Source organism: Streptococcus sp. 2579 (assembly GCF_013277195.1).
Taxonomy (GTDB): Bacteria; Bacillota; Bacilli; order Lactobacillales; family Streptococcaceae; genus Streptococcus.
In genome coordinates, this window is record NZ_VMMM01000002.1 from 1 (window position 1) to 57671 (window position 57671).

Genomic DNA, 57671 nt, shown 5'->3' on the forward strand with positions numbered 1-57671 from the left:
ATCGGGATTTGACGAGCAAGTTTAGTTCATCTAACTGCAATTTTCTTTTAGTAATAAGCCTTTTAATCGTATTAAGAATACAGATAATGTTCTCTTGTTCCTCGATACCTAGCAATTCTAATTGTAAATCAAGTAATATATTCTTGTTTAAATGAGGAATTGTTGCCCCTGTTGAATGATCTCGTAAATACTGCGATTTACTTTCCAAAAAGACTCCCAAGTAATCTGATATAATTTTTTCTTTGTATCGCTCATTCTTTTTTAAGACCGTAATTGTACTACCAACAGCTCCCGATAACCCATAACCAACTGTTCCTGCATTAGCACCATCCCATGCTATCAGAATATCATCTGGGAGTGCTTCAGTCATATTTAAACTTTCAGTGAATTTTAAATTATTATTATTTCTTAAATCATCTATTTGAATATAACGTTGGCTTAGAGTTGTTTGTTCAGCAAGTACAGTGGCTTTCTTTCCTTTTTTTAGAGATAAGATTTCCCCCAACTTCACTTTTTTCATACAGCCACCTCCCTACTTGAGTAATTTTTCTAATTCAGCCAAGCCAGCTTGAATTTCTTTTTCTAAATCATTGATTTTCTTTAAGATGACCTCTGTTGGTTCATACTCAACTTTTTCATACTCAATCTCTTTATATTTATTGATAGACAAATCATAATCATTTTCCTTTATCTCATCAACTGTAACAAAGAAAGATTGATCCGTTCTCTGACGTTCTGCTTCTTTTTCAAGATGATGAAAGCGTTCGATAATATCTGGAATATCATTGTCGCTAATCGGTTGTCGCTTATCATCCAAACTTAAACCATCCGCTTTCATATCGTAAAACCAGACCTTGTCAGTACCACCATTGCCAGTTTTTGTAAAGATGAGAATGGCAGTTGAAACTCCAGCATAAGGCTTGAAAACACCACTAGGCATTGAGATTACAGCATCAAGCTTATGGTTCTCTACAATTTCCTGACGAATTCCTTTATGAGCTTTAGACGAACCAAAAAGAACACCATCAGGTACGATAACTGCTGCTCGTCCACCTGGTTTTAAAGTTCGCAAGAAAAGAGAAAGAAAGAGTAATTCTGTTTTTTTGGTTTTTACGGTTGCAAGAAGGTCATTAGAGGTTGAATTGTAGTCAAGTGAGCCCTTAAAAGGAGGATTTGCTAAAACCAAGGTATATTTATCGGCTTCTTCATTATCTTGAGACAGCGAGTCCAGGTAACTGATTTGTGGATTTTCTACTCCATGTAGCATCATGTTCATCGCCCCAAGTCTCAACATAGTCGTATCCGTATCATTTCCATGAAACATCTGATTATGAAAATGATTGATATTATCTGTATTGGTTTCCCATTCATATTTCTTACGCTTTAAGTAACGGCTAGCAGATACTAAGAAGCCAGCAGAACCCATAGCGGGATCTGAGATGATATCTTTGATGGTCGGTTGCATCAATTCAACCATCATATCGATGATGTGACGAGGTGTACGAAACTGTCCATTTTTACCTGCGGTCGACAATTTTGATAACAGATATTCATAGTTATCCCCGATATCAGTAATACTTTGTTTGTCATTATCAAAATCTACATCTAATCCCCTAGTTGGAAATGCATCTAAGATAGAAATTGCCTTTTGAAGCGTAGCAGGTTTATTTATTTGAAAAATAGCTTCTCGCATATATCGTGAAAAGGCTGTATCATCTGTATCCCCCTTGAGATTTTTAATAAACGGAAAAATCTCCTGAGTCATTAAACGATAAACTTCCTGAGCATCTCCTATATTTTTAAAAGTTGACCAACGGTATTCAGGTTTATCTTTTGGAAAAACTCCCTCATAAGGAATCCCTAAAAATTCAGCATCACTTTCACGTCCAAGCTCGACACTATCCAAATCTTTCATAAATAAGAGATAAGTCAACTGTTCAATATTTGTTAAAGGATTTGCATTTCCTTCTGTCCAAAGAATTTCCCACAACTGATCGATTTTATTTTTTAATTCGCCTGTAATCATATCTTCCCTTTTCTTTAGTTTTTAAAACTTAGTAATATCATTATTTTATCAGATTTCAAACAAAGCTTCAATTAACTATATCTATGCGTCACCTGAATATTTTAATAGACTTGTTTAGTATCTTGAAAACTATATCGTATAGGTGTCGTCATGGATCCTTTTAGCTGATTTACGGATACGAAAACACAATACTATGACTAAATTGAAATGTTAAAATTCAATTTCTGACCACCTAATCCTGCTTCAAATAGTTATCGAACAAGTTTTATGATAGCTACCTTGTTAGGATGCTCTTATTTTTTATCAGACAAAACAAAAGGATTAAGGGAGTGAATTTCCTTAATCCGATAGTTCTTATTCTTGACGTTGTCCGAAATCAGCAATCATCTGATCCATTTCTTGTCGACTCGGAGTTGTCAGCATATAAAGGTAATCCCCTTGAAGTTCCGCAAAGGCAGCTGGCATGATTTTTTTAACCTTGAACTGCTGACTATATTTGTCAAGCAAGTCCTCCTCAGAATAAACATAGTGAGCATTTGCACGGCGAGAAGTAGCCAAACAATACTGAGGTTCAAACTCTGACATTGGGAACTCTTCTCCTGCGACAATGGCTGCATATCCACGATAGAGATCCAAGGAATGAGCAAAGTTATAAACATCAATGGTGAAACCACCTGCAGGACGGTTATTGTACTCAATGGCAATGTAATCGTCCCCCTCACGGAAGAACTCAATATGGAAGAAACGTTCTTTCATACCAAATTCTTTGACAATTGCCTCACCATATTTACGTAATTTAGGATCCATATCCTTGAGCACGTAATAAGAATTATCCATCTTGTAAATCATGAGATCAAGCGGTGTATAGGCGTAGTCAAAGGTTGTTGAAAAGACAATCTTTCCATCCTTATCCACTAGACCATCAAAGGTACAGATTTCACTAGACGTGACAAATTTCTCAAAGAAATAAATAGTTGAATGGTCCCATTCTTGCTTGAAGTGATTGACATCGTCTTCTGTTTCAAGCTTAAAGGTCGCGGCTGCTCCAACTCCATTGTCAGGTTTGGCAATCATTGGAAGACCGATTTCGTTCACTGCTTGATCAACATCTGCTTCCGTCTTGATAACAGCTCCAGGTACCACGGGGACACCTGCTTTTTTGAACAGTTTCTTCATTTCAGACTTAAATTTCGTCTTTTTGAGATCCTCTGGTTTAGCACCAAAAACATTGAATTGTTCACGGAGAGCTGCGTCCAGCTCAAGCCAGTATTCATTATGGGATTCAATGCGGTCAATTGGTCCATGTTTATAAAAGAGAAAAGCAACTGCACGTTTGACTTCATCTATATTTTCAAGATTATCTACACGGAAATACTCGGTCAGGCTATTGCGCAAGGGCTCATCCAATTGCTCGTAAGGCTCTTGACCAATTCCCAAGACGGTGATGCCTTTATTGGCTAGTTCAATGGTAAACTGTTGAAAGTTTTGTGGATAGTAGGGAGAAATAACAAGGTAATTCATAGATAACTCCTTTTATAAATAGAGATTGCCGAGGAAATAAGGCATTTGTTTACGCCACCATTCCCAGTCGTGGGCGACATCATGTCCCCATTCAGCAAACCAGGCTGGAATTTGTTTCTGGTCAAAGGCTTCTTTGAGCTTGTAGAAAGATGGTAGACCGTCTTGTTCCCAGGCACCAAGACCCGTACACAGCACAATCTCTGCCTGACGATAACGATCAATAAACCAGCCGTCGTTCTGGTTCCAGATATAATCTACTGGCGAGTTTTGGTAAATAGCATCGTCATTATAGTAATCGCCGACAAAGAAACGTGCGTCGTAAACACCACTAAGAGCTATCACTTTGGTAAAGACATCTGGATGCTGGAGGAAGAAATTGACAGCATGGTAGGCTCCCATGGAGCAACCTGTTGTCATCATACCATCAAACCAGCCTGTCTTGTGCTTAATAAAAGGAATGGCCTCCTCAATCACATAGCGTTCGTAGGTACGGTGCATCTCTGCTTGGTCGTGACCGTTTTTCCAAGTGGCCAACCAGCTCTCACTGTCTACACTGGAGAGGGTAAAGAACTGGACACGGCCTTCCTCGATAAAAGAGGCACAGGCATCAATCATGCCAAAATCATAGTATTCGTTGTGACTACCACCTGATGAAGCAAAGACCACAACTGGAATCCCAGCATGTCCATAACGATTGAGGTACATTTCACGGTTGAGATGGCCACTCCAATGGCTAAGATGTTCAATATGCATTTCGTTTTTTCCTTTCTTAACTTACCATTTTTCTGCAAAAAATCTCAAACAATCTGGTAGATTTTCTGACCAAGGGATTTCACTATGGATGGCACCAGACTGAACTTTCAGCACAAGATTATCCAGATGTACCCCCCCTGCTATTAAATCATGGTAATAGCGAAGCGATGAGTCAATATAGGCTTGTTTGATATTACCAGCCATCAAGGTCTTGTCTGTATCATCCGCTTCTTCCGTTCCCACATAGATGAAGATGCGCTGGTCAGGCGATAGTTGCTGACGCTCGATATAGCGGTTAAAGGCTTCTTGGTGGAGCCAGTTGGCAGATGAAAAGACGCCCAAGCAACCAATTTGGTCTTGGTATTCTAAACCGATAAACTGGGTAATATTGCCTCCTAGTGAGGAACCAATCATAGCTGTATGCTGGCGGTCTGCTTTTGTACGATAAGTTTCATCGATAAAAGGCTTGACCACCTCCATGACAAACTCGGCATACTCCACACCCTTACCGCCAAACTGCTGGCCTGGGATGGGAGATTCTTGGAACTTCCATGCCGCATACTCATTCATCCGCCCCATGCCATCATTATCAATAGCAACTACAATCATGCGACTGATATCGGGATTTCGTTTGATAGCTGGGATAATCTTCCATGAGTGACCAATGAAAGACTCCTTGCTATAAAAAACATTTTGCCCGTCATGAAAGTATACAACAGGATAGGAACGATTCGTGTCTTTCTCATAATCTTTAGGCAGAAGAACACGCACACGGCGCTCCTTACCTGTATAAGGAACCTTGAGTTTGTGTTCTTTCATTTTTAGATAAAAGTAGGATTGATTCATTGTCAGAAAACTCTCTATATTCAAAATTTATTCTTATTATATCACAGTTTAAGAAAAAAAGTCAGTTTTTCTTCCATTTTTGGATTAAAAACTAACTTTTTCATTTAATTTTCTAAATTCTTTTGGATTTTCTGATTAGAGCAGATTGTCAATCAAGTCATCAACTTCATCTTTTTCAGCTTGCGGTGTAATCTCAGTAATCATAATTCCAGCCACTGCTCGCTCAACTAAGCCTTCAACATCCATACGCGCTTCGTACTGCTCCGCATTCTTAATCTTAGGATTAGTCTTTGGACGATCTGGCGCAAAAATCGTACAACAGTCTTCAAACGGTTGGATTGAAATGTCAAAGGTATCAATTTCTTGTGAAATATCGATGATTTCCAACTTATCCATGGTCACAACTGGACGGATGATGGGAGTGTTGGTCACAGCGTTAATAGCCTGCATGCTTTCCAAGGTCTGGCTAGCTACTTGACCAAGGCTTTCCCCATTGATGATAACCAAACCATTTCGTACCTCACGAATACGATCGGTAATCCGCATCATAAAACGACGGGTCAAGGTCATGAGATAGGCTTCTGGCGCCTTGGCCTTGATTTCCTCTTGAATCTCAGTGAAAGGCACTTCGATAAACTGGATATTACCCCCAAACTTGGTCAATTTACGGGTCAAGTCCTGCGCTTTCTTGAGGGCACCGGGACTAGTATATGGTGGACTAGCAAAGTGAACAGCCTCAATATCCACCCCACGCTTAAGAGCAAGATAACCTGCTACAGGTGAGTCAATCCCTCCCGACAACATAAGCATACCTTTACCTGAAGTTCCAACTGGCAAACCACCAGCCCCACGAATAGTTTCATAAGAAAGATAGGCAGCTTCTTCACGGATCTCCACCTGAAGATTGATGTCAGGACTTTTCATTTGAGCTTGCACATTTGGAATGGCTTCAAAAACAGCTCCTCCAAGTGTTTGGTTGAGTTCACGACTATCCAACTCAAAGTTGTGGTCGCTACGCTTGCTAGAAATCTTAAAGGTCATGCCTTCCTTGTAGATGTCCTGCATAATCTCTTGGACAGCAGACTTCAGAACTTCTACAGATTTTTCAACCTTATAAACAGGGGAAAAGTTTTGAATTCCAAATACTTGTTTGAGAGATTCTGCAACTGCCGTGTAATCTGCTCCATTGAGGTAAGCATGGGCACGGTCGCGATCTGCTGTTACCTTAACTTGGGGATAGATAGACAAAACGTCTGAAATATTATTACGAAGTTTATTGATGAAACGCATACGGTTTTTACCCTTGGTTGACAGCTCACCGTAGCGAATCATAATTTCTGAATACTGCATGAATGCTCCTATCTTACTTTTCTAGTTTGATTGTAAATCAATTTTAACTTGGTCAAAAACTGCTCGACCTGACTCATATCATTTTCAAGGTCTAGGCTTAGACGCACAGCTGACCGAGCCTTATCTTTATCCACTCCCATAGCAATAAGAGTTCCTGCAGGTTTCCCAGCCTTGGATGAACAAGCAGAGGTCGTTGAGATGAAAATATCATAGTCTTCAAAGGCGTGAACGATGACTTCACCACGAACACCCTTGATTCCAAAAGTCAGAATATGAGGTGCGAAGTCTTCCTCATCTGAAAAGACAAAAATATCTGGATAGTCCAGAAGTGCTTGGCGAATAACAGCTTTCATCTGCCCAGTCTTGCTAGTAAAGAAATCTAGCTTTTCCATGGACAAACGGAGAGCCTTGGCTGTCGCTGCTATCCCTGCTACATTTTCAGTAGTCGACCGATAGTCACTCTCCTGACCACCACCTGTTAAAAGAGGTGTAATCTTCTTGCCAGACTTGATATAGGCAAAACCAACACCACGAACTCCGTGGAACTTGTGACCAGAGAAAGTCGCAAAATCCACTCGTTCTGTCAGATACTTTTCAGTCGGAATCTTGGCAAGCGCCTGAACCGCATCAACGTGGAAGGAAATAGTCGGCTTGTCTGCCAATAGTTTTGAAATAGCCTCAATGGGCTGAATAGAGCCAATTTCATTGTTAACTGCCATGATGGAAACAAGGGTCGTATCCGGTCTTATCAAATCTGCTAACGCTTCAACATCCACAAATCCTTTGTTATCAACTGGAGCAAAATCCACTTCAAATCCTTGACTTTTCAACCAAAGGGCTGACTCTTTGACTGCCGGATGTTCAACGGCTGATACGATGATGTGCTTGCCAAACTGGGCTTTTTCAAATGCTACTCCCTTGATGACCCAGTTATCCCCTTCTGTTCCACCAGAAGTAAAGAAGATTTCCTCACTTTTCTTACCGATTAAATCTGCAATCTGTTGCCGGGAAGCATCTAAAATTCGTGTTGCCTGGTCTCCCAAACGATGGAGACTAGATGGATTTCCTAAAATTTTTGAAGCGACCTGCATATAAGTTTCAAGTGCTTCAGGATAAGGCTTGGTCGTTGCCGAATTATCAAAGTAAATCATGTTTTCTTACGCTTTCTAAAATCACTCCCTCTATTGTATCATGAAACGGAGCTTGCGACAAGAAAGGGCAATTCCTCTTTTTTTAAGATTTTTTTAAAGAAATGCGGTATAATAAATTTTAATTAAAGGAGAGAATGTATGTCTAATTATCGTAGAACTTCAAAACCAAAAACAGAACACATCAAAAAAGGCTTTACGGTCTTTCAAAAAACCGTCGCTACTATCGGTAGTATCCTTGGCTTAATTACCGCAAGTATCACGATTATGAACGCCTTGGACAATAACAAAAATACTAAAAAAGAACCTACGACAAGCCAGACGACAACAATTGTCAAAGAAATTCAAAAGGAATCCCCTCAGGAAAACACTAGTCCCAATAAGGAAAATAACACTTCTCAAGAAAAAACACAGCAAGAGGAAACACCAAAAGCTAGCGTCAAGGAAGAGAAAAAAGAAGAGCAGAAAGCATCAACTCAGGATTCTTCTACTCCTACTCCAAGTAAACCTGCTACTGAAAATGAAAAACAGTCCAATACCCCAACTTCAGAAAATAAAACTAATCAATAATCACTAAAATAGCTTCTCTCCAAACTTGGAAAGAAGCCATTTTTATTGTTGCAATACTTTTCTTGGTTTGGTACCTTCAGCTGGACCGATAACACCTGCCATCTCCAGTTCTTCCATGAGACGAGTCGCACGGTTAAATCCAACTGACAAACGACGCTGAATCATAGATGCGCTGGCTTTCTGCGTCTCGATGACTAAAGCCTTGGCTTCTTCAAAAAGCGGATCTCCACCAGATTCACCATCTGAAAATTCTCCATCATTTTCAGAAACCTCACCTGGATCAAAACTCTCATCGTAGTCCGCATCAGCCTGAGCCTTGATGAAGTTTACGATGCGTTCGACATCATCATCCGAGATAAAGGAGCCTTGGAGACGAACTGGATGATTTTCATCAATCGGTTTAAAGAGCATGTCTCCTCGACCAAGCAGTTTTTCTGCTCCATTTTCATCCAAAATCGTACGGGAGTCTGTTCCTGATGATACCGCAAAAGCCACTCGAGATGGGACATTGGCCTTGATCAAACCAGAGATGACATCAACGGATGGACGCTGCGTTGCAAGAATCATGTGGATACCTGCAGCCCGTGCCTTCTGTCCGAGACGGATAATGGCATCTTCTACTTCCTTGCTGGCTACCATCATGAGGTCCGCCAACTCATCCACAATCACGACAATGAGTGGTAGCGGAACCTGCTTGTACTCAGACTGAGCATTAAACTCTTCTACCTTGGCATTAAAACCTGCAATATTCCGAACTCCCACCTTGGCAAAGAGTTCATAACGATTTTCCATCTCATCCACAACCTTTTGCAGGGCCTTGCTGGCTTTGCGTGGATTGGTCACAACTGGAATCAAGAGATGAGGAATGTCATTGTAAACAGACAACTCAACCATCTTGGGATCGACCATCATAAATTTAACTTGGTCAGGTCTCGCCTTCATGAGGATGCTAGCGATAATGCCGTTAACAGCTACTGACTTCCCTGAACCCGTTGAACCTGCGACTAGCAAGTGGGGCATTTTGGAAAGGTCAAAAGCTCTTGCGGTGCCATTAACTGCCTTTCCTAGAGGAATTTCCAAGAGATTTTCTGCTTTTGTTTGAGATTGTTCCCATAGTTCGCGGAAGGACACAGTCGCAATCTCAGAGTTAGGGACTTCAATTCCGACTAAGGATTTACCAGGTATTGGAGCCTCAATCCGAACATCCTTGGCCGCTAGAGCAAGCGCTAAGTCATCTGCTAGATTGGAAATGCGGTTGACCCTTACACCTACTGCTGGCTTGACTTCATACTTGGTCACTGATGGCCCAATTTCAGCCCGTTCAACTGTTACCTTGATACCAAAGCTAGCAAAGGTTTCTTCTAGGATTTTGATGTTTTCTCGAACAATTTTCTTCTCTTTCGACTGGTCTTTTGGTTTATCTGGGGCAAAGAGTTGTAAGCTTGGAAGTTTGTATTCAAGGGCTTCTTTGGCTGAAAAATCAACCTGTACGTCTTCATCATCAGAGCCATCTTCCTTTTCAGGGAATTCAAGCTCCGGTTGAGGTAGGATGATTTCTGGTTCCACCCACTCTTCTTCCGGAACAGGTGGAACGTCAAGCACAGCATCTTCTGTCAGAATTTCACCCGTTTCCATATCAATAGGAGGCAAATCGAGTAAGGCTTTTTCAGCCTCTTCTTGTTCTAATCTAGCCTCTTCCTCAGCCTTTTGGCGAGCTTTTTCTTCTTGTTTGACAAAGCGTTCCTCTTTTCGAAGCTCATGTCCTTCCCTCCATTTGGCAAAGCCTCTACTGAAAAATTCAGCAATATCATAAACAGACCAAGGACTGACTAGGAGGGCACCCACTAAAATCAAGATAGAACCAATAAAGTAAGTACCGATATTTGAAAAGAGAAAGGCGGTTGGAATATAAAGAGCGACCCCAATCAAGCCCCCTCCAGCAAAACTGGTCGTTCGAAAACTAGTCAGATCCGTCACAACCTGAGCCATGGTCCCTTTTAGAACGGACTTGTCTAAACCATATTTCCAAACTAAGTAGGCTTCAAAAATCAAGAGCAAACCTGCAAATATGGTGAAAAATCCTGACAAGAGCCCTTCCTGTTTTCGGATCCACTTGAAAAAGAAGAGGTAGAGCAGGATACCGAATATTGCCAGATAAGCTAGGCTACCCACCAACAAGCGAATTAAATTGTAAAGTGTTATACCTGCAGCCCCTAATTTGAAGGCTGCGAAAATCAATAAAAGCGCGATTCCCAACGAAATCAACATTCGTTGAATCGCTTCTTTTCTTTCGAGTTCTGCTTTAGACGGTCTCCGTCTTGTTTTACTTGTATTCTTGTTTGCCATTCTTCTATTATACCATATTTCACAAACATTTCGGAAAGAGAAAAAGACTGCACCAAACGGTCCAATCTTCTTTATCATGATTATATTCAAAGTAATTGTTATTATATTTAAATAAGCAAAGTATCAAAGTTTAGATTTTTAAGATTTCACTTCGAAATTTGTATTTTTTATTTCTTGTTTTCTATCTATTTCCCTATCCGCAACTTCCCAAACACAATCGAAATGTTTTTCCATCATAGAAATGAAATCTATTTCATCATTATTAGTTTTAAAAAAGTCATCTTTTTTAGTAGTTTTACGTTCACCTATCAACACAAAATTGGTCTCCCAATTATATGGAGGCAGAGTAACTCTTAAAAAAGCCTTTGTCATCTTCATATTTTTCTTTTTTTTATAAACCAACATAAACGGCAAACGATATTGTGTTGAATAATAGCGAATTTCCATTTGTCTACTTTCTATATATTTACTATATTTTTTAGTCACATCCTCAATTTCGATACTAATATTTGTGTCAGACTTTCGCAACCCTTCTTTATCCTCAAGTTTCTCTAAATCTGATAAAAAATTGGTATAGATCTGAGAACACAAAAAACGAATTTTCATTCCATTATTCATAGCATTCTCTAATACAGTTCTATTTTCCGAAAAAAATCAATGCCTGATATAAAAAGTAAATCCAATCTTTTAGTATTTTTACATAACTTTTTAATCTCTCTAGTCGAATGCTTTTTCTTTGCCACTACACCTTTAAATCCATACGATTTCATTTCTTTTGCAATACGAAAATCTCTTGTAATTTTTTTCGTTACTAAGTAACCAAAACCACCGATTATTCCAGAAGCTAATAGAGCTGATAAAATTGATTCTACTATCTTCTTCCAATCCAAATCCAGAATAAATTCAATTATATTCATTTAAAACACTCTCATTATGTTTTTTCATTTCTATGAGTTTTATTTTAGAATATCATTCAAAAACTTGTTTGTCAAATTCTTTAAAAAAGACTGCACCAAACGATCCAATCTTTTCATTTTTCTATTTTTTATGCTTGGGGTTTGCGTAGGTAACCATAGACAACACCACTTACGATTGCTCCTACCAAGACAGAAACGAGGTAAAGGAGAGCATTTGAAGTAAGGGCAATCACGAAGATTCCTCCATGTGGCGCCATGAGTTTGATACCAGTAAGACCAACGAGTCCGCCTGCTACTGCAGAACCAAGGATGAAGCTTGGAATCGCACGAGCTGGGTCAGCGGCACCAAATGGAATAGCTCCCTCAGTGATGAATGACAAGCCCATGATAATATTTGTCAAGCCAGAGTTGCGTTCTTCCTTAGTAAATTTGTCTTTAAAGAGAAGTGTTGCGACAAAGATGGCAAGTGGTGGCACCATTCCTCCAGCCATAACTGCTGCCATAGCTACAGAACCACCTGAAGAAACAGTCGCTGCAAGCGTACCTGTACCAAAGACATAGGCAGCTTTGTTAACTGGTCCACCCATATCGACAGCCATCATTCCACCAAGGACGATACCGAGAAGGACAGCTGAACCGCCTCCAAGACCTCCTAGGAAGTCATTCATAGCAGTGTTGATTGCGGCCATTGGGATATTCACAGCTAGCATGACAAATCCAGTCAAGATTGTTCCAAGAAGTGGCAAGAGAAGAATTGATTTTGCACCTTCAAGTGAACGAGGAACTTTAACGTATTTCTTGATAGCAAGCACTAAAGCACCTGCGATAAATCCACCAACAAGGGCACCTAGGAAACCAGATGAGACACCTGCAAGAGTTGAAGTTGCTTCACCACCTGCGGCATAAGGAATTTTACCAAAGGCAAAACCTTCTTTGGCAATAGCACCAGCCACGAAACCTGCTACCAAACCTGGTTTTTCAGCGATAGAGTAGGCAACATAACCTGCAAAGACTGGAAGCATCAATCCAAAGGCTGCACCACCAATTTTCATGAACATAGAAGCTAACTCATGGTAGGAACCAAGATTACCAAGGTTTTCATTTGGAACACCCAAAGCACCGTCAATCAAGAAGGCAAGGGCAATCATGATACCACCGCCAATAACAAATGGCAACATTTGAGATACACCACTCATCAAGTGTTTGTAGAAGGCACCACCAAGGCTTTGTTTTTCGTTAGAGGCTGTTGCAGCTTTTGCTCCATTAACAGCACGGTAGACTTCAGCAGCTCCTGAAAGAGCCAAGTTGATCAATTCTTCTGTCTTACGAATACCGTCAGCAACTGGACGATTGATCAATGGTTTACCATCGAAACGATCCATTTCTACAGCCTTATCTGCTGCGATGATAACAGCTTTAGCCTTACGAATGTCTTCCGCAGTTAGTTGGTTACCAACACCACTAGCACCGTTGGTTTCGACCTTAATTCCAACACCCATTTCAGCAGCCACTTTTTGAAGGGCTTCCTGAGCCATATAAGTGTGGGCAATACCTGTTGTACAAGCTGTAACAGCCACGATAAAGTCACTAGAGTCATTAGCAGGTACTTGAACAGGCTCTTCAGTTTTTTCGGAAGCTTTGTCAAAAAGTTCAATGACTTGGTCAGCTGATGTTACTTGACGAAGTTTGTCAGCAAAACCGTCTTTCATCAAGTATTGAGACAATTCTGCCAAAGCTGCCAAGTGAGTGTCATTGGCACCTTCTGGAGCTGCAATCATAAAGAAAAGGTCAGTTGGTTGCCCATCCAAGCTCTCATAGTCAACACCCTTGTTTGACTTAGCAAAGAGAACTGTCGCTTCTTTGACAGCAGCGTTTTTGCTGTGAGGCATTGCAATACCATCACCCAAACCTGTAGAAGTCAAAGCTTCACGCGCTAAGATTCCTTCTTTAAAAGTTTCAAAATCTAACACGTATCCGTGCTCTACCAAGCTATGAATCATTTCTTCGATAGCTGCTGTTTTTTCAGTTGCCTGCAAATCCAGCAACATGACATCTTTTCTCAATAGGTCTTGAATTTTCATCGTTTTTCTACCTCAACTTTTTCATATGTTTCTTTAATAAATTCTGCCGTTGCCAAGTCATCTGAGAAGGTCGTTGCCGTTCCGCAAGCCACTCCCCATTTGAAGGCTTCTACTGCGTCTTTTGATTTGACAAATTCACCTGTGAATCCAGCAACCATAGAATCACCAGCCCCAACTGAATTTTTGACTGTTCCTTTGATTGGTTTAGCAAAGTATGCTCCCTCAGATGTAACAAGAAGGGCACCGTCACCAGCCATAGAAATAATGACGTTTTGGGCACCTTTAGCCAGCAATTTTCGAGCATGTTTTTCAATTTCATCTAAACTATCGAGTTCAACTTCAAAGATAGCTCCAAGTTCGTAATTATTTGGTTTAACCAAGAGCGGTTGGTAGTCCAAACTATCAATCAAGGTCTGTCCTTCAAAGTCACAAACCACTTGCGCACCCGTTTGACGCGTCAAGGCAATCAAATCCTTGTAGATGACATTGCCTAGATTTTTAGCACTTGAACCAGCAAAGACAACTATATCTTCTACTGTTAAACTAGACAAAATAGCTTTCAATTCTTCTAACTGGGCTGGTTCGACATTTGGACCCCTTCCGTTGATTTCTGTTTCTTGGTCCGCTTTAATCTTGACATTGATACGAGTATCTTCTGCCACTTGGACAAAACGCGTCTCGATTTCCTCCTCTGCCAGAGTATCTGTGATAAATTCACCAGTAAAGCCCCCGATAAATCCCGTCGCTGTATTTGGAATATCCAAACGTTTCAAGACACGACTGACATTGATTCCTTTCCCACCAGCAAACTTATCATCACTGTCCATACGATTGACACTACCGACTTGGACTTGGTCCAAACGAACGATATAGTCAATGGATGGATTGAGTGTGACTGTATAAATCATACTTCTATTACCTCCGTTTTCTCCTTAATAGTCTGCAAGAGCTCATGCCCTTGACTTGTGATAACAATAGCTCGTTTGAGTGGTGCTACCTTGGCAAAGCAAGTTTGTCCAATTTTAGACGAATCCACCAAGACATAGGTCTGTTTGGCATTCTCCAAAATAGCACGCTTCACAGCACCCTCCTCCATATCAGGAGTCGTATAATAGCCATCATCCACACCATTCATCCCGATAAAGGCACGATCAAAGTGCAATTGGTTAATCTGGTTAAGAGCAACGCCTCCGATGCTAGCATCTGTCGCCATCTTGACACTCCCTCCAACCATGACAGTTGGAATCTGCTTTTCAACCAACTGAGCAGCATGGTGAATGGAGTTGGTCACGACTGTGACATTTTTATTAACCAATTCATGAATCAAAAAGGCTGTCGTTGTTCCAGCATCGATAAAGATGACATCTTGTTCCTTGATGAGAGAGGCTGCTTTCTGAGCCAACAACTTCTTCTCTTGAAGGTTTTTGACAGATTTTTCTTGAATGGTTTCTTCTTCCTGCAAGGAATGGGGCAATTCTGCTCCACCATGCACGCGACGAAGCTTGTTTTCCGCTTCCAACTCATCCAAGTCTCTTCGAACCGTTGATTCTGAGGTCTCTAGCAAACTAACTAATTTTTCTAGAGAAACTACATGATGTTGATTTAACTCCTCTAAAATCAGTTGTTTCCGCTCTGTTTTTAACACTGAATCACCTCCTGTTATCGTTTACACTATTCATTCTATCACACTTTCTTTCAAAGTCAAGCATTTTTTATCATTTTCTTTCAAAATCTATCATTTTTCTTATTTCTAGAATTTTTATTGCAAGATAGGGGCCTTTATGGTAGACTATTTGAGTAAGTATTGGAAGATTACTCAAGAGGCTTAAGAGGCCGTGTTGGAAACGCGGTAGGCGTGTAACAGCGTGCGTGGGTTCGAATCCCATGTCTTCCGTTTATTTTAAAAAAGATACCCAAGAAATCTTGGGTATCTTTTTTCTTATATGCTTGTTTTATAACTCGGGTGAATTTCTTAGAAAATATCAAATAACAATTTCACATTGAGAATTGTTAAGATAATGGAAACGATATAGCCAAGGATGGTATTCCATTTGGCATTGGTAAATTCTCCCATCAGTGATTTCTTAGAAGTTAGATAAATCAGTGGGAAGATTGAAAATGGAAGAGCAATCGAAAGAAAGACTTGTGAATAAACCAATAACTGATCCAATGTTTTTTCCTGATGACCAAACAGAACCGCTACAATCATGACAGGCAACAAGGCAAAGAGACGAGTTGCCAAACGAATGAACCATTGAGGTAATCTCATATGCAAGAAACCTTCCATAACGATTTGTCCAGTCAAGGTACCCGTAATTGTCGAATTTTGACCACTGGCTAATAAAGCCAAGGCAAACAAGGTTGATAAGGTCGAGCTAGCTATAGCTCCTGCAATAGTAGAATCCTGCAAGGCATTATACATTTGAGAGAAGGCAGAAATCTCAGATGTATGGCCGAAAAAGAGAGCCGCCCCGAGAATTAATAGAAGGGAGTTAACCACAAAGGCCAAGGATAATTGGAGATTTGAATCCCAGGTCATAAAGCGCACCGCTTTTCGAACATCATCCTTGTCCTTGTGATTGATTTTCCGAGTTTGAGACAAGGAAGAATGCAAATAGAGGTTATGAGGCATAACCGTCGCACCTACAATCCCCAGAGCTAAAGTTAATTGACTTTCATGACCTGGCAAAGGACTCTCAAATAAGGTCGAATTGGGTAAATAACCCTCAACGATTCCTTGGAAGCTTGGATGTGACAAAGCTACCAGATAGGTAAAAATTGCTAGAATGGTTAAAATCAGTGTTGTCACAATAGCTTCAATCTTCTTAAAGCCAAATTTCATCAGAAGCAATAAGAGAAAAACATCCAACACGGTCAAGAGAATTGCTATCATAATCGGAATCTTAAAGAGAAGATTGAGAGCAATCGCTGAACCTAGAACTTCTGCCAGGTCTGTCGCCATCAAGGCCAACTCCAAAATCACCCATAAGCTATAACGAAGCCATTTGGGTGAATGATGACCCGTTGCTTGAGCCAAGTCCATTTGAGTTACAATTCCAAGCTTTCCTGACATCTGCTGAAGCTGCATAGCAATGAGTGATGAAATCAAGATGACAAATAAGAGACTGTACTTATAGGATGCACCTCCAACCACACTGGTTATCCAGTTTCCTGGATCCATATAACCAACTGCGACAAGGGCACCTGGACCCAAGAAGGCCTTTAAATTTTGCCAGAAATGATTGTTATTTGGAGTATCGATAGATTGATTAATCTCAGAGAGTGACACTTTTTTATGAGAAGACATAGATACTTACCTCTTTCTAAACCTACTTTTTCATTATTTTCTATTAGAGAAAAATAAGATTGACTTTAAACTATTAAAACAATGAAAACTATATGAAAAACATTTAGTTTTTTCATTATTTTTCTTAAGGCACCTTAATTATAACAGAAAATATGATAAAAACTTAAGAAAATTCAGGACTTGATTTAATATTTAGGATACAACAAAATGTTGTATTCTTTTTTGCAAAAGAATACCAAAGACAAAAACAAAAAACGTTGATTTAACAACGTTTTACCAAGGAATGCAAAAGAATGCAAAGGAATAATGGAGCCGGTGGGAGTCGAACCCACGTCCAAACACCTGCCAACATATTTGTCTACAACCATAGGTTATGTATTAATTTAACAGTCCCTCGACACATAACTCAAGCCTAGAAACTGCGAGTCTATCAATCTCTTATCAAGCCGCTAGACAAGACTTAATCGTATCTCGCTAATAATAAGACCTGTCATTGAACACGAGCAATCCAAATCGGGTCACGCCTGCTGGTTTTTAGGCAGCTAGAGCGTAAGAAGTGTTATTTTTTGCAGTTATATTTAACTGAGCGTTTACGTCGCCACACGAGTCGCAAAATATGCCTCATAATGCCTGTCGAATCCGTAACGACCCCAAAAGACAATAAAACCATTATACCTTATCTAACACAAAAATGCAAAAAGGAAATCACTTACCTAAAAAAGATACTATTCGAGAAATTTAGCAAACTGGGAGACTAACTACAACTTTCTCAGTGCATAACTTTACGATTGTGAATAGAGCTTACGAAATCCAATTAACACATACCTAAGATGAAGCTATCTGTTTTTAAGAAATTCACGAAGAGAATTATTCTAAAATACTTTCAGATGAGAAGTTTCCTACTCTCTTTGTTTCAATTCATTTGAGTTTAAAAACTATAAAATCAATCCTTATATTATTCGAACTACGTTTCATTTGCTGTGCTAAAATAAATAAGTTTCATTCGAACTTTAATAGACTATGAAAACCAGTGGAACTTACCCTGACACGGAATTCCACTGGTTTTTTCGATTTTTATCAGATTAACTTCTACTATTTTTAGCTGTGAAAATTAGTTTAGGACTTTAACTTATTTTCAATCTTCTAATCTAAAGGCCACTTCTAGTAAAGAAAAATCATGGTTCTCCTGACTTTTACTTAGCTAATTCTTTTTCTCGTTCTTTCATTATTTTATGATTTTCATACAAACGGGATAAGAACTTAGAAATTTCTTTTAAGATAGAATAAGTTGGCACTGCGACAATCATTCCAACTACACCATAGATATTGCTTGACAACAAAAGTAAAACCAAAATCGTGATTGGATGAACCTTCATAACACTTCCTACAATTCGAGGATATAAGATATTGCCATCTACCTGCTGAACAACAAGCATATAAATCACTGCAATCAGCATTCTATGGGGATCAGTGAATATATTTGCGATGATCATAGGAATCAAACCAATACTTGGCCCCACATAAGGAATTAAATTGGCTACACCAGAAAAAATAGCAAAAACTAAAGCATATTTTAAACCAATAATACTATAGCCAATATAAGCCAAACAACCTATAATGATTGCGTCAATCGAAACTCCACTAATATAGCGAGCAATCGTCGCATTTAAATTCTTTAATAAACCTGCAATATGCAAGCGATCCCTCTTTAGAATCGTTCTTTCAAGCATGGGCAAGAATTTATGTCCATCTAATAAGAAATAAACCAAAAAAACTGGAGTCATAATCAAAATTAAAACAGTACTGATAAGAGCTGACAAGACACTCCCCACACTATTTGATACGCTATTTAGGATATTTTGAAGAATATCAACATAGGATAAGTTTAACTGCTGAATTGTAGCTTCTACATCCAAATTCTGGAGCGCAGGATAATTAGATAAGTCTATGATTAAGTCTTGTACTCGACTATAAATAGTTTGACTAGATATAATCAAACTAGATAACTGATTGACCAAAATCGGTAAGAGATAGACTACCCCAATAACTAGCCCCCAAACCAAAGCACACAAGGTAATTAAAATACCAAGTAAACGATTGAGTTTACAGACTTTATTTAAGAAAGTAACAATAGGGTTTGTCAAATAATAAAGAAACCCCCCTAATAAAAATGGAATCATAATTGTATTAAGTACGCTAACAAAAGGGTTAATCAAAGACCCCATCTGTCTCCATAGGTAAAAGATGATTGTTAAGAGTAAAATTTCTGTGGTCCAAAAAAATAATTTATTTCTACGAAACATGAGTTACCTCCCTCACTCTATTTTACCATATTTTCAAAAAGCTTAACGGATGAATTATTAAAGCAAGAATATTTTTTTTCTTTATGATAGAATAAGACTACTATGAAAAAAATCATTTTAACTCTACTAAGCTTATCCGTAATTGGGTCAGCTTCTACTGTTGCTGCTCAAGATTTTAATGTTGCTGCAAAACATGCTATTGCTGTTGAAGCAAATACTGGAAAAATACTTTATGAAAAAGATGCAACTCAACCTGTCGAAATTGCTTCTATAACAAAACTACTTACCGTTTATCTGGTCTATGAAGCACTCGAAAATGGAAGTATCACACTATCCACCCCAGTAGATATTTCTGATTATCCTTATCAATTGACGACAAATTCTGAAGCCAGTAATGTTCCTATGGAGGCCCGTAATTATACTGTCGAAGAGTTGCTTGAAGCAACTCTGGTATCTAGTGCCAACAGCGCCGCTATTGCCCTAGCTGAGAAAATTGCTGGCTCTGAAAAAAACTTCGTTGATATGATGCGAGCAAAACTCTTGGAATGGGGAATCAAAGATGCCACTGTTGTCAATACAACTGGTCTGAACAACGAAACTCTCGGAGATAACATTTACCCAGGATCTAATAAAGATGATGAAAATAAGCTCAGTGCTTATGATGTCGCTATCGTTGCTCGCAACCTCATCAAAAAATACCCACAAGTCTTGGAAATCACGAAAAAACCTTCTTCTACTTTTGCTGGAATGACAATCACTTCGACCAACTACATGTTAGAAGGTATGCCTGCTTACCGTGGTGGTTTTGATGGACTGAAAACAGGAACAACAGATAAGGCTGGAGAGTCTTTTGTTGGTACTACTGTCGAAAAAGGCATGAGGGTTATCACAGTTGTTTTGAATGCCGATCATCAAGATAATAATCCTTATGCTCGTTTTACAGCTACATCTTCCCTAATGGATTATATTTCTTCTACATTTACACTTCGCAAAATCGTTCAGCAAGGCGATACCTATCAAGATAGCAAAGTCCCTATACAAGATGGAAAAGAAGATACGGTAACTGCAGTGGCCCCAGAGGATATCTATCTAATCGAACGTATTGGAAATCAATCTTCCCAATCTGTTCAATTCACACCTGATTCTAAAGCCATCCTCGCACCACTTGAAGCTGGAACAGTGGTTGGCCATTTGACTTACGAAGACAAGGATTTGATTGGTCAAGGTTACATTACCACAGAACGTCCTAGTTTCGAAATGGTAGCAGAAAAGAAAGTTGAAAAAGCCTTCTTCTTAAAAGTTTGGTGGAATCAGTTTATCCGATTTGTTAATGAGAAATTATAAAAAAATCGCGGTTTAAAATCGCGATTTTTTATTACAAGTTCATCTTCAAAGTCCTTGATTTTTAGTAAATCTAAAATCAAATTTTATCCGACTGATCCTTCCATTTCATAGCTAATCAAGCGGTTCAGCTCAACAGCATACTCCATTGGAAGTTCTTTTGTGAAGGGCTCCACAAATCCCATGACAATCATTTCTGTCGCTTCTGATTCTGACAATCCACGGCTCATGAGGTAATAGAGTTGCTCTTCTGAAATCTTAGAAACCTTAGCTTCATGTTCCAAAGCGACTTGCGAGTTATGAATTTCATTAAATGGAATAGTATCTGATGCTGACAAGTCATCCATGATAATGGTATCACACTCGATGTGAGAAACAGATTTCTTAGAGTTCTTGTTAAAGGTTACTTGACCACGGTAGTCAACCTTACCTCCACCTTTAGCGATGGATTTAGACACAATAGACGAGCTTGTATGTGGAGCATTGTGGATCATCTTGGCACCAGTGTCCTGGTGTTGCCCTGCATTAGCAAAGGCAATAGAAAGCATAGTCCCACGCGCCCCTTCTCCGTCTAGATAAACAGATGGATATTTCATGGTTGTTTTGGCACCCAAGTTCCCATCAATCCACTCAACAGTCGCATCTTTCAAGGCTTTAGCACGTTTCGTTACCAAGTTATAAACGTTGTCAGACCAGTTTTGGATGGTTGTATAACGCATATAAGCTCCATCCAAAGCAAAGATTTCTACAATGGCCGCGTGCAAGCTGTTGCTTGAATAAGTTGGCGCTGTACATCCTTCTACGTAGTGTACGCTTGCTCCCTCATCAACGATAATCAAGGTACGTTCAAACTGACCAGTATTTTCGTTGTTGATACGGAAATAAGTTTGAAGCGGAATATCTACTTTCACCCCTTTTGGTACGTAGATAAAGGTTCCACCTGACCATACTGCCGAGTTAAGGGCTGCCAACTTGTTGTCTGTTGGCGGTACCAACTTAGCAAAGTATTGTTTAAACAAGTCTGGGTATTCCTTGAGGGCAGAATCTGTATCTGTAAAGATAATCCCCAATTTTTGGAACTCTTCCTTCATGTTGTGGTAAACCACTTCTGACTCGTACTGGGCAGAGGCACCGGCTAGATAAGCACGCTCAGCTTCAGGAATCCCGATACGTTCGAAGGTTTCTTTGATTTTTTCTGGAACTTCATCCCATGAACGGGCAGGCTTATCAGATGGCTTTTGGTAGTAAATTAAGTCATCAAAATCAATCTCTGACAAGTCTGCTCCCCAAGTTTGCATAGGCATTTTTTTGAAGGTTTCATAAGACTTTAAACGGAATTCTAGCATCCACTCAGGTTCTCCCTTAGCAGCTGATAGTTCACGAATGACATCTTCGTTCAATCCTTTTCCTGTCGATAGGACAGGCTCTACATCGTCATGGAAACCAAATTTATATTCACCAAGATCAATTGGTTTTGGTTCTACTCTTTCTTCAGCCATAATATCCTTTCTTTCATTCTTCATTTCTAATAGTTCAAAAGACAAAAGAAACTTGTCTTACTTGTTTTCTTGATTTTCAATTGTTTTTTTTAAGGGCATTCCAAGCCAGAGTTGCACACTTAATCCGTTGTGGGAATTTAGCAACACCTGACAAGAAGGCTGCATCACCTAGTTGGTCTTGTCTGTCATCCTTTTGTCCTTGAACCATTTCTGAAAAAATGGTCGCAAGTTCTAAGACTTCTTGCTTGGTCTTGCCTAAAACTGCATCTGTCATCATACTAGCAGAGGCAGTCGAGATGGTACAACCTGAATTTAGAAAAGCGATATCTTCCAAACGGTCCTCTGCATCAAACTTAACAGAAAGATTAATAACATCGCCACAGGTTGGATTGTTGAGACTGATTTGCTCAGCATCTTCCAACTTCCCTTGGTGGTGTGGATTTTTCGAATGGTCTGCTACCACTGCCATATAAAGGCTATCTAGTTTAGAAAGTGCCATTGAAAAACTCCTTTGTCTTTTGTAAGGCATCGACTAGCTTGTCGCAATCTGCCTTGGTATTGTAGATATAAAAACTTGCACGAGCTGTTGCTGGAACATCCAAATACTGGAGCAAGGGTTGCGCACAGTGGTGACCCGCACGAACTGCCACACCTTCATAATCCAAAGCCGTTGCAAGGTCGTGAGGATGAAGGTCGCCTAGGTTAAAAGCAATGACACCTGAACGTTGAGCCAAGTCCCGTGAACCATAAATGGTCAGTCCTTCAATCGCCTGTAATTTCGGAAAGACATAGGCGATCAATTCCTGTTCATGGGCTTCAATGGCATCCATACCAATCGTTTCCAGATAATCAACTGCAGCAGCAAGTCCGATTGCACCAGCCATGTTAGGAGTTCCAGCCTCGAATTTCCAAGGCAATTCCTTCCAGCTAGCAGATTGCTCATAGACGAAATCAATCATCTCACCACCAAATTCAACTGGTGACATTTGTTCCAGATACTTTTCTTTGCCGTAAAGAACACCGATACCAGTCGGACCCGCCATCTTGTGACCTGAAAAGGCAAAGAAGTCCACATCCAAGTCCTGGACATCAATCTTCATATGAGGAGTAGACTGAGCACCATCCACCACCATGATGGCTCCAACTTGGTGGGCCAATTGAGTGATTTCTTTGATTGGATTGACCACACCAAGAACATTTGAGGCGTGAGCAAGGGAGACAAACTTGACTCTATCAGTCAATTTAGCTCGCAAATCATCCATATCCAGAGCTCCATCCTTGAGATAGACATAAACAAGTTCTGCCCCAGTCTTACGGCAGGCTTCTTGCCAAGGAATGATATTGGAATGGTGTTCCATGACAGAAATCAAAACTTGATCTCCCTCAATTAAGACTTCCTCTGCAAAGCGCGCCACCCAGTTCAGACTGGTTGTCGTTCCTCTAGTAAAGAGAACTTCCTTTGTTGAGCCTGCATTGATAAACTTACGAATGGTTTCACGAGCGGCTTCATAAGAAGCTGTCGCCCTTTCTGCCAAGGTATGAACGCCACGATGAACATTGGCATTGTCGTTCTCATAGTAGCGGTTAATCGTCTCCAGAACTGCTAGTGGTTTTTGTGTCGTCGCAGCATTGTCCAAATAGACCAACGGTTCATCGTTGACAATCTGGTCTAAAATTGGAAAATCCTTGCGAATCGCTTCTACATCTAACATCGGCTTCCCCTTAGCGTTTTGACAATTTTTCTTCGATAGTTGCAATCATTTCATCACGAACTTCCTTGACTGGAATCTCAACGATAACGGATCCAAGGAAGCCACGGACAACCAAACGTTCTGCAGTTGCCTTATCCAAGCCACGACTCATGAGGTAGTACATATCTTCTGGATCTACCTGACCGATAGAAGCCGCGTGTCCTGCAGTGACGTCATTTTCATCAATCAAAAGAATTGGATTGGCATCTGAACGCGCTTGGTCTGAAAGCATGAGGACACGACTTTCTTGTTGCGCATCTGCTCCCTTGGCTCCCTTGATAATGTGGCCAATACCATTGAAGGTCAAGGTTGCTTTTTCAAGAATAACCCCATGTTGTAGGATATTTCCGATGGAGTTGCAACCATAGTTAGTTACTCGGGTATCAATCCCTTGTACCTGACGGCCACTTGAAAGAGCTACGACTTTAAGGTCCGCATGGCTACCGTTACCAATCAAGTCGCTGTCAAAGTCCGCAACGACGTTTCCTTCGTTCATAACACCAATCGCCCAGTCAATGCTTGCATCGTTGCCTAATTTACCACGACGGCTAATGTAAGCAGTAACGTTTTCACCTAGACGGTCGATCGCAGCAAACTTCACTTGAGCACCAGAACGTGCAATCACTTCGACAGTGATATTAGCAGTTGCTTTGACACTTCCTTCACCGCGTGACTCTAAACGCTCCAGATAACTAATCTTAGAATTTTTACCAGCGATAATCATAATATGCTTGTTAAACGGCACATCGCTATCGCTGTCTTGGTAGAAAATACCCTCGATTGGTTCTTTAATCTCAACATTATCAGGAATGTAAAGAACAGCACCACTATTGAAATAAGCTGTATGGTAGGCTGCTAATTTATCATCGTCATACTTGACAGATGACATGAAGAATTCCTCAATAAGCTCTGGAATTTCTTCTAAGGCTGAATGGAAGTCTGTGAAGACAACACCCTGTTCAGCCAACTCAACTGGAATTTGCTCAAAAACAGTTTGAGTTCCTACTTGCACCAACTTCAAGTGGTTATCTAGTGCAGTGAAATCTGGAACATTTGCTGATGGCTCGCTTTCTGTAATCGTCCCATCCCCCAGATTCCAACGGTGGAATTTGACACGCTCAATAACTGGTAATTCTAGGCTCTCAATCTTATCAAAAGCTTTTTGACGGAGGTCAGCCAACCAGCTTGGTTCAGCGTGCATTTCTGAAAAAAGTTTAATATTTTCTTTAGTCATTTACTTCTCCTAAAAGATACGAGGGAATTACAATTCTTCCTTGTAGTCGTAGCCAAGTTCTTCAGCTAGTTTTGCGTATCCTTCACGTTCCAAACGTGCAGCCAATTCTGGACCACCAGAAAGGACAACACGACCTTCCATCATCACATGTACCACATCAGGTGTGATGTAGTTCAAAAGACGTTGGTAGTGAGTGATGATCATAGCACCAAAACCTTCACCACGCATGGCATTGACACCTTTTGATACGACTTTAAGAGCGTCAATATCAAGACCTGAGTCAATCTCGTCCAAAAGAGCGAAAGTTGGTTCCAACATCAAGAGTTGAAGAATTTCATTACGTTTTTTCTCACCACCAGAGAAGCCTTCGTTGAGGTAACGCTCTGCCATTTCTTCTTTCATGTTGAGCAATTCCATCTTCTCGTCTAGTTTAGTGATGAACTCGCGAACTGAAATCTTTTCATCATCTTCTTTACCAGCATTCATGGCTGCACGAAGAAATTCAGCGTTGGTAATTCCAGGAATTTCTGATGGGTATTGCATAGCAAGGAAAAGTCCCATACGCGCACGCTCGTCAACTTCCAACTCAAGAATGTTTACGCCATCAAACAAGACTTCACCTTTGGTAACTTCATAGTTAGGGTTCCCCATGATAGCGGCAGAAAGAGTCGATTTACCTGTACCATTTGGTCCCATGATAGCGGCAATTTCTCCTGTTTTCAGGGTCAGGTTCACCCCTTTTAAAATTTCTTTTCCTTCAATCTCAACGTGAAGATCTTTGATCTCTAATACTGACATGATAGTTCCTTTCTTTTTCAAGACTTTTACAGTACTTACTAGAAAAACGTCTGATTTCCCCAGAAATAGAGTAAAAGGTCTATAAATATACTTTTCTAGTATAACAAAAAAAAGCCTAAAAGGCTTTGATTTTGTCTGGAAGCTGAGGGCTAGTCTTTCCTATTAAAATGCTGGTCAATGACATCAACGATTTTGCCCATCACATAACTGACTCGGAAATTTCTAAAGAGTAAAATGGCCCAAAAGGCTGCCATAATATAGCGGCCAGTCATCCAGGCTTCATTGAAAAAATAGGTCTCAGCAGCTGTAAACAGCGCCATAATAATAAATTGTTGTTTATTCATAAATTTATTGTATCATGAAATCTTTCTTTAGTCTTCCTCTACCTTCACTTTATCAGCCAAAAATTCAAATCCTTCTGGAATCAGGCTTTCTTCTGCTTCTTTTTCAGTTTGAGAAGATTTGGCTTTGGCTGAAAAGGCTGCGCGAACTTCTTTCCATTCCTCCATGGAAATGGCTAAAATCTCAGGTGAAAAACCTGCTGCCTGACTGAGAATGTTGCCAAACATAGTGTTGAGATTGTCTCGTTTCATGGTTTGACCAGCATTGAAGTTAGATTCAAAAGCAAGAATGGCATGGTGTTCATTGGCTGCAACCGGTTGAGAACCAACTAGTAGAGCCTTATCAGGACCTCCAAGACTTTCAATCACCTCTCCCCAGGCATTCTGCAAACGAATCAGATTTTGACGTGCTAAATCAGGATTTTCAACGGCCTCTTGTAAGATAGATTGAACTTTATTGCGATCCACACGATAGACTGCTTTGCCTGCTACTGGTCGACTAGGAGCTGGATTTGTTGGCTTGGGTACGGTTCCCACATTTGCAAGTTCTTGCTTAAGACGCGCAACTTCCTGTCTCAATGCAGAAATTTCATGTTCAACTGCCCCAGAAAGAACTGGTTCAGGCTTAATCTCTGCCAAACGGATAGTCATCATCTCAGCATAAATCTTGGGCTGCAAACTAGACTTAATATCCCCTAAACTCGCCGTCGCTAAGCGAATCATTTCAAACAGATTTTCTTGAGGAAAAACTAAATTCTCCACAAAGACTGGACTATGATGAGTGTTTTCTCCCCCTGTTTGAACAATTAACAAATCTCTTAAATAGTGTAAAAGGTCGGTCACAAAACGAGTCATGCTCTTACCATTGTCAAATAGAAGATTTAAGCAAGACAAGGCCTTGGGAACATCCTGTTGAGACAAGGCAGCCACATAATCATCCAAGGCTGATAGACTAATGGTGCCTGTAATTTCTTCAGAAATGGCAGCCGTCAGCTCATTTCCCTGTGTCAAACTCAGGGCTTGATCCAAAATAGACAAGGCGTCTCGCATCCCACCTTCAGCACGTCTGGCAATGATTTCCACAGCCTCTGGTTCAGAACTGATATTTTCTTTTTCTAAAATATAGTAGATATGTTCCTTAATATCCTGTGTCTTAATTGATTTAAACTCAAAACGTTGGACACGGGATAGAATAGTAGCAGGAATCTTGTGCAATTCAGTAGTGGCCAAAATAAAGACTACATTCTGTGTTGGCTCTTCCAGCGTCTTTAGGAGGGCATTAAAAGCCCCTGTAGACAGCATGTGAACCTCATCTATGATATAAACCTTATAACGAGCAAGGCTAGGCGCATAGGTAGATTTATCGCGAATTTCACGGATTTCATCCACCCCATTATTAGAGGCCGCATCCATTTCAATGACATCTTCTAAACTACCGTCCGTCACTGCCTGACAAATATAGCAGTTATTACAAGGTTCACCACCTACTTGATTGGGACAGTTCATAGCCTTAGCAAAAATCTTAGCTACACTGGTTTTTCCTGTTCCACGTGGACCAGAAAAAAGATAGGCATGACTTATTTTCTCTTGTTCTACTGCTTGTTTAAGAGTCTTAGCCACAACTTCTTGACCAACCAACTGGGAGAAGTTTTGACTTCTATATTTTCGATAAAGTGCTTGATACATTAAGATTTTTCCCCAAACATTGTAAAGTCCCATTCTGTCTTTTCAAGCAAAATAGCGACAAATTGTTCCAAATAATCTCGATCCATAGCATCGTAATCCTCAATCTCTGAAGAATCCAAATCCAGAACTCCAAGTAGTTGGCCATTCTTTATCATCGGCACCACAATTTCACTTTTAGCTAGACTGTCACAAGAAATATAGTTGGGATAGGTACTTACATCACCAACCAGGACTGTTTCCTGAAACTCAGCAGCTTCACCACAAACACCCTTGCCTAGTGCAATACGGATGCAGGAAACACCTCCTTGGAAGGGACCTAAAACCAATTCCTTTCCATCAAACAAATAAAAGCCTGAAAATACCGTATTGGAAAAACGTGATTTTAAAAGAGCACTTGCGTTGGAAAGATTAGCCAAAACATTGGTTTCGCCTTCCAAAAGGAAGGACAATTCTTCATTTAACATTTGATAACGTGATTGTTTTTCTGATTTTAACATAGAACTATTATATCAAAAAAGGAGCAGAGACAAAAGAAAAATCCCTTGTTTAGTAAACAAAGGATTTTATGAATTTTCAATTTGATTAAAGTTCGATATCACCGAACAAGTCAGCCATTGAGAATCCTGTTTGTGTTTCTGGAAGTTCGAAATCACGTTTTTCTTGACGTTTTGGACGACGTGGACGAGCAGCACGTTTTTCTTCTTTTTGTCCTTCTTCTTGAGCTGGACGCTCTTCAAGAGCTTTAATAGAAAGTGATACGCGCTCTGCATCTGCGTTAACTTCAAGAACTTTAACTTGAACTTCTTGACCAACTTTAAGAGCTTCTTTTGGATTTTCAATACGTTTGTGTGAAATTTGTGATACGTGAACAAGTCCATCGATACCTGGCAATACTTCAACAAATGCACCGAAGTCAGTCAAACGTTTAACTGTTCCTTCAACTACATCACCTTTAGCCAATTTTTGCTCAACGCCATCCCATGGTCCAGGTGTTGTTGCTTTAAGTGAAAGTGATACACGTCCTTCTTCTTCGTTAAGATCAAGGATTTTCACTTCAATTTCTTCACCAACAGTTACAACTGATTTTGGTGATACGTTACGTTCGTGTGACAATTCAGTCAAGTGAACCAATCCGTCAACACCACCAAGGTCGATGAAAGCACCAAAGCTTGTGATACGTGCAACTTTACCAGTTACAACATCACCAACAGCCAATTTACCAAATACTTCAGCGCGAGCCGCTGCTGTAGCTGCTTCAACAACTTCACGACGTGAAAGGATGAAGCGGTTTTCTTTAGCGTCAACTTCTTTGATTTTAGCCTCAAATTCTTGACCTACAAAACGCTCAGTGTTACGTACGAAACGAGTATCCAACATTGAAGCTGGAATAAATCCACGAACACCTTCAAATTCTACTGAAAGTCCACCTTTAACGGCACGAGTTCCTTTAACAGTAACAACTTCTTCTTCACGACCAACAAGTTTGTCCCATGCTTTGCGAGCTTCAAGGCGTTTTTTAGATACAAGGTATGTAACTGTATCAGTATCTTTACCAACTACTTGACGAAGTACAAGAACATCCAATACTTCTCCTACTTTAACAAAGTCATTGATATCTGCATCGCGATCGTTTGTCAATTCGCGAAGAGTCAAGACACCTTCAACACCAGTTCCAGAGATTGCAACGTTAGCTTGAGTCGCATCAACTGTCAATACTTCAGCACTAACAACATCACCAGTTTCAACTTGGCTAACGCTATTTAGCAAATCTTCAAATTCGTTCATCTAAAAAATCCTCCAACAATCAAGTTTTTCTTAAACTTGACATACTTATAATTTTTTTCCTAAGCACCCGCAAGGACATGTTCATATCATTCACGTCTTTCAATTATAAAAATAAAATACCCTAAGATATTTTGCTTTTTATCTTGATTATTACCTAAGAACTGGGGTAGCTGGATTCGAACCAACGCATGAGGGAGTCAAAGTCCCTTGCCTTACCGCTTGGCTATACCCCATTGATAAAATGGAGAGAGAGGGATTCGAACCCCCGAACCCGAAGGAGCGGATTTACAGTCCGCCGCGTTTAGCCTCTTCGCTATCTCTCCTACAATCAACATGGACTATTATATCATGAAAATTTCAAAAAAACAAGACTTATTTTGCTAAATTATAATTTTCAATCAAAATTTCTATAGCTTTTTCCAATTTTTTATAAAAACTATCGACATTCCTATTCTTTATGATGGCAAATTGTCCATCTAATTCGGCAATTTCTCCGATAACTTTTTTACCGATAGTCAAGGTATAGCCTTCAAAACTGTCTTTTCCTACATTAACTTTGGCATCTGCTACTTGAATTTCAATTTTTTTATCTTTCTTACTCATTTCATACCTCTCTTCACTTTTTCTATTTTACAAGAAAATCCTAAAACTAGCAAGAAAAAACTCTATATCAGGCTTGTCTGACATAGAGTTTTCTACTTTATTTAATATGCTTTTCTAGTTCTTTTTGGTACTTACTATTTGATTCCAATTTTTCTTTTTGCCATTTTTTAAGAGCTTCGTCATATTCTTTTGTTGTAACAATATCTTTTTGCAATTTCATTCCTTTAAAGATATATGGATCCCCCTTAATACCAACTTGTGAGTATGGTTTTGAGAATGGTACTACGTTACTTACAACTGGAGAACCACCAGATGAAGCTGTTGGCATCAATAATGAACTATCTGTCAACCAAGCTTGAGCTTTGGCATATTTTTCATATCTCTTCTCTAAGTCAGTGGTCTCAGAAACAGCATCTTCTAACAACTTCTTATATTGATCCAAACCAAGTTTAGCGACAACATCCTTATCTTTTCCTTTCGTAATACCAAGGTGTTTCATAGCAGAACCAGATTTTGGATCCATAATATTCAAGTAAGACGCTGGATCTTGATAGCTTGGAGCCCATCCTGTACTATTCAAATCATAGTCTTTTTGAGAAGGAACACGCGCTTGTGATGTAATCGTTTCTTTTTCATTATCTGTCATTTGAAGTACATCGATGACAACATTTTCAGCCCCAAGAGTTGATTCAATAGACTGTTTGAAAGAGTTGCTTTGTTGAACGGCGATAGTATCTGTTTGTTCAACCGGGACATCCAAGTGAATTGGGAAGGTTACCCCTTTAGATTCCAAGTCTTTCTTAGCTTTTTCGAAAGCAACTTTAGCCTTTTCAGGGTTGTAGATAGAATCTTTACCGTCAACTAGCTCAACACCTTTCCATTGGTCACCATAGTTCACCAACTCTGCTTGAGCGATTTGACCAAAGTTCTTACCACCTGCTTGTACGAAGTTATCTGGAACAAGGCTGTTACGAATAATCTTGTCCGCACCATCTTCACCGTTTAGCTGGGCAGCATAAGAATGACGGTTGAAGGCAAAGTTGATAGCCTGACGGAAGTCCTTATTAAGCATAGCTTCTTTTGTAGAAGTCTTTTGCTCTTCGCTTGTTTTCGCAGTTTTATTGTATGACTGACGATTTACGTTAAAAGTAAAGTAATAACTACTTGAATCCTGTGGGCTATAAGTGATTTTATCTCCGTATTGTTCCAAAGTTGAAGCAAAGTTTGAACTACTTGGGAAGAGACGGGCTGTCGTATAAGCACCAGAGGAGAAGCTACGGATCAAAGACTCCTGATCTGAACCATCGTAGTAGGTCAATTTAATCTTCTCAATTTTAACATTTTCTTTATCCCAGTAATTTGGATTTTTTTCATATTCAATCAACGATTTAGAAGTCAATGTTTTTAAGAAATAAGGACCATTGTAGAGAATACCTGCTGGGCTAACCTCTCCGTAATTCTTTCCTGATGCCTTTAAAAACTCTTCATTTACAGGCAACATCGTCGCTGTGGTCACTTTTGAATTCCAGAAACTTTCTGGCGCATTCAATGTATACTCAACTGTGTAGTCATCCAAAGCTTTAACACCAACTGTAGAGAAATCATTGGTTTCACCAGTCATGTAGGCGTCTAAGCCTTTAATTGAATTTTGGATGAGAGACACACCGTCTGACTTACCATCAGCGACGTGTTTTAGTCCTGTCACAAAGTCATGGGCTGTTACTTCTGCGTATTCTTCGCCTTCTGATGTGTACCATTTCACTCCTTTACGAAGTTTATAGGTATAAGTCAATCCATCTTTTGAGACAGACCAATCCTCAGCCAAAGAAGGAATAACATTTCCGTATTGGTCGTTTTCCATCAAACCATCAACCACATTCCCGATGACATCTGTTGTAGATGTACGAGTCGCTATACTATAGTCCAAAGATGCAGGATCTACTGCATAGACATAAGAAAATGTTGTCGGTGCATCTGCTTCTTTATCAGCTTTTCCACAAGCTACTAAAAAAGCTGTTGTACTCAGGACTAGTCCTGCTGTTAAGAGCCACTTTTTCGATTTCATAAAAAATCTCCTTTAGTTTATTTTAATCTACTTTTACAATCCAACCTTCTGGCGCTTCAATATCACCAAACTGAATTCCTGTCAATTCATCATAAAGTTTACGAGTCACAGGACCTACTTCTGTTTCACTATAGAAAACATGGAAATCATCACCGTGTTGAATACCTCCAATTGGAGAAATAACCGCTGCTGTACCACAAGCACCTGCCTCTACAAAACGATCCAGGTTATCAATTGGGACATCCCCCTCAATAGGAGTTAAGCCCAAGCGGTGTTCTGCCAAATAAAGCAAAGAATACTTAGTAATAGATGGCAAGATAGATGGACTCAATGGTGTTACAAATTCATTATCAGCTGTAATTCCAAAGAAGTTAGCTGAACCGACTTCTTCGATCTTTGTATGAGTGGAAGGATCTAGGTAGATAACATCTGAGAAATGACGTGACTTGGCCAATTTCCCTGGCAAGAGACTTGCAGCATAGTTTCCACCAACCTTAGCCGCACCTGTACCATTTGGCGCTGCACGGTCGTATTCATCCTGAATCAAGAAGTTAGTTGGAACCAAACCACCCTTAAAGTAATTTCCAACTGGCATAGCAAATATGGTGAAAATGTATTCTTCTGCTGGTTTTACCCCAATAATATCTCCGACACCAATCAAAAGAGGGCGAAGATATAGGGTCCCACCTGTTCCGTATGGTGGTACGTATTCTTCATTTGCGCGGACAACTGCTTTACAAGCTTCTACAAATATTTCTGTTGGAACTTGTGGCATCAAGAGACGGTCACAGGTACGTTGCAAGCGTTTAGCATTTTCATCAGGACGGAACAGTTGAACACTGCCATCCTTAGTACGATAAGCTTTCAAACCTTCAAATGCTTGTTGTCCATAGTGAAGACTTGGAGAAGACTCTGAAATATGCAAGGTTGCATCCTCTGTAAGCTCTCCTTGATCCCATTGTCCATTTTTAAAATGAGCAATATAGCGATAAGGTAATTTCATATAGGAAAAACCGAGATTTTCCCAATCAATCGTTACTGTCATATTCCACTCCTTATTCTAAAAATCTATTTCTTATATTCTACACTATTTTTCTAAAATAGCAAGTATATTTTGTAATTTTCAGAAAATTTCTTCAATAAAAAGAACCAGCTCTTAGAACTGATTCTTCATTTCACTTATTTAGCTTCAGTAAATACTTCTTTAAGGTAAGCGTCAAAAACTTCTTCATCTGAAATCGTGTCAGAGATGAAGCTACCGTTACTTGTGCGTTCTGACAAATTCAAGTCTTGCAATCGACTTTCATAGATTGTTCCTTTGTTAGATTGAACAAGCAGAGTTTGGTCATTCTCGTCCACTTCTGTACTAAAGAGGTCACCAACGAAGCCTTGTTCTGCAACTGCTCCTGCCAAGAAGACACGGTGCGGTTTGTTTTTCAACTCACGCAAGACTTGAAGTCCTCGTTTGGCACGGCTGGTTGCTGGAATTTCCTCAACAGAAACACGTTTCAAACTTCCACGCTGAGTCAAGAGGTAGAAAGATGATGTATTGCAAATAAAGGCTGCTTGGAGGACACCATCTTCTTTCAAATTCATAGCCTTGACACCTGCAGCCTTGGCACCTACAACCGGAACCTCTTCGATATTGAAACGCAGAGCATAACCGTTTTGGCTAATCAAGAGAATATCATCTAGTTTAATCGGAGCCACTGCTACAATCTGGTCTGTCTCGTCTTTGAGCTTAGCATACTTGACAGACTTAGATTTATAGGTCCGCCATGGGGTGAATTCTTTTCGTTCTACACGCTTGATTTGACCGAGACGAGTCGCCGCAAAATAGGTTGTCGCATCAGCGAACTGTTCCAGTACTTCCGCATAAAGAATTTCTTCATTCGCTTCAAAATTTGTAATGGTCTGGCTCAGGTGCTCTCCGATGTCCTTCCAACGAATATCTGCCAATTCATGGATTGGTCTGTAGATGACATTTCCAAGACTTGTGAACATCAAGAGGTGCTGGGTTGTCTTGGCAGATTGAACAAAAATCAAACGATCGTCATCACGTTTGCCAATTTCTTCCAGAGTGGAAGCCGCAAAGGAACGTGGGCTGGTACGCTTGATGTAACCTGCCTTGGTCACGCTGACGTAGGTATCTTCCTCTGCAATCAGACTAGCTGTATCAATCTCGATTACTTTCGCAGTGTCTTCTAAGCTACTCAAACGCGGAGTCGCAAACTTCTTCTTAACCTCACGAAGTTCTTTCTTCATGAGATTGTACATAGTCCGTTCATCCCCGATAATAGCAGCAAGCATGGCAATCTTTTCACGAAGTTCGGCTTCTTCTTCCTGTAAGACAACCACATCGGTATTGGTCAAACGGTACAGTTGCAAGGTTACGATAGCCTCAGCCTGCTCTTCTGTAAAATCATAGCTGACCTTGAGATTTTCCTTGGCATCAGCCTTATTCTCAGAAGCACGGATAAGCGCAATGACTTCGTCCAAAATCGAAATCACGCGAATCAAACCTTCGACGATATGGAGACGTTTTTCAGCCTTTTCCTTATCAAAGCGTGAACGCGCCAAAATCACTTCACGACGGTGGGCAATATAGCTAGACAAGATTGGAACGATCCCAACCTGACGAGGTGTGAAATTGTCAATCGCCACCATGTTGAAGTTGTAGTTGATTTGTAGGTCAGTGTACTTGAAAAGGTAGTTGAGAACAAGCTCCGTATTAGCGTCTTTCTTAAGTTCAATAGCGATACGAAGACCATCACGGTCAGACTCATCACGAACCTCAGCGATTCCTGCTACCTTGTTATTGACACGGACTTCATCGATTTTCTTGACTAGATTGGCCTTATTAATCTCATAGGGAATCTCAGTGACAACAATTTGTTCCTTACCACCTTTTAGCTTTTCAATTTCGGTCTTGGAACGAACAACCACGCGCCCTTTTCCGGTTTCATAAGCTTTCTTGATTTCATCACGTCCTTGGATGATAGCTCCTGTAGGGAAATCTGGCCCAGGCAAGAATTCCATGAGTTTTTCAACTTTGGCCGTTGGATGGTCAATCATGTAAACCGCCGCATCAATGACCTCAGCCAAATTATGGGGAGGAATGTCTGTGGCATATCCAGCCGAAATACCAGTCGAACCATTGACCAAAAGATTTGGAAAGGCTGCTGGCAGAACAGTCGGCTCTTTTTCGGTGTCATCAAAGTTCCAAGCAAAAGGAACGGTCTTTTTCTCGATATCTTGAAGAAGGTAGCCTGCAATCTCAGACAAACGCGCCTCAGTATAACGCATAGCCGCAGGCGGATCACCGTCCATAGAACCGTTATTACCGTGCATTTCGACTAGAATCTCACGATTTTTCCAGTCCTGTGACATACGGACCATGGCATCATAGATGGAACTGTCACCGTGTGGGTGAAAATTCCCCATGATATTCCCGACAGACTTGGCCGACTTGCGGTAGCTCTTGTCAAAAGTATTGCCATCCTTATTCATCGAATAAAGAATGCGACGCTGAACCGGCTTCAAGCCATCCCGAATATCTGGCAAGGCCCGGTCTTGAATAATGTACTTGGAGTAGCGACCAAAGCGCTCTCCCATAATGTCCTCAAGGGACATGTTTTGAATGTTACTCATATAGGATACAGAGCCCGTAAAATACCAAGTGAAAATAGAAAATTCTTGAAGTAAGCAAGCTCACAAGAGAATTTATCTTTTTCACCCAGCATTTAGGGCGTGTTCAACTCCTTTCAAAGAATATAGAGTAGGTTTTTACAGAAAAGGTGTTCAGTTAAGATATAAAGGGACGATTCGGCTTGCCGAAAATTTCTGTAGAAAAATAGGAAATCGATATAGGGTTCAATGAACCCAAGTAGATTTCTCTTGTTTCCTAAGTCTTAGTCCCGTGTTCAGTTACGATAAGTAACCAAACTATCCTTTCTGTAGTTTAAAGTGTTTAAAATTTATTGATTCGGTTAGTATTAAGGAATTTTCACATAGCATTTAGGGCGTGTTCAACTCCTTTCGAAGAATGGAGAGTAAATATTATGGAAAAAGAAAAAATATAGAGTAAGTGAGTTTCACCCAATTCCTGTATCGTCATTTCCACTTGAAGTGTCTACTTCACAAATCCTCGTTTATACTTGATATGACTAGCGATATTGCTATCTACATCTTTCTTATCCCAAAGTTGGAGTTCCCATGGATAGTGAAAATTACTTTTATTTTTAAAATAGATATGAATACCGACATAGCCATCTTTATCACGTAAATACCAGTTTTTTAGTCCGTACAGCTCTTGCCAATCATCTAATTCCTCCATGACTTGAGCAATCTCTTTGGAACTTAAAATCATACGAGCACCAAAAATATCATTAAGAATTGAATTCACAGGATAGCCCTCTTGACGCTCTGAAAAACGTGTAATTTTATCTAAAATAGACTCAGAAGTTTTGACACGATAAACATAGGCAATATCTTGGACATCCGCTTTCATCAGATAATCATTAATTGACTCATGTAAATTCAGACGGTAGGCCAAAATCGCTTTCGTCGGAACTTTTGAAAAGGTATGCTTGAGATTGATTTTTTCCACCTTACCCGTTTTAAAATAATCTTTAGAATATTCTCGATGAATACGATTAATCTCTGTAATGAGGCGTTCCACTTTTTCAATCATGAGTCTTCTCCTCTCGCTTTTTCATTTTTCTAGTTATTCCCAAACTTCTTCACTCTTTCCTCAGCATACTTAATCATCTTCTCAGCCACTTCCTTATCGTAGCCAAAGCCCATCTTGTGAGCAAGGGAGTGAGCTTCTTGGTGGAAAAGTTGCATCGTAGCAAACAAAGACTTAGTAAGTTTCTCTACACTTGAAAAATCAAGCAGATTCGAGAATTCCTTTTCTTTCTCAGCAGGTAAATAGTTAAAGAGATATTTATAATTCTTGCCGACGTCTACTTTTCCCTTATCACTTGCTACCTGCCAAGCCAAAATTTTCAAGAATTCTTGTTGACAAATGCCGTAGAGATGGTCAGTGGCATAGATGACTTGCTTACGACAGATTCCTTTGACCACGTAGGCTGACACCCACCAAAATTCATTGCAGGAATTTTTAAAATCTGTCTCAGTAGCTGGATGTATCCAGAAACGCTTTGGACTGGGATAATATGACTCAAACAGGCTCTTCTCATCTTCTAAAACTATGAATTTCGACTCGCTATCTACCCATTCTTTCATGTGTTCTTTAGGGCAGAGGGTCAAATCAATGCGATTACCATCTTCAAAAAGCATAAGATTTAGACGACGATGGTCAAGAGCAACCTCTTGCTCGATAACGCGTTTGCCAAACTGGTCCAACCAAGATAAATCTGTAATCAGCTCGTCCAGATTCTCTATAACATAGACTACGTCATAGTCTTGAAATTCATCTTTTGAGACTTTTGTATCAGTCCGTGAACCAGACATGGCGACAGCCGCGACTTGTAAGGTTTCAGCAGTCTTTAAAATTACATCGAGCATTTCTGTTTCAGTTCTCATGTTTATACCCATTCATTAAAAACTAACTTAAAAAACTGTCGCTTCTTCCAGCGTAAACTTGACATTGTCTTCAATCCACTTACGGCGTGGTTCGACCTTGTCGCCCATGAGGACATTGACGCGGCGTTCGGCGCGGGCTAGGTCTTCGATTGTGACACGGATGAGGGTACGAGTTTCTGGGTTCATGGTTGTTTCCCAGAGCTGATCTGCATTCATCTCACCAAGTCCTTTATATCGTTGGAGGGTAGCGCCTTTACCGAACTGCTTGCGGAGTTCTTCTAGCTCTCCGTCCGTCCAAGCATAGGCCACTTCTTCTTTCTTGCCTTTGCCTTTGGACATCTTGTAAAGAGGCGGAAGGGCGATATAGACATGACCTGCCTCGACTAGAGGACGCATGTAACGGTAGAAAAATGTCAAGAGCAAGGTCTGGATATGGGCACCATCAGTATCCGCATCGGTCATGATAATGATCTTGTCATAGTTGGCGTCTTCAAGGGAGAAGTCTGCTCCCACACCTGCACCGATGGTATAAATCATCGTGTTGATTTCTTCATTTTTGAGAATATCCGCCATCTTGGCCTTGGCTGTATTGATAACCTTACCACGAAGAGGCAAGATGGCCTGGAACTTGCGGTCACGACCTTGCTTGGCAGAACCGCCGGCAGAGTCCCCCTCAACCAGATAGAGTTCATTCTTAGCAGGATTCTTAGACTGGGCTGGGGTCAATTTCCCAGACAGCAAGCCCTTGTCTTTTTTATTTTTCTTCCCATTTCGGCTCTCATCACGCGCCTTACGTGCCGCTTCGCGAGCATCACGGGCCTTAATAGCCTTGCGAATGAGGTTAGAAGCTAGTTCTCCATTTTCCATGAGGAAGAAGGTCAACTTATCAGCCACAATGCCATCCACAACGGGACGAGCAAGAGGGCTTCCCAGTTTGTCCTTGGTCTGGCCTTCAAACTGAAGATGTTCTTCAGGAACCAAGATAGAAAGAACAGCAGCAAGTCCCTCACGGTAGTCTGACCCTTCAAGATTTTTATCTTTTTCCTTGAGAAGCCCCGTCTTACGCGCATAGTCATTCATAACCTTAGTAATGGCTGACTTGAGTCCTGTCTCGTGCGTTCCACCGTCCTTGGTGCGAACGTTATTGACAAAGGACAGAATGTTATCTGAAAATCCATCATTGTACTGAAGAGCTACTTCCACTTGAAAACCATTATCCTCACCTTCAAAGTAGAGGACAGGCGTTAAGGTTTCCTTGTCTTCATTCAGATAAGAAACAAAGTCTTGTACCCCATTCTCATAGTGGAACTCAATCGCTTCATCTGTTCGCTTATCCGTTAAGGACAAGGTCACATTTTTCAAAAGGAAGGCTGATTCATTAAGGCGCTCTGAGATGGTATTGTATTTAAAGTCTGTCGTCGAAAAGATCGTCGCGTCAGGCATAAAAGTAACCTTAGTACCTGTCTTAGACTTGGGTGCTGTACCGATTTTCTTCAAGGTCGTAACAGGTTTTCCACCATTTTCAAAACGTTGCTTATAGACTGCACCATCACGAGTGATTTCTACCTCCAGCCAACTAGATAGAGCATTTACAACGGAAGAACCCACCCCGTGGAGACCACCAGAAGTCTTGTAGCCTCCTTGACCGAATTTCCCTCCGGCATGAAGAATGGTAAAGATAACCTCAACAGTTGGAATTCCCATAGCGTGCATACCTGTCGGCATCCCACGTCCATGGTCTTGAACCGTTAAACTGCCATCTTTATTAATGGTCACATCAATACGGTCACCAAATCCAGACAAGGCCTCATCGACCGCATTATCGACGATTTCCCAGACTAGGTGGTGGAGACCAGCACCATCAGTCGATCCGATATACATCCCTGGACGTTTACGGACCGCATCCAACCCTTCTAGCACCTGAATGGCATCATCATTATAATTGTTAATATTGATTTCCTTTTTTGACACAAGGAACCTCCTATTCGTTCATTTTTACTATTCTACAGGTTTTCTAAGGATTTTGCAAAATTTTTCTTTCTCCGGTGTGACAATTTCAGAAGTGATTCTCTGCCTTTCTTCTCCATTTCATGATATAATAGGAGTATGATTACAATAGTTTTATTAATCCTAGCCTATCTGCTGGGTTCAATTCCGTCTGGTCTCTGGATTGGACAAGTATTCTTTCAAATCAATCTGCGTGAACATGGTTCTGGAAATACCGGAACAACCAATACCTTCCGCATTTTAGGTAAGAAAGCTGGTATGGCAACCTTTGTGATTGACTTTTTCAAAGGAACCTTAGCAACACTTCTTCCGATTATTTTTCATCTGCAAGGCGTTTCGCCTCTCATCTTTGGACTTTTGGCTGTTATTGGTCATACCTTCCCTATCTTTGCAGGATTTAAGGGAGGCAAGGCTGTCGCAACCAGTGCAGGTGTGATTTTTGGATTTGCGCCGGTCTTCTGTCTCTACCTAGCAGTTGTTTTCTTTGGAACCCTCTATCTTGGTAGTATGATTTCACTCTCTAGTGTCACAGCATCGATTGCGGCTGTCATCGGAGTTCTACTCTTTCCACTTTTTGGTTTTATCCTGAGTCACTATGACCCTCTCTTCATCGCTATTATCCTAGCACTGGCTAGTTTGATTATCATTCGGCATAAGGATAATATCACACGTATCAAAAATAAAACTGAAAATCTTGTCCCTTGGGGATTAAACTTAACCCATCAAAATTCTAAAAAATAAACGCCAGTTTGAACAGAACTGACGTTTTTTTGTATGCTTATTTTGATTTGATATAGTTGATACCATCTGCTTTTGGTGCAACTGCTTTTCCAAAGAAGGCTGCCAAGACAAGAATTGTCAAGACATAAGGTGCGATTTGAAGGTAAACCGCAGGCACTCCTTGTAGGAATGGCAATTGAGAGCCGATAACAGCCAAACTTTGTGAAAGCCCAAAGAATAGACTAGAAAGCATGGCTCCGATTGGATTCCATTTTCCGAAAATCATCGCAGCAAGGGCGATAAATCCAGGTCCAACAATAGTTGTTACTGAGAAGTTAACTGAGATGGATTGAGCATAAATCGCTCCGCCAATTCCACCTAGGAAACCTGAAATGATAACCCCTAAATATCTCATCTTGTAGACATTGATTCCCAAAGTATCTGCTGCTTGAGGATGTTCACCGACAGAGCGGAGACGAAGACCAAAGCGAGTCTTGAAGAGGATAAACCAAGCAAGGAATGAGAAGGCAATCGCCAGATAACCAAGTAGACTAGTTGACTTGAAGAAGATATCACCAATCACTGGGATATTTGCCAAGACTGGGAAATCAAAGCGTCCAAAAGTCTGACTTAGGTTGTCGGTTTGTCCTTTGTTATAAAGGACTTTCACTAAGAAAACAGCCAAGGCTGGCGCCATCAAGTTCAATACCGTACCGCTGACAACATGGTCTGCACGGAAATGAACCGTCGCTGCTGCGTGGATGATAGAGAAGAGACCACCAACCAATCCTGCTACAAGCAAGGATAGCCATGGAGTTGCTGCTCCAAATTGTTCTGCAAATTCAAGGTTAAAGACAACTCCAGAAAAGGCACCCATAACCATAATTCCTTCAAGGCCGACGTTGACGACACCACCACGTTCAGAGAAAACACCACCAATACTTGTAAAGATGAGGGGCGCTGAGTAAATCAGCATAGAAGACACCAAGAGGGTGAGCAAGGTTGTAATAGACATCTTTACTTACCTCCTTTAACTTGTTTTTTCGGTTTGACAAAGCGTTCGATAAGGTAATGAACACTGACAAAGAAGATAATAGACGCTGTTACAATGCTGACAAGCTCAGACGGTACCTGCGCCGCATTCATACCAGGGGCTCCAACTTGGAGAACACCAAATAGGAAGGCTGCAAAGAGAATACCAATTGGTGAGTTGGCCGCAAGCAGACTAACCGCCATCCCGTTAAATCCGACAGCTAATGATGCCCCTTGAACATAGACGTTCTGGAAGGTTCCCAGTCCTTCAACAGCTCCACCAAGACCTGCCAAGGCACCTGAGATAATCATTGATAGGATAATAGTCCGTTTGGCAGAAATACCAGCGTATTCTGAAGCATGTGGATTAAGACCAACCGCACGGATTTCAAAACCAAGAGTCGTTTTCTTGAGCATGAACCAAATAACTGCAACAGCAATGATGGCAAAGAAAATACCAATATTCATCCGTGAGTTACCAGTCAACTCAGCCAACCAAGGTGTCTGGTAGGTTGCATTAGCACCAACACGAATGGTCGAATCTGTACTTTGCATAAAGTCTTTAGGGAAGGCATGGATAAAGGCATTCCCTACATACAAGACAATGTAGTTCATCATGATGGTTACAATAACCTCTGACGTCCCTAGATAGGCTCTCAGAATACCTGGAATCGCGCCAACAATTCCACCAGCAATCAAGGCAATCACGATGGTTGCTAGAATCATCAAGGGACGCGGCATATCTGGATGCGACAGGGCAAACCAACCACTGAGAATCCAACCTGCCAAAGCCTGACCAGGAAGTCCGACGTTAAAGAAACCTGCACGACTGGCAACAGCAAAACCAAGACCAATCAAGACCAAAGGACCCATAGCACGGAAGATTTCTCCAATCCCACGCAGACTACCAAAGGCTGTATAGAACAATTCTTCGTAGCCCCAAATAGCATCATAACCGAATATCCACATGACAATGGCTCCAAGTAAAATTCCTAGGAAGACAGAAATCAAGGGAACCGAAATTTGTTGTAATTTTTTAGACATCACTCTTCTCCTTTCCCAAGTTTCCACCAGCCATCAAGACACCAAGTTCTTGTTTATTGGTTGTTTCTGGTGATACAATACCTTGAATCTTACCATCGTGTATAACGGCAATACGGTCTGAGACGTTTAAAATCTCATCCAATTCAAAGCTGACAACTAGAACAGCCTTACCATTATCACGCTCTTCAATCAAGCGCTTGTGGATATATTCAATGGCACCGACATCCAAACCACGAGTTGGCTGACTGACGATAAGGAGATCAGGATCTCGATCAATTTCACGAGCAATAATTGCTTTTTGTTGATTTCCTCCTGAGAGTGCAGCTGCAGGCACAAATTCACTGGCAGCACGAACATCAAATTCTTCCATTAGCTTTTTAGCATAAGAAGTAATATTTGAATAGTTCAAAATTCCATTTTTACTATGTGGTTCTTTGTAGTAGGTTTGAAGGGCAATATTTTCAGAGATCATCATTTCCAAAATCAAACCATCACGATGACGGTCTTCTGGAACGTGCCCAACACTTAGCTCTGTAATTTGTCGTGGATGCAAGCCTACAATTGAATCTCCTTTTAGCTCAATGCTACCAGATTCAACCTTGCGAAGACCTGTGATGGCTTGAATCAGTTCAGACTGACCATTTCCATCAATCCCTGCAATACCAACAATCTCTCCAGCACGAACATCCAAGGACAGATTTTTAACAGCTGGGACACCGCGGTTTTCATTGACCACCAAGTCTTTAATAGACAAGACTACTTCTTTTGGTTGAGAGGCTTGTTTCTCTGTTTTAAAGGAAACAGAACGTCCCACCATCATTTCTGCTAAATCAGCATTGGTAGCCCCTGCAATTTCGACAGTTTCAATTGATTTCCCACGACGGATAACTGTAACTCGGTCAGAAACTGCACGAATCTCATCCAACTTGTGGGTAATCAAGATAATTGATTTTCCTTCTTTAACAAGATTTTTCATGATAGCCATCAACTCATCAATTTCTGATGGAGTCAAAACAGCCGTTGGTTCGTCAAAGATAAGGATATCAGCCCCCCGATAAAGGGTTTTTAAAATTTCTACACGTTGTTGGGCTCCAACTGAGATATCTGCCACTTTGGCAGAAGGATCAACAGCTAAGCCATAACGTTCAGAAAGAGCCTTGATTTCTTTGCTAGCTCCAGCGATATCTAATACACCATTTTTAGTTAATTCACTACCTAAAATGATGTTTTCAGCCACTGTGAAGGCTTCTACCAACATAAAGTGCTGGTGAACCATTCCGATTCCCAAGCTAGCCGCTTTAGATGGTGAGTCGAGGTTGACAACTTGACCGTTGACCACAATTTCACCACTAGTTGGTTCAAGAAGACCCGCTAACATGTTCATTAGCGTGGACTTACCAGCCCCATTTTCTCCTAAAAGTGCATGAATTTCACCTTTTCGTAGGTGCAGGTTGATGTTGTCGTTGGCAACAAATTCACCAAACACCTTGGTAATATCACGCATCTCAATGACATTTTCGTGTGCCATGTGCTCTTCCTTTCAGAGTCTTATTTTATTTCAATAAAACTTGCTAGTTTCTCTAGTAGCAAGCTTTACTGAGACAAAATGACTTTGTCTCAACTCTTAAAAAGCGGCCGATGGCCGCTTCCTAAGAAATAACTTCCATCCATTATTTTGCAGGAACTTTTACGCTTCCATCAAGGATTTTAGCTTTAGCATCTTCGACAGCTTTTTTACCTTCTTCTGAAAGGTTTGTTACTGCCAAGTCAACCCCTTTATCTTTCAATGAGTAAACGATCACTTGACCGCCAGGGAATTCACCTTTTTCTGCCTTGTTAGAAATATCTTTTACAGTTGTACCAACTTGTTTCAAAGTAGATGCAAGAACAAAGTTTGATTCTTTGCCATCTTTAGAAGTGTATTTACCTTCTGCTTCTTGGTCACGGTCAACACCGATAACCCAAACTTTTTCATTTTCAGGACGGCTTTCGTTGAGTGATTTTGCTTCTGCAAAGACACCAGCACCTGTACCACCAGCTACTTGGTAAACAATATCTGCACCAGCTGCGTATTGTGCTGCTGCAATTGTTTTACCTTTAGCAGCATCACCAAATGAACCAGCATAGTCAACTTGTACTTTGATAGATGGGTCTACTGAGGCAACACCTGCCTTGAAACCAGCTTCAAAACGAGAGATAACTTCTGACTCCTGCCCACCTACAAAACCAACTTGTTTTGTTTTAGTTGTTTTTGCTGCAGCTACACCTGCAAGGTAACCTGACTCATTATCAGCGAAAGTTACGCTCGCAACATTCTTTTGATCTTTAATCACATCATCAATCAAGACATAGTTCAAGTCAGAATGTTCTTTAGCTGCTTCTTCAACCGCATTGTGAAGGGCAAAACCAACACCGAAGATTAGGTTGTAACTTCCAGCCGCTTGTTGCAAGTTGTTAGCGTAGTCAGCTTCACTTGTTGATTGGAAGTAAGTGAAACCGTTATCTTTTGAAAGATTGTGTTCTTTACCCCAAGCCTGCAAACCTTCCCAAGCTGATTGGTTGAATGATTTATCATCAACACCACCAGTATCAGTGACGATTGCTGCTTTTGTCTTCACATCAGAAGATGAATCTGCCTTACGAGAAGAGCGGTTACCACATGCAGCAAGTCCAACTGCTGCCACTGCTACTAGGCCAAGACCTAGCCATTGTTTCTTGTTCATTACTGAACCTCCTAAATAAGATGTGCAACGATGTTGCAAGTATGGATTGGTTGGCCACAAGGACCGTGCCACTCAAAGAGCGACTCAGACTAATTTAAGTCTGTAAAAGAATATGGAAGTAATTCCCCGACCGTCATCTCGACCGTCGATTTATCTTTTGCGACTAAGGTCACTTTTAGATCTTGTTCAAAAAATTCGACCATTACTTGGCGACAAGCACCACATGGTGAGATTGGTTTTTCAGTTTGACCATAAACAATCAGCTCTGAAAATTCTCTTTGCCCTTCAGAAACTGCTTTAAAAATCGCTGTACGCTCTCCGCAGTTTGTCAAAGGATAGCTAGCATTTTCGATATTCACTCCCGTGTAAACACTGCCGTCTTTGGCTACTAAAACTGCTCCGATAGGAAAGTGAGAATAAGGGACATAGGCTTTCTTGCTGGTTTCAATTGCCAGTTCAATCAACTCAGTAGTCGCCATCTGCCAATTCTCCTTTTAGAATTGCTACTCCAGCTGACGTTCCGATACGGGTCGCACCTGCTTCGACAAAGGCAAGAGCATCCTCATAAGAACGAGCTCCACCAGCAGCCTTGACACCCATATCAGGCCCAACTGTTTCACGCATCAATTGAACATCTGCTATCGTAGCGCCACCAGTTGAAAAGCCAGTAGATGTTTTAACAAAATCAGCTCCTGCTTTTTGGGCTAATTGACAAGCCACAACTTTTTCTTGATCTGTCAGAAGGCAAGCTTCAATAATGACTTTCACTAACTTGTCACCACTTGCTTCTACAACAGCACGGATGTCCGATTCAACCAAGGCTAAATTACCTGATTTGAGAGCCCCAACATTGATCACCATATCAATCTCATCTGCACCATTTTGGATAGCTTCTTTTGTCTCAAAAGCTTTCACAGTTGAAGTTGTTGCCCCCAAAGGGAAACCTACTACTGTGCAGACCTTGACATCTGTGCCTTCAAGCCCTTTTTTGGCATGTTCAACCCAGGTCGGATTAACGCAAACACTGGCAAAATCATACTCCCTAGCCTCAGACAACAAACAATCAATTTGATTTTCTGTTGCATCTTGTTTTAAAAGCGTATGATCGATATATTTATTTAATTTCATATTCGGATTCTCCTGCTGTTTATGAGATAATTTCTATAATTTCTCGTAAACTTTGCACCCTATCATTTATTTTAACATATTTTTGAAAATCTGTAACTAGCTGAGGAGAAATTTTTCCATTTGTGTATACTTTTGCAACAATTTCTCCCTTTTGAACGGAATCTCCAACTTTCTTTTCAAAAACAATTCCTGTCTCATAGTCCAAGGCATCAGACTTGACTGCACGACCAGCTCCCAGTCTCATAGCATAAAGCCCAAATTCCATAGCCGGAAGAGCAGAAATGACACCCGTTTCCTGAGCAGGGATTTCCACCACATGGGCAACATTGACTGGGCGATAGAGGTCCTCCAAGTCTCCACCTTGGGCTTGGACCATCTCCTCAAACTTAGCCAGCGCTTGACGATTTTCAAGATGTTGGCGAACTTCTTCAACTGTCTTATTTATATTTGCCAGGCCAAGCATAATTTGAGCCAATTCACAGATGAAGTGGGTAATATCCTGACGGCCTTGCCCTTGTAAAATCTCCAATGCTTCAAGAATCTCCAGACGATTTCCAATCGCTCGTCCCAAAGGCTGGCTCATATCCGTAATCACTGCTACTGTCTTCCGTCCAACAGCCTTACCAAGTTCCACCATGGTTTGAGCCAATTCACGCGCCTCATCAACCGTCTTCATGAAGGCACCCTCACCGACAGTCACGTCTAGCAAAATAGCATCCGCCCCTGCCGCAATTTTCTTGCTCATCACCGAACTCGCAATCAAAGGAATCGTGTCGACAGTTGCGGTCACATCACGGAGGGCGTAGAGAAGCTTATCAGCTTTGACCAGCTGGTCTGATTGCCCAATGACAGATACTCCAATATCCTGAACCTGACGAATGAAATCTTCTTGACTGCGCTCGACTTGATAGCCCTTAATGGACTCCAATTTATCAATTGTTCCACCAGTATGGCCGAGACCACGACCACTCATTTTTGCCACAGGCACACCAAAGCTAGCAACAAGAGGAGCCAAAATCAAGGTCACCTTATCACCAACACCACCCGTAGAATGCTTGTCAACTTTCACACCATCAATGACAGACAGGTCAAACTCTTGCCCAGTCTTAACCATATTCATCGTTAAATCAGAAATTTCACGAGTCGTCATTCCTTTGAAATAGACAGCCATAGCAAAGGCAGACATCTGATAATCAGGAACCGTTCCTGACACATAGCCTTCAACTAACCATTCAATTTCACTCGAAGTCAGTTCTTGACCGTCTCGTTTTTTTTGGATTAAATCAACTGCTCTCATTCTTTCACACTTCTAAGGATATAGTATCCCTTGTCTTTTTTAAGGATTTCACAATTTCCAAACACATCTTCCATCTTAGACTTAGCACTTGGAGCCCCTTGTTTCTTCTGGATGACGATTGTCAAATCACCACCAATTTCCAAGAAATCTTTACTTTTCTCAATGATTTCATGAACCACTTGCTTTCCTGCACGGATAGGAGGATTAGAAATGACGTGGTCAAAATTCCCTTCAACTTGTTCATAGATGTTGGACTGGAAAATCGTCGCTTCTACTTTATTTCGTTCAGCATTTTGTCGCGCCAAATCCAAGGCACGATTATTGATATCAACCATGGTCGCCTGAACTCCGTAAACCTTGACCAAGGACAATCCTAATGGACCGTAACCACAGCCTACATCTAGGACTGTCTCTCCTTGGTTGACCTCAAGACACTTGAGCAAGAGTTGACTTCCAAAATCAACCATCTTTTTGCTAAAAACACCTGCATCCGTCAAAAAGGTCATTTTTTCTCCCAACAATTCTACTCTCAACTCATGAATATCGTGAGCAGCGTCAGGATTTTCTGCATAATACATTTTACTCATGAAACTATTTTACCATAATTTGACTTAAATTGTAAATCGTTTACATATCCAGAATGAGACAAAAAGATTGAAGGAAGTTGCTTTACAATAGCTCCCCTTCAATCTCTTTCAACTTTTATAAGCAAATTGTATTTCATCTAGGACTACAGTTATCATTGCCACGATAAAACACATAACACAAAGTTTATTGTCTATCATCAGACGCATTGTCAGCGCTATTTCTTTACTTTTAAATATTTCACTATCAATAGGATTCCCAACAAAATGTTTAAATAAAAACCCAACTGATAAGTTTGTGTCAAGATTTCTGAACTTGTCCAAAGTCGTAGCAAATCTTCTATCGACATGCGGAAGAAATAACCCTCTGTCGCAATCCACAAAATCAAAAATAGATAACTTCCAGCAGCAAGTCGTTTCGTCCACCGTTTTTTGAGTAGCCAAGCAATCAAGAGCGAACAGATAAAGACAGTTGTTATAATGGCATGCTCCATCAAAAAAGTAAAACCGTAATAGATTTCCACAAAGCGTCTACCATTATCCGCATTGACTCCTTTTATAAAAGGTAAGGCAAAACTTAAAATAAAACAGAGTTCCAATAGGTAAGGTTTCAAGATTTTCATAGTACACCTCCTATAAGTTATAAACCCCAAAGCCCCCTTTATAGCTGATAAGTCAGCTATAAAGCAGCTCCTACTTCATCAATAAATTGTTCATCCTCTATCTACTTATATTATATACTATTGACTTACCACATTCAAGAAACCGCTTTATTTTTTTAGCTTTTTATGGTATGATAGACAAAATATCTAGGGGAAAACAAATGACCAACGAATTTTTACATTTTGAAAAAATCAGCCGCCAGACTTGGCAATCTTTACATCGAAAGACAACACCTCCTTTGACAGAAGAAGAATTGGAATCTATCAAGAGTTTTAATGACCAAATCAGTCTTCAAGACGTTACAGATATCTATCTCCCCTTGGCTCATCTGATTCAGATTTACAAGCGAACTAAGGAAGATTTAGCCTTTTCAAAAGGAATTTTCCTCCAACGTGAAAGTAAATCTCAGCCTTTTATTATTGGGGTTTCTGGGAGTGTTGCCGTTGGAAAATCCACAACCAGTCGCCTACTTCAAATCCTGCTTTCTAGAACTGTAACTGATGCTAGTGTTGAGTTGGTTACAACTGATGGCTTTCTCTATCCCAACCAGACCTTGATTGAGCAGGGGATTTTAAATCGTAAAGGATTTCCTGAAAGCTATGATATGGAAGCTCTTCTCAACTTCTTGGACCGCATCAAAAATGGACAAGATGTAGATATTCCTGTCTATTCTCATGAAGTCTACGACATCGTACCCGAGGAAAAGCAAAGCGTCAAAGCTGCTGATTTTGTGATTGTTGAAGGAATCAATGTCTTTCAAAATCCACAAAACGAGCGTCTCTACATTACTGACTTCTTTGACTTTTCCATCTATGTTGATGCTGCAGTCGATGACATCGAGAGTTGGTATCTGGACCGTTTCTTGAAAATGCTGAGCCTAGCCCAAAATGACCCTAATAGCTACTATTATCGTTTTACACAAATGCCGATTGGGGAAGTGGAGTCCTTTGCCCATCAGGTCTGGACCAGTATCAATCTCACAAATCTACAAAATTATATTGAACCAACCAGAAATCGTGCGGAAGTGATTCTACATAAAAGTAAGAACCATGAAATCGATGAAATTTACTTAAAAAAGTAATTTTCCCTTGTCAAAACGTAAGTTTTCAGATATAATGGTATAGTTAGTAAATATGGAGGTAAGAACATTGGCAAACATTAAATCAGCTATCAAACGCGCTGAATTGAACGTTAAACAAAACGAAAAGAACTCAGCTCAAAAATCAGCTATGCGTACTGCTATCAAAGCTTTCGAAGCAAACCCATCTGAAGAACTTTTCCGTGCTGCTAGCTCAGCTATCGATAAAGCAGAAACTAAAGGTTTGATTCACAAAAACAAAGCAAGCCGCGATAAAGCTCGTCTTTCAGCTAAACTTGCTAAATAAGAAACAGTCCATAGAGGCTGTTTTTTTGTCTCCAAATAGGAAAGGGTAGAAAATGAAAATCGCAATTATCGGATATTCTGGTGCTGGTAAGTCAACGCTAGCTGAAAAGTTATCTCTCTACTACTCCATCCCAAAACTTCACATGGACACACTCCAATTTCAACCTGGTTGGCAAGACAGTGACCGTGATTGGATGTTAACCGAGATGAAAAATTTTCTCACCAAGCATGAAGCTTGGGTCATCGATGGTAATTATTCTTGGTGTTTCTATGAGGAAAGAATGCAGGAATCTGACCAAATCATCTTTCTCAATTTTTCACCATTTACCTGTCTCTTTCGGGCCTTTAAGCGTTATCTTAAATACCGAGGAAAAGTCAGAGAAAGTATGGCTAAGGGATGCCCCGAGCAATTCAACTGGGAATTTATTCGTTGGATTCTCTGGGATGGGCGGACTAAAGCTCAAAAAGAGAATTACCAAAAACTTTGCCAAGAATACTCACATAAAGTCACTATTCTTCGAAATCAGAAAGAACTAGATCAATTTCTGGATAAGAAAAGGAAGTCCTCCAATTCATAAAGAAGGGCTTCCTTTTTTGGCTATAATTATTCTGCAATCAAGGTTGCCAAACCAACCTTCATCATATCGGTGAAGGTATTTTGGCGTTCTTCTGCAGTTGTGTCTTCGTCTGGATTAACCAAACTATCAGAGATGGTCATGATAGCAAGAGCATCAACATGGTGCTGAGCCGCCAAATAGTAAAGAGCTGCCGCTTCCATTTCCACAGCCTTAACTCCCCATTTACCAAGCTCGATATTCTTTTCAAAGTAGTTTGAGTAAAAGACATCAGATGACAAAACGTTCCCAACGTGGGTTGTCATACCAAGTTCTTTGGCGATATGGTAGGCCTTGTCCAGCAAGTCAAAGCTAGCGATTTGTGGGAAATCATACTGTGGCCAGTCATTACGGACGATGTTTGAATTAGTTGCAGCTGCTTGCGCCAAAACCAATTCACGAACGTGTACATCTTCATTCAAAGAACCCGCAGTTCCAACACGAATCAATTTCTTCACACCGTAGTCAACAATCAACTCACTCGCATAAATCGAAATAGAGGGCATACCCATCCCAGTTCCCATGACAGATACACGGTGACCCTTGTAAGTACCAGTATAACCCAACATGTTACGTACTTCGTTAAAACAAACAGCATCTTCAAGGAAATTCTCCGCAATAAACTTAGCACGAAGAGGATCCCCAGGAAGAAGAATTTTATCAGCAATTTTACCCTGCTGAGCAGCAATATGGATAGACATAGTTAAGATATAAAGGGCGACAGAGAACAAAGTAAAAATAGGAAACTGACGACGCATCGCAGATGCTAGACAGTTTATCTTTTTTACACAGTTCTCCGCCCGTATTCAGTTCAATGAATACAGTTAACCCATCCTTTCTTTATTCTAAAATTTATAATCAGAAAGATACCAAACCCGTCAAAAAGCAAAGGGAAAATAGGAGTTGGGTTCAGTGAGCGATGCTCGTTAGACCAACTATCTTTTTCCCACTGCTTTTAGGGTGGGTTCAATTCCTTTCTTTCTTAATTTTGATGACAAATAGGAGAATAGCACGGGTTCAATTCAAAACCAAACTACCCTCTCTAAGTTTTTAGAAAAGTTCTCCGCTCGTGTTCAAATCAGAACATCTCGCTCTACCTTTCTTTTTTTATATTTCATAGCTAGGAAAAATCGGATTCAATCATGACTCCGATAAGCCTACTTCTTTTTTATTTCAAACAGTTATTGATAAATTGACAATAGTTTTTAATCTTTTAAGATAAATCTTTGATTAGAAGAAACGATCGTTCTCTATCTTATTACTCTATTCTTTATTCTTTGACTTCTGACACAGTATGTTAGCCCAAGAAAAACGGTCTAATATTTTTGCAAATTCATAGGCTAAAACAGCTGTTACTAAGAGATACGGAAGAGAATCTAAAGCTAGCCCAGTGAACCCTATTACTAATCCAGTTGCAGACCAGGGAGCCCTCAAGGTCACAGACAAAAAGCAAACCGATCCCAAAAGCAAAATGCTTGGCTGGTTATCCCCACCTAGAATCATTCCAAAGAGAGCAGCTCCAGCCATCCCCAAGGCAAAAGATGGCGTAAGAGTACCACCATAGGTCCCTGCCCACAGAGTAATAAGAACGACCAGTGCTTTTAGGATAAACAAGAGGAATACTGTTTTACCATTGCTAGCATTCAATACTTCCTGAGCCATCATACGTCCATTTCCAAGTAGATGTGGAAAATAACTTGCCAACCCAGCAAGAAAAAGAAAAGCTGTAGGCAATGTGAGAAGTACTCGTTTATCTTTTATCCTGTTTGAAGACACTTCTTTACTTAAGCAACCAAAAAACCAAGCTAGTGGGGTTAAGAAAAGAAGTAGCAAGGGAATAATCCACATTTCCTTTAATGACCATGCGATGGCTGGAATCTGGTAGAGAGCCTGATCTGAAATAACCAAGCCTGCTGTATAGGTTGAGACATAGGTAGTCAAACCGACTAAGACAACTCGTTTAATAGATAGAGCAATTCCTAGAGTTTCAAAAACAAAGAAGACACTTGTTAATGGAACCTGATAGACAGCTGCTAAACCAGCACCAGCACCACAAGCAAGGAGAAAAATTTGATCCTTCTTAGAGAGAGAGAACATATTTTTCCAATTGGTCCTGCAAATAGAGTCCCAATCTCTCGTGGCGCAGCTTCTTTACCAATAGGTGCTCCCCCTACAACTGCAATAATCTGCCAAATTGAATGAAATAGCTGTTTTAAAAAATGAAGTTTGTATTGTGAAGTCTCATCCTTCATCTGCGCTTTAATGGAAAAAATCTGTGATTTTTTTTGCAAGAAATACCAGACCAAGGATGAGCTGGCACCCACGATTATTAAACTTAATCCTATCCGCGACGAGGAAACTCCATCTGTCAAGAATACAGTTTGATGCTCTGATTGACCAAAAGCTATCTCCTCTATTATCTTTAAAAGATAATGTAGAAAAATACTCCTCAATTCTTTTAACATAGTAATAATTCAGCAAAAACGGCTTTAAGTAAGCCTTTAAAATCACCTTTAACACACTCAGTCACTTCTATAACCTCTTCGTGGTTAATCTCTTCTTTGAAACCAGTAGTATAGTTAGTAATACATAAAATTCCTAGAAGTTTCAAACCCGAGTAGGCTACAACAATAACTTCAGGAGCAGTTGACATTCCGACCACATCTGTTCCAAGCATCTTATAGGTACGAATTTCTGCTCGTGTTCAAATTAGAACACGCGCTCTACCTTTCTGTTTTATTTTTTTCTTTCACAGAGAGCTACCTGAGTTCCGGACAAACTCAGGTAGTTATATTATAAACTAAATTATCTAACTGTCATTGTATCATCAGATTACAAGACATCGTCATCAGAAATCTTAGAATTCAATGTTGTTCCCCAATGGGTAATTTTACGGTGGGGTTGAGCTAAAATTGGTCTATTTTCATAGATTGTTTGCCATCTATTCCAGATAAGACCTGTTCTCTTTTCAATCTTAATTCGCAGATTTCTCATATTTTCTTTGATTGGGAGGTTGAGGACAAAACCTGCAGTCTGGTTGCGACCGTTTCCTTCCCAAGAACGACTACGAACAACTTGGTTTCCATCTTTGTCTACTGTAACTTCTTCCCAAGTTATAGAGTAGCGAGCAATGTAAGCTCCACTATGTTGAATTGTCAATGTTTTATCTTTCACAGGCGTCTGACTGATTGGTTGAACTGGCTTAGAAACTTGTGTCGCTGTCTCACCATTCGTAGCGATAAAGCGGAAAACTTCTACTTCTGCAAGACTGAGGGCTTGATTGTTCTTACGTAGTTGCACACGAACACGGCGTCCCAATTTCCCATTTAATTGAACATCCAAGCTCGTTCCGTCAAGTTTAGAAACATACTGTCTAGCAACTTCTTTCCCTTTTTCATCATATAAAATCACATCAAAGTCTGACAGACGTTTAGAAAGCTCGCCATCCCCACGGTTATGAAGGCGAACAAGTCCTACCTGTTCTGTACGACCTAAATCAACTTCCCACCAAGGCTGGTTTTCAAATTTTGTATGGGTAATTGATTGCTGGCTATAACTACTATTGGTATTGCCATCCAAGGCTCGACTAGCATCTCCACCAAAATCAGTAGAACTTTGCTTAGCTTGTTTTTTCCAAGCGATATTCTCAGCACGATATACTTGGACTTCTGCAAGACTGAGGGCATTATAGCCTTCTAGCTCAATCCGAACATAGCGCGCTTTTTTATGGTTAATCGCAATTTGTGCTGACACATCTTTAAGAGATGTTATTCGTTTTCTCTCAATTTCTTTACCAGAACTGTCTAAAAGAATGACATCAAAGTTTGCCAATCTATCCTGGGCAGTGTCTGTTCGGTTGTAAATATTGATTTGGCGAATGGTTTCTTCTTTAGCCAAATCTACTTGCCACCAAGGCTTGGATTGGAAGTTGGTATGAGTGACAGAATTGTGACCATAGTTACCATCAACTTTGCCATCCACAGCTCTTCTAGCATCTCCTCCGAAAGCTGTCGAACTTTGAGTAACCTGTTTCCCTAAGGCAATATTTTCCATTGGTTCAGCGCTTGGTTGACTAGAAGATTGAGGCAGAGCCTGTTTCTTAAAGAATCGCACTTTATCCAATTTCGGATCACGATAACCATGTTTATCCAAGGTAGCTCGTTTACCAATATTAAAGTTAGGAATATCATTCATTCGACTTTCAAAATAGCCACGAGAACGGTGTTTAAAGCGTGAATTACCTGTAAATGTAACAATATCACGATCATTATGAATCAATGGAGTCACAACATTATCATTATCAACTACATAATGCTTAATTTTTCCACTAACAGCTAATTTACGGCTTTCCAAACCAACATCCCAGAAACCATTCTTAGCATTCCAAACAGTTCTGGAAGTAATCACTTTAGGCGCACTGAAAGTCGTCACTTTCCTCAATACATGGTTATAAAAGTCAGGATATTTTTGGTAAGCTTCAACCGCTGCAATCTGAGCTAGGTAGCCTCCAAGAGAATGACCTGTCATATACAACTTGGTAATACTTGTATCCTTAGCTAATTCCCCAACAACCTTGCGGATATCATCCGCTTGAGCTGGTTTATTTCCACCTAATAAAACCAAATCTGCACTTAAGTCCTTGGCGTCATTAACTCGCGTTCCACGAATAGCCAACATGTGCACCGTTCCATCTTTGAGATAAGGAAGGTCGCTCTTGGTCTCAAATAAGAAAGCATCCAGACCACTATCTGTATGGTAGGCTTTTTTCATCTTCCAGAAAGGAGCCAATTCATTGTGCATGAGTTTGTATTCTTGACGGTCAAGATAGAGACTAGGGAAAGGATTCTTATGATCTAAAATTTTCTCAATATAATCATCGTCTCGATAGGCTAACTCCATAAAGAGAAGAGAATCACGGTCTGTGACATACCATTCTTTCTTATTGTCATCTTCTCCATCTGACAAACCATCCCCATCACTGTCTGCTAGCAAGGGATGACTGTTATATCCTAGATAATCCTTACCATCTTTGTTGTACACATAAAGTTCATCTTTGTTTTTGATGCCATCTTGGTCATCATCCCCTTCCAAATCAAGAACTTTTTCACCATAGAGAGATTCATCAATCAAATCATTTTCTAAATGCAATTCCCCTTTGGAAATCTTCACCAAATCTTCTGCTGTTAAAGAACGAGTATTTGTTGGTTTTTCTGTCACAACTTCTTCTTTAGTTTCTTCTACAGGAGCATGAATAGGTGAGTCTTGAGCTGGCTCTGTTATCTCTACTTTTGACTCTTCCCTTTTGTTTTCAAGAACTTCACTTGCTTCTGGAAGCGTTTGAGGAGTTAGTCTTGGCTCCTCTCTAAGAGGAGTTTCTAGTTTTGGAGCAACATTTTCCGGCTCTCTCAATTCCTCCTTAGAATCTAGCACTCTTGTTGCCACTTCAGATGTTACATCTTGTTTTAGTTCATTGGCTGAAATTCCAGCTGGAGCTAGAAATGCGAAGCCGACTGCAACAGATACAACTCCGATACTTAATTTTTTTATGCCAAAGCGCATAATTCGTTGACCAATTTTCATTATTTCTTATCTTTCTTTTCGTTTATTTGTAAGCAGACTCAAGCAAAATCTCATTGTGCTATATATGATAAGACTGAGAAATTCAGAAAGTAAATTCATTCTTATCTCTTCTTATCATACTAGTCTGCTTGGCTAGGAAGCTAATGCTAGTATCCTAGAATCTTGTCTTTCACAATGCTAACTATCAGACTCTTTCAGTTACAAGAGTAGGAAGAAACCCATAGTCTACCTATGTTTCTTCTTTGTTCCGAATAGTCAATTATGAAAAGGTAGAGGTATTCCCCCTTTTAAATCTTTTTTCTTACAATTCAGCAAGAATAGCTTTAAGCAAGCCTTTGAAATCACCTTTGACACGTTCGGTTACTTCTACAACTTCTTCGTGGTTGAGTTCTTCTTGGAAACCAGCCGCAAAGTTAGTAATACATGAAATTCCTAGAACTTTCAAGCCTGAGTGGGCTGCCACGATCACTTCAGGAACCGTAGACATACCAACTGCATCTGCTCCCAGTGTCTTATAGGCACGAATCTCTGCTGGTGTTTCATAAGTTGGACCAGTAACGCCGATATAGACACCTTCATCAAGCTTGATACCAAGTTTTTGGGCCACTTCATGGGCAGTAGCACGGTATTCTGGTGTGTAGGCCTTAGACATATCTGGAAAACGTGGACCAAAGTCATCCAAGTTTTCACCCATCAATGGATTTTGCCCCGTCATATTGATATGGTCTGAGATAGCCATCAAAGTACCAGGGCCATAACCAATACCACCAGCTGCATTGGTTACAATGACACCTTCACATCCAAGAACTTTCATGACACGAACTGGGAAAGTCACCACTTCCAGAGGGTTCCCTTCGTAGAAATGGAAGCGACCTTGAAGAGCCAAGACCTTGCGACCTGCCAGTTCACCATATACCAATTTCCCAGCGTGACCAACTACTGTAGAGCGGCCCCAGTTTGGAATCTCAGCATAGTCTACTACAACTGGATTTTCGATTTCTTCTGCCAATTCTCCAAGCCCTGATCCAAGGATTAAACCAAACTCAGGCGCTTGGATTCCTTTTTCTTTCAGGA

At 40.4% G+C, this 57671-nt stretch carries 48 protein-coding genes, 3 tRNA genes, 1 other RNA gene and 3 pseudogenes (1 of these 55 running past the window's edge); 7 read left to right on the forward strand and 48 right to left on the reverse strand.

Annotation, left to right across the window (positions count from 1 at the left end; all coding sequences use genetic code 11):
• From HT725_RS00385 to HT725_RS00415, 7 genes are all read right to left on the reverse strand, one after another.
• Positions 1-520 (reverse strand): restriction endonuclease subunit S (locus HT725_RS00385; protein ID WP_173249606.1); only part of this gene is annotated, 520 nt, incomplete at its 3' end.
• Between the two features lie 12 nt (positions 521-532).
• Positions 533-2026, reverse strand: a complete 1494-nt coding sequence (locus HT725_RS00390) for a class I SAM-dependent DNA methyltransferase (RefSeq protein ID WP_173217543.1) — start codon at positions 2024-2026, stop codon at positions 533-535.
• 354 nt (positions 2027-2380) lie between these two features.
• Complete coding sequence (locus HT725_RS00395) at positions 2381-3547, reverse strand: ATP-grasp domain-containing protein (RefSeq protein ID WP_173217545.1); 1167 nt, start codon at positions 3545-3547, stop codon at positions 2381-2383.
• A 12-nt stretch (positions 3548-3559) separates the two neighbouring features.
• Positions 3560-4300 carry an esterase family protein gene (locus HT725_RS00400; RefSeq protein ID WP_153219659.1) on the reverse strand — a complete coding sequence of 247 codons (741 nt, stop codon included), beginning with the start codon at positions 4298-4300 and terminating at the stop codon, positions 3560-3562.
• Positions 4301-4321: 21 nt separating this feature from the next.
• Positions 4322-5146, reverse strand: coding sequence for an alpha/beta hydrolase (locus tag HT725_RS00405; protein WP_031233572.1), 825 nt, complete (start codon positions 5144-5146; stop codon positions 4322-4324).
• 135 nt (positions 5147-5281) lie between these two features.
• Positions 5282-6496: a tRNA uracil 4-sulfurtransferase ThiI gene (thiI, locus tag HT725_RS00410; protein ID WP_173217547.1), complete on the reverse strand. Its 1215-nt coding sequence runs from the start codon at positions 6494-6496 to the stop codon at positions 5282-5284.
• An 8-nt stretch (positions 6497-6504) separates the two neighbouring features.
• Entirely contained in the window at positions 6505-7647 is a 1143-nt protein-coding gene (locus HT725_RS00415) for a cysteine desulfurase family protein (RefSeq protein WP_173217549.1), read from the reverse strand.
• Between the two features lie 138 nt (positions 7648-7785).
• Here HT725_RS00415 and HT725_RS00420 point away from each other — a divergent pair, with 138 nt between their 5' ends.
• Complete coding sequence (locus HT725_RS00420; RefSeq protein WP_173217551.1) at positions 7786-8214, forward strand: DUF6556 family protein; 429 nt, start codon at positions 7786-7788, stop codon at positions 8212-8214.
• Between the two features lie 42 nt (positions 8215-8256).
• Here the strand turns inward: HT725_RS00420 and HT725_RS00425 are convergent, their stop codons facing one another.
• The 6 genes from HT725_RS00425 to HT725_RS00445 all read right to left on the reverse strand — a co-directional run bounded on the left by HT725_RS00425 (position 8257) and on the right by HT725_RS00445 (position 15203).
• Positions 8257-10560: a DNA translocase FtsK gene (locus HT725_RS00425; RefSeq protein WP_345890539.1), complete on the reverse strand. Its 2304-nt coding sequence runs from the start codon at positions 10558-10560 to the stop codon at positions 8257-8259.
• A 138-nt stretch (positions 10561-10698) separates the two neighbouring features.
• A complete protein-coding gene (locus HT725_RS10130; RefSeq protein ID WP_240149599.1) occupies positions 10699-11178 on the reverse strand; it encodes a hypothetical protein in 480 nt (159 codons plus the stop codon).
• A gap of 8 nt (positions 11179-11186) precedes the next feature.
• Positions 11187-11477 (reverse strand): hypothetical protein, encoded by a 291-nt coding sequence (locus HT725_RS10135; RefSeq protein WP_240149600.1) that lies wholly within the window; start codon positions 11475-11477, stop codon positions 11187-11189.
• Positions 11478-11605: 128 nt separating this feature from the next.
• Entirely contained in the window at positions 11606-13558 is a 1953-nt protein-coding gene (locus HT725_RS00435) for a fructose-specific PTS transporter subunit EIIC (RefSeq protein WP_173252856.1), read from the reverse strand.
• Positions 13555-14466 (reverse strand): 1-phosphofructokinase, encoded by a 912-nt coding sequence (gene pfkB, locus HT725_RS00440; protein WP_173252857.1) that lies wholly within the window; start codon positions 14464-14466, stop codon positions 13555-13557. Before pfkB ends, HT725_RS00435 begins: the two co-directional genes overlap by 4 nt.
• Positions 14463-15203: a DeoR/GlpR family DNA-binding transcription regulator gene (locus HT725_RS00445; protein WP_004258386.1), complete on the reverse strand. Its 741-nt coding sequence runs from the start codon at positions 15201-15203 to the stop codon at positions 14463-14465. The genes pfkB and HT725_RS00445 overlap by 4 nt, the downstream gene beginning before the upstream one ends.
• Before the next feature lie 161 nt (positions 15204-15364).
• Here HT725_RS00445 and HT725_RS00450 point away from each other — a divergent pair.
• A tRNA-Ser gene (locus HT725_RS00450) sits at positions 15365-15452 on the forward strand.
• 78 nt (positions 15453-15530) lie between these two features.
• On the opposite strand, the gene HT725_RS00455 is transcribed toward HT725_RS00450, so the two are convergent.
• From HT725_RS00455 to cozE, 3 genes are all read right to left on the reverse strand, one after another.
• The gene (locus tag HT725_RS00455; RefSeq protein WP_173252858.1) at positions 15531-16865 is read right to left on the reverse strand and encodes an Nramp family divalent metal transporter; all 1335 of its coding nucleotides are present in this window, start codon (positions 16863-16865) and stop codon (positions 15531-15533) included.
• Positions 16866-17169: 304 nt separating this feature from the next.
• Positions 17170-17517: a transfer-messenger RNA gene (gene ssrA / locus HT725_RS00460) on the reverse strand.
• Positions 17518-18058: 541 nt separating this feature from the next.
• Positions 18059-19168 (reverse strand): cell elongation protein CozE, encoded by a 1110-nt coding sequence (gene cozE, locus HT725_RS00465; protein WP_173252859.1) that lies wholly within the window; start codon positions 19166-19168, stop codon positions 18059-18061.
• Positions 19169-19270: 102 nt separating this feature from the next.
• Here cozE and pbp3 point away from each other — a divergent pair, with 102 nt between their 5' ends.
• The gene (gene pbp3, locus HT725_RS00470) at positions 19271-20512 is read left to right on the forward strand and encodes a D-alanyl-D-alanine carboxypeptidase PBP3 (RefSeq protein ID WP_173252860.1); all 1242 of its coding nucleotides are present in this window, start codon (positions 19271-19273) and stop codon (positions 20510-20512) included.
• Positions 20513-20595: 83 nt separating this feature from the next.
• On the opposite strand, the gene sufB is transcribed toward pbp3, so the two are convergent.
• The 18 genes and pseudogenes from sufB to parE all read right to left on the reverse strand — a co-directional run bounded on the left by sufB (position 20596) and on the right by parE (position 39792).
• Entirely contained in the window at positions 20596-22008 is a 1413-nt protein-coding gene (gene sufB / locus HT725_RS00475; protein ID WP_000797053.1) for a Fe-S cluster assembly protein SufB, read from the reverse strand.
• Between the two features lie 57 nt (positions 22009-22065).
• Positions 22066-22507: pseudogene (gene sufU / locus HT725_RS00480) on the reverse strand (Fe-S cluster assembly sulfur transfer protein SufU).
• Positions 22494-23720, reverse strand: coding sequence for a cysteine desulfurase (locus HT725_RS00485; RefSeq protein ID WP_173252862.1), 1227 nt, complete (start codon positions 23718-23720; stop codon positions 22494-22496). The pseudogene sufU and the gene HT725_RS00485 overlap by 14 nt, the downstream one beginning before the upstream one ends.
• Before the next feature lie 10 nt (positions 23721-23730).
• Entirely contained in the window at positions 23731-24993 is a 1263-nt protein-coding gene (gene sufD / locus HT725_RS00490) for a Fe-S cluster assembly protein SufD (RefSeq protein WP_173252863.1), read from the reverse strand.
• A 27-nt stretch (positions 24994-25020) separates the two neighbouring features.
• Entirely contained in the window at positions 25021-25791 is a 771-nt protein-coding gene (gene sufC, locus HT725_RS00495) for a Fe-S cluster assembly ATPase SufC (protein ID WP_000114489.1), read from the reverse strand.
• A gap of 149 nt (positions 25792-25940) precedes the next feature.
• Positions 25941-26135: a DUF3272 domain-containing protein gene (locus HT725_RS00500; protein WP_001041547.1), complete on the reverse strand. Its 195-nt coding sequence runs from the start codon at positions 26133-26135 to the stop codon at positions 25941-25943.
• 27 nt (positions 26136-26162) lie between these two features.
• Positions 26163-27818 (reverse strand): DNA polymerase III subunit gamma/tau, encoded by a 1656-nt coding sequence (dnaX, locus tag HT725_RS00505; RefSeq protein WP_173252864.1) that lies wholly within the window; start codon positions 27816-27818, stop codon positions 26163-26165.
• Positions 27818-28315: a GAF domain-containing protein gene (locus HT725_RS00510; protein WP_173252865.1), complete on the reverse strand. Its 498-nt coding sequence runs from the start codon at positions 28313-28315 to the stop codon at positions 27818-27820. The genes dnaX and HT725_RS00510 overlap by 1 nt, the downstream gene beginning before the upstream one ends.
• A gap of 85 nt (positions 28316-28400) precedes the next feature.
• Positions 28401-29603 carry a 30S ribosomal protein S1 gene (gene rpsA, locus HT725_RS00515; protein WP_050142076.1) on the reverse strand — a complete coding sequence of 401 codons (1203 nt, stop codon included), beginning with the start codon at positions 29601-29603 and terminating at the stop codon, positions 28401-28403.
• A gap of 161 nt (positions 29604-29764) precedes the next feature.
• Positions 29765-29836 (reverse strand) — tRNA-Gln (locus tag HT725_RS00520).
• Positions 29837-29845: 9 nt separating this feature from the next.
• Positions 29846-29926: transfer RNA gene (locus HT725_RS00525), tRNA-Tyr, on the reverse strand.
• Positions 29927-29975: 49 nt separating this feature from the next.
• Complete coding sequence (locus tag HT725_RS00530; RefSeq protein ID WP_173252866.1) at positions 29976-30206, reverse strand: DUF2969 domain-containing protein; 231 nt, start codon at positions 30204-30206, stop codon at positions 29976-29978.
• A gap of 97 nt (positions 30207-30303) precedes the next feature.
• Positions 30304-32271, reverse strand: a complete 1968-nt coding sequence (locus tag HT725_RS00535) for a peptide ABC transporter substrate-binding protein (protein WP_173252867.1) — start codon at positions 32269-32271, stop codon at positions 30304-30306.
• 22 nt (positions 32272-32293) lie between these two features.
• Positions 32294-33316: a branched-chain amino acid aminotransferase gene (locus HT725_RS00540; protein WP_173252868.1), complete on the reverse strand. Its 1023-nt coding sequence runs from the start codon at positions 33314-33316 to the stop codon at positions 32294-32296.
• Positions 33317-33450: 134 nt separating this feature from the next.
• Positions 33451-35922, reverse strand: a complete 2472-nt coding sequence (gene parC, locus HT725_RS00545) for a DNA topoisomerase IV subunit A (RefSeq protein WP_173252869.1) — start codon at positions 35920-35922, stop codon at positions 33451-33453.
• 481 nt (positions 35923-36403) lie between these two features.
• Positions 36404-36964: a GTP pyrophosphokinase gene (locus tag HT725_RS00550; protein ID WP_173217573.1), complete on the reverse strand. Its 561-nt coding sequence runs from the start codon at positions 36962-36964 to the stop codon at positions 36404-36406.
• A gap of 29 nt (positions 36965-36993) precedes the next feature.
• Complete coding sequence (locus HT725_RS00555) at positions 36994-37821, reverse strand: aminoglycoside 6-adenylyltransferase (RefSeq protein WP_173217575.1); 828 nt, start codon at positions 37819-37821, stop codon at positions 36994-36996.
• Between the two features lie 27 nt (positions 37822-37848).
• On the reverse strand, positions 37849-39792 hold the full coding sequence (parE, locus tag HT725_RS00560) for a DNA topoisomerase IV subunit B (RefSeq protein ID WP_054392735.1): 1944 nt from the start codon (positions 39790-39792) through the stop codon (positions 37849-37851).
• Positions 39793-39927: 135 nt separating this feature from the next.
• Between parE and plsY the strand changes: the two genes are divergently transcribed.
• Complete coding sequence (gene plsY / locus HT725_RS00565; protein ID WP_173252870.1) at positions 39928-40569, forward strand: glycerol-3-phosphate 1-O-acyltransferase PlsY; 642 nt, start codon at positions 39928-39930, stop codon at positions 40567-40569.
• Positions 40570-40606: 37 nt separating this feature from the next.
• On the opposite strand, the gene HT725_RS00570 is transcribed toward plsY, so the two are convergent.
• From HT725_RS00570 to HT725_RS00610, 9 genes are all read right to left on the reverse strand, one after another.
• Positions 40607-41563 carry an ABC transporter permease gene (locus HT725_RS00570; protein WP_000029124.1) on the reverse strand — a complete coding sequence of 319 codons (957 nt, stop codon included), beginning with the start codon at positions 41561-41563 and terminating at the stop codon, positions 40607-40609.
• A 2-nt stretch (positions 41564-41565) separates the two neighbouring features.
• Positions 41566-42624 (reverse strand): ABC transporter permease, encoded by a 1059-nt coding sequence (locus HT725_RS00575; RefSeq protein ID WP_023942990.1) that lies wholly within the window; start codon positions 42622-42624, stop codon positions 41566-41568.
• Complete coding sequence (locus tag HT725_RS00580) at positions 42617-44152, reverse strand: ABC transporter ATP-binding protein (protein ID WP_173217581.1); 1536 nt, start codon at positions 44150-44152, stop codon at positions 42617-42619. Before HT725_RS00580 ends, HT725_RS00575 begins: the two co-directional genes overlap by 8 nt.
• Before the next feature lie 142 nt (positions 44153-44294).
• Positions 44295-45347: a BMP family protein gene (locus tag HT725_RS00585; RefSeq protein ID WP_049524889.1), complete on the reverse strand. Its 1053-nt coding sequence runs from the start codon at positions 45345-45347 to the stop codon at positions 44295-44297.
• Between the two features lie 89 nt (positions 45348-45436).
• Entirely contained in the window at positions 45437-45826 is a 390-nt protein-coding gene (locus tag HT725_RS00590) for a cytidine deaminase (RefSeq protein WP_000246098.1), read from the reverse strand.
• Entirely contained in the window at positions 45813-46475 is a 663-nt protein-coding gene (gene deoC, locus HT725_RS00595; protein ID WP_054392738.1) for a deoxyribose-phosphate aldolase, read from the reverse strand. Before deoC ends, HT725_RS00590 begins: the two co-directional genes overlap by 14 nt.
• Positions 46476-46494: 19 nt before the next feature.
• Positions 46495-47772 (reverse strand): pyrimidine-nucleoside phosphorylase, encoded by a 1278-nt coding sequence (locus tag HT725_RS00600; protein WP_173217583.1) that lies wholly within the window; start codon positions 47770-47772, stop codon positions 46495-46497.
• Entirely contained in the window at positions 47769-48359 is a 591-nt protein-coding gene (locus tag HT725_RS00605) for a class I SAM-dependent methyltransferase (RefSeq protein WP_319946291.1), read from the reverse strand. Before HT725_RS00605 ends, HT725_RS00600 begins: the two co-directional genes overlap by 4 nt.
• A gap of 215 nt (positions 48360-48574) precedes the next feature.
• Entirely contained in the window at positions 48575-48979 is a 405-nt protein-coding gene (locus HT725_RS00610) for a hypothetical protein (RefSeq protein ID WP_173217585.1), read from the reverse strand.
• Positions 48980-49179: 200 nt separating this feature from the next.
• Between HT725_RS00610 and coaA the strand changes: the two genes are divergently transcribed.
• The 3 genes from coaA (at position 49180) to HT725_RS00625 (ending at position 50981) form a co-directional block, all read left to right on the forward strand.
• The gene (gene coaA, locus HT725_RS00615; RefSeq protein WP_173217587.1) at positions 49180-50100 is read left to right on the forward strand and encodes a type I pantothenate kinase; all 921 of its coding nucleotides are present in this window, start codon (positions 49180-49182) and stop codon (positions 50098-50100) included.
• 67 nt (positions 50101-50167) lie between these two features.
• Positions 50168-50404 (forward strand): 30S ribosomal protein S20, encoded by a 237-nt coding sequence (gene rpsT, locus HT725_RS00620; protein ID WP_001274000.1) that lies wholly within the window; start codon positions 50168-50170, stop codon positions 50402-50404.
• A gap of 52 nt (positions 50405-50456) precedes the next feature.
• Positions 50457-50981, forward strand: coding sequence for a DNA topology modulation protein (locus tag HT725_RS00625; protein ID WP_173217589.1), 525 nt, complete (start codon positions 50457-50459; stop codon positions 50979-50981).
• 26 nt (positions 50982-51007) lie between these two features.
• Here the strand turns inward: HT725_RS00625 and deoD are convergent, their stop codons facing one another.
• The 5 genes and pseudogenes from deoD to HT725_RS00650 form a co-directional block, all read right to left on the reverse strand.
• Positions 51008-51718, reverse strand: a complete 711-nt coding sequence (gene deoD, locus HT725_RS00630; protein ID WP_173217591.1) for a purine-nucleoside phosphorylase — start codon at positions 51716-51718, stop codon at positions 51008-51010.
• A gap of 562 nt (positions 51719-52280) precedes the next feature.
• Positions 52281-53461: pseudogene (locus HT725_RS00635) on the reverse strand (chloride channel protein); the annotation flags it as partial.
• Between the two features lie 14 nt (positions 53462-53475).
• Positions 53476-53721: pseudogene (locus HT725_RS00640) on the reverse strand (purine-nucleoside phosphorylase); the annotation flags it as partial.
• Between the two features lie 128 nt (positions 53722-53849).
• Positions 53850-56597, reverse strand: coding sequence for a thiol-activated cytolysin C-terminal domain-containing protein (locus HT725_RS10375; protein ID WP_173252871.1), 2748 nt, complete (start codon positions 56595-56597; stop codon positions 53850-53852).
• A gap of 301 nt (positions 56598-56898) precedes the next feature.
• A protein-coding gene (locus tag HT725_RS00650) for a purine-nucleoside phosphorylase (protein ID WP_112443522.1) crosses the window boundary here: on the reverse strand, positions 56899-57671 show its 3' portion. The gene runs 37 nt beyond the window's last position; 773 of the gene's 810 nt are visible here — the last part of the coding sequence; its start codon lies beyond the right edge, outside the window; the stop codon is at positions 56899-56901.

Excerpts from the sequence above, each read along its gene's own strand:
- HT725_RS00390 (WP_173217543.1), bottom strand. The coding sequence starts at position 2,026 with ATGATTACAGGCGAATTAAAAAATAAAATCGATCAGTTGTGGGAAATT.
- HT725_RS00395 (WP_173217545.1), bottom strand. The coding sequence starts at position 3,547 with ATGAATTACCTTGTTATTTCTCCCTACTATCCACAAAACTTTCAACAG.
- HT725_RS00400 (WP_153219659.1), bottom strand. The coding sequence starts at position 4,300 with ATGCATATTGAACATCTTAGCCATTGGAGTGGCCATCTCAACCGTGAA.
- HT725_RS00405 (WP_031233572.1), bottom strand. The coding sequence starts at position 5,146 with ATGAATCAATCCTACTTTTATCTAAAAATGAAAGAACACAAACTCAAG.
- thiI (WP_173217547.1), bottom strand. The coding sequence starts at position 6,496 with ATGCAGTATTCAGAAATTATGATTCGCTACGGTGAGCTGTCAACCAAG.
- HT725_RS00415 (WP_173217549.1), bottom strand. The coding sequence starts at position 7,647 with ATGATTTACTTTGATAATTCGGCAACGACCAAGCCTTATCCTGAAGCA.
- HT725_RS00420 (WP_173217551.1), top strand. The coding sequence starts at position 7,786 with ATGTCTAATTATCGTAGAACTTCAAAACCAAAAACAGAACACATCAAA.
- HT725_RS00425 (WP_345890539.1), bottom strand. The coding sequence starts at position 10,560 with ATGGCAAACAAGAATACAAGTAAAACAAGACGGAGACCGTCTAAAGCA.
- HT725_RS10130 (WP_240149599.1), bottom strand. The coding sequence starts at position 11,178 with ATGAATAATGGAATGAAAATTCGTTTTTTGTGTTCTCAGATCTATACC.
- HT725_RS10135 (WP_240149600.1), bottom strand. The coding sequence starts at position 11,477 with ATGAATATAATTGAATTTATTCTGGATTTGGATTGGAAGAAGATAGTA.
- HT725_RS00435 (WP_173252856.1), bottom strand. The coding sequence starts at position 13,558 with ATGAAAATTCAAGACCTATTGAGAAAAGATGTCATGTTGCTGGATTTG.
- pfkB (WP_173252857.1), bottom strand. The coding sequence starts at position 14,466 with ATGATTTATACAGTCACACTCAATCCATCCATTGACTATATCGTTCGT.
- HT725_RS00455 (WP_173252858.1), bottom strand. The coding sequence starts at position 16,865 with ATGTCTTCTCATAAAAAAGTGTCACTCTCTGAGATTAATCAATCTATC.
- cozE (WP_173252859.1), bottom strand. The coding sequence starts at position 19,168 with ATGTTTCGTAGAAATAAATTATTTTTTTGGACCACAGAAATTTTACTC.
- pbp3 (WP_173252860.1), top strand. The coding sequence starts at position 19,271 with ATGAAAAAAATCATTTTAACTCTACTAAGCTTATCCGTAATTGGGTCA.
- sufB (WP_000797053.1), bottom strand. The coding sequence starts at position 22,008 with ATGGCTGAAGAAAGAGTAGAACCAAAACCAATTGATCTTGGTGAATAT.
- HT725_RS00485 (WP_173252862.1), bottom strand. The coding sequence starts at position 23,720 with ATGTTAGATGTAGAAGCGATTCGCAAGGATTTTCCAATTTTAGACCAG.
- sufD (WP_173252863.1), bottom strand. The coding sequence starts at position 24,993 with ATGACTAAAGAAAATATTAAACTTTTTTCAGAAATGCACGCTGAACCA.
- sufC (WP_000114489.1), bottom strand. The coding sequence starts at position 25,791 with ATGTCAGTATTAGAGATCAAAGATCTTCACGTTGAGATTGAAGGAAAA.
- HT725_RS00500 (WP_001041547.1), bottom strand. The coding sequence starts at position 26,135 with ATGAATAAACAACAATTTATTATTATGGCGCTGTTTACAGCTGCTGAG.
- dnaX (WP_173252864.1), bottom strand. The coding sequence starts at position 27,818 with ATGTATCAAGCACTTTATCGAAAATATAGAAGTCAAAACTTCTCCCAG.
- HT725_RS00510 (WP_173252865.1), bottom strand. The coding sequence starts at position 28,315 with ATGTTAAAATCAGAAAAACAATCACGTTATCAAATGTTAAATGAAGAA.
- rpsA (WP_050142076.1), bottom strand. The coding sequence starts at position 29,603 with ATGAACGAATTTGAAGATTTGCTAAATAGCGTTAGCCAAGTTGAAACT.
- HT725_RS00530 (WP_173252866.1), bottom strand. The coding sequence starts at position 30,206 with ATGAGTAAGAAAGATAAAAAAATTGAAATTCAAGTAGCAGATGCCAAA.
- HT725_RS00535 (WP_173252867.1), bottom strand. The coding sequence starts at position 32,271 with ATGAAATCGAAAAAGTGGCTCTTAACAGCAGGACTAGTCCTGAGTACA.
- HT725_RS00540 (WP_173252868.1), bottom strand. The coding sequence starts at position 33,316 with ATGACAGTAACGATTGATTGGGAAAATCTCGGTTTTTCCTATATGAAA.
- parC (WP_173252869.1), bottom strand. The coding sequence starts at position 35,922 with ATGAGTAACATTCAAAACATGTCCCTTGAGGACATTATGGGAGAGCGC.
- HT725_RS00550 (WP_173217573.1), bottom strand. The coding sequence starts at position 36,964 with ATGATTGAAAAAGTGGAACGCCTCATTACAGAGATTAATCGTATTCAT.
- HT725_RS00555 (WP_173217575.1), bottom strand. The coding sequence starts at position 37,821 with ATGAGAACTGAAACAGAAATGCTCGATGTAATTTTAAAGACTGCTGAA.
- plsY (WP_173252870.1), top strand. The coding sequence starts at position 39,928 with ATGATTACAATAGTTTTATTAATCCTAGCCTATCTGCTGGGTTCAATT.
- HT725_RS00570 (WP_000029124.1), bottom strand. The coding sequence starts at position 41,563 with ATGTCTATTACAACCTTGCTCACCCTCTTGGTGTCTTCTATGCTGATT.
- HT725_RS00575 (WP_023942990.1), bottom strand. The coding sequence starts at position 42,624 with ATGTCTAAAAAATTACAACAAATTTCGGTTCCCTTGATTTCTGTCTTC.
- HT725_RS00580 (WP_173217581.1), bottom strand. The coding sequence starts at position 44,152 with ATGGCACACGAAAATGTCATTGAGATGCGTGATATTACCAAGGTGTTT.
- HT725_RS00585 (WP_049524889.1), bottom strand. The coding sequence starts at position 45,347 with ATGAACAAGAAACAATGGCTAGGTCTTGGCCTAGTAGCAGTGGCAGCA.
- HT725_RS00590 (WP_000246098.1), bottom strand. The coding sequence starts at position 45,826 with ATGGCGACTACTGAGTTGATTGAACTGGCAATTGAAACCAGCAAGAAA.
- deoC (WP_054392738.1), bottom strand. The coding sequence starts at position 46,475 with ATGAAATTAAATAAATATATCGATCATACGCTTTTAAAACAAGATGCA.
- HT725_RS00600 (WP_173217583.1), bottom strand. The coding sequence starts at position 47,772 with ATGAGAGCAGTTGATTTAATCCAAAAAAAACGAGACGGTCAAGAACTG.
- HT725_RS00605 (WP_319946291.1), bottom strand. The coding sequence starts at position 48,359 with ATGAGTAAAATGTATTATGCAGAAAATCCTGACGCTGCTCACGATATT.
- HT725_RS00610 (WP_173217585.1), bottom strand. The coding sequence starts at position 48,979 with ATGAAAATCTTGAAACCTTACCTATTGGAACTCTGTTTTATTTTAAGT.
- coaA (WP_173217587.1), top strand. The coding sequence starts at position 49,180 with ATGACCAACGAATTTTTACATTTTGAAAAAATCAGCCGCCAGACTTGG.
- HT725_RS00625 (WP_173217589.1), top strand. The coding sequence starts at position 50,457 with ATGAAAATCGCAATTATCGGATATTCTGGTGCTGGTAAGTCAACGCTA.
- deoD (WP_173217591.1), bottom strand. The coding sequence starts at position 51,718 with ATGTCTATCCATATTGCTGCTCAGCAGGGTAAAATTGCTGATAAAATT.
- HT725_RS10375 (WP_173252871.1), bottom strand. The coding sequence starts at position 56,597 with ATGAAAATTGGTCAACGAATTATGCGCTTTGGCATAAAAAAATTAAGT.